This is a genomic window from Sinorhizobium garamanticum (assembly GCF_029892065.1).
Lineage (GTDB): Bacteria > Pseudomonadota > Alphaproteobacteria > Rhizobiales > Rhizobiaceae > Sinorhizobium > Sinorhizobium garamanticum.
This window is the reverse complement of record NZ_CP120373.1, coordinates 3,578,307-3,635,977: the sequence shown is the minus strand read 5'-3', so window position 1 is coordinate 3,635,977 and position 57,671 is coordinate 3,578,307. Positions and strand designations below refer to the sequence as shown.

The 57,671-nt window shown below is 61.0% G+C and carries 45 protein-coding genes, 1 tRNA gene, 1 pseudogene and 1 riboswitch (1 of these 48 only partly in view); of the genes and pseudogenes, 25 read left to right on the top strand and 22 right to left on the bottom strand.

Features of this window, described 5'->3' with window-relative positions; genetic code table 11:
* Positions 1-37, top strand: partial view of a DUF4864 domain-containing protein gene (locus tag PZN02_RS17085; RefSeq protein WP_280659137.1) — the 3' portion only. It extends 383 nt beyond the left edge of the window; 37 of the gene's 420 nt are visible here — the last part of the coding sequence; the start codon falls outside the window, past its left edge; it ends in the stop codon at positions 35-37.
* 15 nt (positions 38-52) lie between these two features.
* On the opposite strand, the gene tgt is transcribed toward PZN02_RS17085, so the two are convergent.
* The 8 genes and pseudogenes from tgt to PZN02_RS17045 all read right to left on the bottom strand — a co-directional run bounded on the left by tgt (position 53) and on the right by PZN02_RS17045 (position 8,399).
* On the bottom strand, positions 53-1,183 hold the full coding sequence (tgt, locus tag PZN02_RS17080) for a tRNA guanosine(34) transglycosylase Tgt (protein ID WP_280659136.1): 1,131 nt from the start codon (positions 1,181-1,183) through the stop codon (positions 53-55).
* Complete coding sequence (gene queA / locus PZN02_RS17075; RefSeq protein ID WP_280659135.1) at positions 1,184-2,266, bottom strand: tRNA preQ1(34) S-adenosylmethionine ribosyltransferase-isomerase QueA; 1,083 nt, start codon at positions 2,264-2,266, stop codon at positions 1,184-1,186. It abuts the gene before it with no gap.
* A 75-nt stretch (positions 2,267-2,341) separates the two neighbouring features.
* Positions 2,342-2,851 (bottom strand): peptidylprolyl isomerase, encoded by a 510-nt coding sequence (locus PZN02_RS17070; protein ID WP_280659134.1) that lies wholly within the window; start codon positions 2,849-2,851, stop codon positions 2,342-2,344.
* A gap of 23 nt (positions 2,852-2,874) precedes the next feature.
* Complete coding sequence (locus tag PZN02_RS17065) at positions 2,875-3,447, bottom strand: peptidylprolyl isomerase (RefSeq protein WP_280659133.1); 573 nt, start codon at positions 3,445-3,447, stop codon at positions 2,875-2,877.
* A gap of 33 nt (positions 3,448-3,480) precedes the next feature.
* Positions 3,481-3,975: a pantetheine-phosphate adenylyltransferase gene (gene coaD, locus PZN02_RS17060; RefSeq protein ID WP_280659132.1), complete on the bottom strand. Its 495-nt coding sequence runs from the start codon at positions 3,973-3,975 to the stop codon at positions 3,481-3,483.
* 466 nt (positions 3,976-4,441) lie between these two features.
* A complete protein-coding gene (locus PZN02_RS17055) occupies positions 4,442-5,881 on the bottom strand; it encodes an MATE family efflux transporter (protein ID WP_280659131.1) in 1,440 nt (479 codons plus the stop codon).
* A gap of 193 nt (positions 5,882-6,074) precedes the next feature.
* Positions 6,075-7,333: pseudogene (locus PZN02_RS17050) on the bottom strand (TCR/Tet family MFS transporter).
* Positions 7,334-7,490: 157 nt separating this feature from the next.
* Positions 7,491-8,399: a LysR family transcriptional regulator gene (locus tag PZN02_RS17045; RefSeq protein WP_280659130.1), complete on the bottom strand. Its 909-nt coding sequence runs from the start codon at positions 8,397-8,399 to the stop codon at positions 7,491-7,493.
* 118 nt (positions 8,400-8,517) lie between these two features.
* Between PZN02_RS17045 and PZN02_RS17040 the strand changes: the two genes are divergently transcribed.
* Positions 8,518-9,516 (top strand): aldo/keto reductase, encoded by a 999-nt coding sequence (locus PZN02_RS17040; protein WP_280659129.1) that lies wholly within the window; start codon positions 8,518-8,520, stop codon positions 9,514-9,516.
* A gap of 144 nt (positions 9,517-9,660) precedes the next feature.
* On the opposite strand, the gene ypfJ is transcribed toward PZN02_RS17040, so the two are convergent.
* Positions 9,661-10,602, bottom strand: coding sequence for a KPN_02809 family neutral zinc metallopeptidase (ypfJ, locus tag PZN02_RS17035; RefSeq protein ID WP_280659128.1), 942 nt, complete (start codon positions 10,600-10,602; stop codon positions 9,661-9,663).
* Positions 10,603-10,994: 392 nt separating this feature from the next.
* Between ypfJ and carB the strand changes: the two genes are divergently transcribed.
* Complete coding sequence (gene carB, locus PZN02_RS17030; protein ID WP_280659127.1) at positions 10,995-14,486, top strand: carbamoyl-phosphate synthase large subunit; 3,492 nt, start codon at positions 10,995-10,997, stop codon at positions 14,484-14,486.
* A 209-nt stretch (positions 14,487-14,695) separates the two neighbouring features.
* Positions 14,696-14,998 (top strand): DUF6894 family protein, encoded by a 303-nt coding sequence (locus PZN02_RS17025; RefSeq protein WP_280659126.1) that lies wholly within the window; start codon positions 14,696-14,698, stop codon positions 14,996-14,998.
* Positions 14,999-15,088: 90 nt separating this feature from the next.
* Here PZN02_RS17025 and PZN02_RS17020 read toward each other — a convergent pair whose 3' ends face one another.
* Complete coding sequence (locus PZN02_RS17020; RefSeq protein ID WP_280659125.1) at positions 15,089-16,570, bottom strand: MFS transporter; 1,482 nt, start codon at positions 16,568-16,570, stop codon at positions 15,089-15,091.
* 299 nt (positions 16,571-16,869) lie between these two features.
* Between PZN02_RS17020 and greA the strand changes: the two genes are divergently transcribed.
* Together greA and PZN02_RS17010 are read left to right on the top strand one after the other, a co-directional pair.
* Positions 16,870-17,346 carry a transcription elongation factor GreA gene (gene greA, locus PZN02_RS17015; protein ID WP_280659124.1) on the top strand — a complete coding sequence of 159 codons (477 nt, stop codon included), beginning with the start codon at positions 16,870-16,872 and terminating at the stop codon, positions 17,344-17,346.
* Between the two features lie 178 nt (positions 17,347-17,524).
* Positions 17,525-18,580 carry a glycosyltransferase family 4 protein gene (locus tag PZN02_RS17010; RefSeq protein ID WP_280659123.1) on the top strand — a complete coding sequence of 352 codons (1,056 nt, stop codon included), beginning with the start codon at positions 17,525-17,527 and terminating at the stop codon, positions 18,578-18,580.
* A 16-nt stretch (positions 18,581-18,596) separates the two neighbouring features.
* Here PZN02_RS17010 and PZN02_RS17005 read toward each other — a convergent pair whose 3' ends face one another.
* The 4 genes from PZN02_RS17005 to PZN02_RS16990 form a co-directional block, all read right to left on the bottom strand.
* Positions 18,597-19,619, bottom strand: a complete 1,023-nt coding sequence (locus PZN02_RS17005; RefSeq protein ID WP_280659122.1) for a glycosyltransferase — start codon at positions 19,617-19,619, stop codon at positions 18,597-18,599.
* Positions 19,616-20,647, bottom strand: a complete 1,032-nt coding sequence (locus PZN02_RS17000) for a glycosyltransferase (RefSeq protein ID WP_280659121.1) — start codon at positions 20,645-20,647, stop codon at positions 19,616-19,618. Before PZN02_RS17000 ends, PZN02_RS17005 begins: the two co-directional genes overlap by 4 nt.
* Before the next feature lie 42 nt (positions 20,648-20,689).
* Positions 20,690-21,502 (bottom strand): glycosyltransferase family 2 protein, encoded by an 813-nt coding sequence (locus PZN02_RS16995; RefSeq protein ID WP_280659120.1) that lies wholly within the window; start codon positions 21,500-21,502, stop codon positions 20,690-20,692.
* 143 nt (positions 21,503-21,645) lie between these two features.
* Positions 21,646-22,116 carry an Lrp/AsnC family transcriptional regulator gene (locus tag PZN02_RS16990; RefSeq protein ID WP_173512992.1) on the bottom strand — a complete coding sequence of 157 codons (471 nt, stop codon included), beginning with the start codon at positions 22,114-22,116 and terminating at the stop codon, positions 21,646-21,648.
* Between the two features lie 532 nt (positions 22,117-22,648).
* Here PZN02_RS16990 and trxB point away from each other — a divergent pair.
* The 7 genes from trxB to PZN02_RS16955 all read left to right on the top strand — a co-directional run bounded on the left by trxB (position 22,649) and on the right by PZN02_RS16955 (position 29,254).
* Complete coding sequence (gene trxB, locus PZN02_RS16985; RefSeq protein WP_280659119.1) at positions 22,649-23,623, top strand: thioredoxin-disulfide reductase; 975 nt, start codon at positions 22,649-22,651, stop codon at positions 23,621-23,623.
* 118 nt (positions 23,624-23,741) lie between these two features.
* Complete coding sequence (locus tag PZN02_RS16980; RefSeq protein ID WP_280659118.1) at positions 23,742-24,638, top strand: LysR family transcriptional regulator VtlR; 897 nt, start codon at positions 23,742-23,744, stop codon at positions 24,636-24,638.
* 652 nt (positions 24,639-25,290) lie between these two features.
* Positions 25,291-25,581: an ArsR/SmtB family transcription factor gene (locus PZN02_RS16975; RefSeq protein WP_280659117.1), complete on the top strand. Its 291-nt coding sequence runs from the start codon at positions 25,291-25,293 to the stop codon at positions 25,579-25,581.
* A gap of 46 nt (positions 25,582-25,627) precedes the next feature.
* Positions 25,628-26,749 carry an alkene reductase gene (locus PZN02_RS16970; RefSeq protein WP_280659116.1) on the top strand — a complete coding sequence of 374 codons (1,122 nt, stop codon included), beginning with the start codon at positions 25,628-25,630 and terminating at the stop codon, positions 26,747-26,749.
* 70 nt (positions 26,750-26,819) lie between these two features.
* On the top strand, positions 26,820-27,614 hold the full coding sequence (locus tag PZN02_RS16965; protein WP_280659115.1) for an aminoglycoside phosphotransferase family protein: 795 nt from the start codon (positions 26,820-26,822) through the stop codon (positions 27,612-27,614).
* A gap of 67 nt (positions 27,615-27,681) precedes the next feature.
* Positions 27,682-28,191 carry a GNAT family N-acetyltransferase gene (locus PZN02_RS16960; protein ID WP_280659114.1) on the top strand — a complete coding sequence of 170 codons (510 nt, stop codon included), beginning with the start codon at positions 27,682-27,684 and terminating at the stop codon, positions 28,189-28,191.
* Positions 28,192-28,312: 121 nt separating this feature from the next.
* A complete protein-coding gene (locus tag PZN02_RS16955) occupies positions 28,313-29,254 on the top strand; it encodes a lytic transglycosylase domain-containing protein (protein ID WP_425336255.1) in 942 nt (313 codons plus the stop codon).
* Here the strand turns inward: PZN02_RS16955 and PZN02_RS16950 are convergent.
* Positions 29,244-30,269 carry an NAD-dependent epimerase/dehydratase family protein gene (locus PZN02_RS16950; protein WP_280659112.1) on the bottom strand — a complete coding sequence of 342 codons (1,026 nt, stop codon included), beginning with the start codon at positions 30,267-30,269 and terminating at the stop codon, positions 29,244-29,246. The two genes, PZN02_RS16955 and PZN02_RS16950, sit on opposite strands and share 11 nt — an antisense overlap.
* A 66-nt stretch (positions 30,270-30,335) precedes the next feature.
* On the opposite strand from PZN02_RS16950, the gene PZN02_RS16945 reads away from it, so the two are divergent.
* Positions 30,336-31,256 carry a LysR family transcriptional regulator gene (locus PZN02_RS16945; protein WP_425336254.1) on the top strand — a complete coding sequence of 307 codons (921 nt, stop codon included), beginning with the start codon at positions 30,336-30,338 and terminating at the stop codon, positions 31,254-31,256.
* 70 nt (positions 31,257-31,326) lie between these two features.
* Here the strand turns inward: PZN02_RS16945 and gyrA are convergent, their stop codons facing one another.
* Entirely contained in the window at positions 31,327-34,104 is a 2,778-nt protein-coding gene (gyrA, locus tag PZN02_RS16940; protein ID WP_280659111.1) for a DNA gyrase subunit A, read from the bottom strand.
* 328 nt (positions 34,105-34,432) lie between these two features.
* On the opposite strand from gyrA, the gene PZN02_RS16935 reads away from it, so the two are divergent.
* Positions 34,433-35,062 carry a MarC family protein gene (locus PZN02_RS16935; protein ID WP_280659110.1) on the top strand — a complete coding sequence of 210 codons (630 nt, stop codon included), beginning with the start codon at positions 34,433-34,435 and terminating at the stop codon, positions 35,060-35,062.
* Positions 35,063-35,308: 246 nt separating this feature from the next.
* Here PZN02_RS16935 and PZN02_RS16930 read toward each other — a convergent pair whose 3' ends face one another.
* A complete protein-coding gene (locus tag PZN02_RS16930; protein WP_280659109.1) occupies positions 35,309-35,836 on the bottom strand; it encodes a single-stranded DNA-binding protein in 528 nt (175 codons plus the stop codon).
* Positions 35,837-36,119: 283 nt separating this feature from the next.
* Here PZN02_RS16930 and uvrA point away from each other — a divergent pair, with 283 nt between their 5' ends.
* The 5 genes from uvrA to PZN02_RS16905 all read left to right on the top strand — a co-directional run bounded on the left by uvrA (position 36,120) and on the right by PZN02_RS16905 (position 45,489).
* Positions 36,120-39,041, top strand: coding sequence for an excinuclease ABC subunit UvrA (gene uvrA / locus PZN02_RS16925; protein ID WP_280659108.1), 2,922 nt, complete (start codon positions 36,120-36,122; stop codon positions 39,039-39,041).
* 190 nt (positions 39,042-39,231) lie between these two features.
* Positions 39,232-40,035 (top strand): DUF72 domain-containing protein, encoded by an 804-nt coding sequence (locus PZN02_RS16920; protein ID WP_280659107.1) that lies wholly within the window; start codon positions 39,232-39,234, stop codon positions 40,033-40,035.
* Positions 40,036-40,761: 726 nt separating this feature from the next.
* A complete protein-coding gene (locus tag PZN02_RS16915; RefSeq protein WP_280659106.1) occupies positions 40,762-44,559 on the top strand; it encodes a vitamin B12-dependent ribonucleotide reductase in 3,798 nt (1,265 codons plus the stop codon).
* Positions 44,560-44,801: 242 nt separating this feature from the next.
* The gene (locus PZN02_RS16910; RefSeq protein ID WP_280659105.1) at positions 44,802-45,266 is read left to right on the top strand and encodes a cupin domain-containing protein; all 465 of its coding nucleotides are present in this window, start codon (positions 44,802-44,804) and stop codon (positions 45,264-45,266) included.
* Positions 45,267-45,413: 147 nt separating this feature from the next.
* Positions 45,414-45,489: transfer RNA gene (locus PZN02_RS16905), tRNA-Ala, on the top strand.
* 185 nt (positions 45,490-45,674) lie between these two features.
* Here the strand turns inward: PZN02_RS16905 and PZN02_RS16900 are convergent.
* On the bottom strand, positions 45,675-47,192 hold the full coding sequence (locus PZN02_RS16900) for an amidase (RefSeq protein ID WP_280659104.1): 1,518 nt from the start codon (positions 47,190-47,192) through the stop codon (positions 45,675-45,677).
* A 989-nt stretch (positions 47,193-48,181) separates the two neighbouring features.
* The gene (locus PZN02_RS16895) at positions 48,182-49,123 is read right to left on the bottom strand and encodes an alpha/beta fold hydrolase (RefSeq protein WP_280659103.1); all 942 of its coding nucleotides are present in this window, start codon (positions 49,121-49,123) and stop codon (positions 48,182-48,184) included.
* 339 nt (positions 49,124-49,462) lie between these two features.
* On the opposite strand from PZN02_RS16895, the gene PZN02_RS16890 reads away from it, so the two are divergent.
* Positions 49,463-49,840: a hypothetical protein gene (locus tag PZN02_RS16890; protein WP_280659102.1), complete on the top strand. Its 378-nt coding sequence runs from the start codon at positions 49,463-49,465 to the stop codon at positions 49,838-49,840.
* A gap of 90 nt (positions 49,841-49,930) precedes the next feature.
* Here PZN02_RS16890 and PZN02_RS16885 read toward each other — a convergent pair whose 3' ends face one another.
* Entirely contained in the window at positions 49,931-50,611 is a 681-nt protein-coding gene (locus tag PZN02_RS16885; RefSeq protein WP_280659101.1) for a copper chaperone PCu(A)C domain-containing protein, read from the bottom strand.
* 79 nt (positions 50,612-50,690) lie between these two features.
* A complete protein-coding gene (locus tag PZN02_RS16880; RefSeq protein WP_280661526.1) occupies positions 50,691-51,098 on the bottom strand; it encodes a hypothetical protein in 408 nt (135 codons plus the stop codon).
* A 161-nt stretch (positions 51,099-51,259) separates the two neighbouring features.
* A riboswitch (glycine riboswitch) is annotated at positions 51,260-51,347 on the top strand.
* A 141-nt stretch (positions 51,348-51,488) separates the two neighbouring features.
* Between PZN02_RS16880 and gcvT the strand changes: the two genes are divergently transcribed.
* From gcvT to PZN02_RS16860, 4 genes are all read left to right on the top strand, one after another.
* The gene (gene gcvT, locus PZN02_RS16875) at positions 51,489-52,628 is read left to right on the top strand and encodes a glycine cleavage system aminomethyltransferase GcvT (protein ID WP_280659100.1); all 1,140 of its coding nucleotides are present in this window, start codon (positions 51,489-51,491) and stop codon (positions 52,626-52,628) included.
* A 16-nt stretch (positions 52,629-52,644) separates the two neighbouring features.
* A complete protein-coding gene (gene gcvH, locus PZN02_RS16870; RefSeq protein ID WP_136505500.1) occupies positions 52,645-53,007 on the top strand; it encodes a glycine cleavage system protein GcvH in 363 nt (120 codons plus the stop codon).
* A complete protein-coding gene (gene gcvP, locus PZN02_RS16865; RefSeq protein WP_280659099.1) occupies positions 53,007-55,871 on the top strand; it encodes an aminomethyl-transferring glycine dehydrogenase in 2,865 nt (954 codons plus the stop codon). Before gcvH ends, gcvP begins: the two co-directional genes overlap by 1 nt.
* 283 nt (positions 55,872-56,154) lie before the next feature.
* Positions 56,155-57,045, top strand: a complete 891-nt coding sequence (locus tag PZN02_RS16860; protein ID WP_280659098.1) for an NAD-dependent epimerase/dehydratase family protein — start codon at positions 56,155-56,157, stop codon at positions 57,043-57,045.
* 192 nt (positions 57,046-57,237) lie between these two features.
* Here PZN02_RS16860 and sufA read toward each other — a convergent pair whose 3' ends face one another.
* Positions 57,238-57,630: a Fe-S cluster assembly scaffold SufA gene (sufA, locus tag PZN02_RS16855; RefSeq protein ID WP_280661525.1), complete on the bottom strand. Its 393-nt coding sequence runs from the start codon at positions 57,628-57,630 to the stop codon at positions 57,238-57,240.
* Positions 57,631-57,671: the final 41 nt, after the last annotated feature.

The window sequence follows — 57,671 nt, the reverse complement described above, 5'->3', positions numbered from 1 at the left end:
GATGATGCTGCAGACCGCGTCCGGCCCTCAACTCTGACAGGCTGAAGGGAGGTCAGACGGGCGGCAAGTCACCGCGCTTCCAGTTTTCCTGGGTCTCCGCCATGAAATCGGCGTAACGCCCCTCCTCGATCGCTTGGCGGATGCCCGCCATCAGCTCCTGATAATAGGCCAGGTTGTTCCAGCTGAGCAGCATGCCCCCGAGCGATTCATTCGAGCGGATCAGATGATGCAGGTAGGCGCGCGAGTAGTCGCGTGTTGCCGGACAGGACGATTGCTCGTCGAGCGGGCGCGTATCTTCGGCGTGGCGTGCGTTTCGAAGATTGATGCGGCCGTAGCGGGTGAAGGCCAGGCCATGGCGGCCGGAACGGGTCGGCATAACGCAGTCGAACATGTCGATGCCATGCGCGACGGATTTCAGGATATCGTCTGGCGTGCCGACGCCCATCAGGTAGCGCGGCTTGTCGGCAGGCAGCGCCGGGCATGTGACGTCGAGCATGTCGAGCATGACCTCCTGTGGTTCGCCCACGGCCAGGCCGCCGATCGCGTAGCCTTTGAGATCAAGATCTCTTAGCGCAAGAGCCGAGCGCTCGCGCAGTTTCGGAATGTCCCCGCCCTGCACGATGCCGAACATCGCCTTGCCCGGCTGGTCGCCGAACGCCACCTTGCAGCGTTCCGCCCAGCGCAGCGACATTTCCATCGCCCGCTCGATTTCGATGGGTTCGGCAGGCAGCGCCACGCACTCGTCGAGCTGCATCTGTATATCGCTGTCGAGCAGCCCCTGGATCTCGATCGAGCGTTCCGGCGACATGTGATAGAGCGCGCCGTCCACATGGCTCTTGAAGGTCACGCCCTGCTCGTTGAGCTTGCGCAGGCTGGAAAGCGACATCACCTGGAAGCCGCCGCTGTCCGTCAGGATCGGCCGTTCCCAGCGAATGAACTTGTGCAGTCCGCCGAGCCGGGCAACACGTTCGGCGCCGGGACGCAGCATCAAATGGTAGGTGTTGCCGAGGATGATGTCGGCACCGAGTTCGCGTACCTGGTCGAGATACATGGCCTTGACCGTGCCGACGGTCCCGACAGGCATGAATGCAGGCGTGCGGATCGTGCCGCGCGGCATCGAAACCTCGCCGCGGCGCGCCTTGCCGTCGGTTGCAAGCAGCTTGAATTGGAACGTCTCGGTCATCTAGTCTTTCCGAAAAAGCAGGCTTGAATCGCCATAGGAATAGAAGCGATAGCCGGCGGCGATCGCGTGCGCGTAGGCGGCACGCATCGTGTCGAGCCCGGCGAAGGCCGAAACGAGCATGAAAAGCGTCGATTTCGGCAGATGGAAATTGGTCATCAGCATATCCACCGCACGGAAACGATAACCCGGTGTGATGAAGATGCCGGTCGCGCCCGACCAGGGCCGGATTTCGCCTTCTTTCGTTGCCGCGCTTTCGATCAGTCGAAGCGACGTCGTGCCGACGCAGACGATGCGCCCGCCCCTCGCGCGTACCGCATTCAGGCTGTTGGCTGTCGCCGCGCTCACGTGGCCGATTTCCTCGTGCATCACGTGATCGTCGGTGTCATCCGTCTTGACCGGCAGAAAGGTCCCCGCACCCACGTGCAGGGTGACGAAATGCCGCTCGACACCGACCTCGTCGAGTCTTGCGAAAAGGCGTTCGGTGAAATGCAGTCCCGCGGTGGGTGCCGCGACTGCCCCCTCTTCCCGCGCATAGACGGTCTGATAGTCGGTTCGGTCCCGTGCGTCGTCCGGACGTTTGGATGCGATATAGGGGGGCAGCGGGATATGGCCCACGGCCATGATCGCTTCGTCGAGTGCCGGTCCGGAAAGGTCGAAGCGCAGCGTAACCTCGCCGGCGTCGGCCTTCTCCTCGACCGTGGCGTCGAGCGTGCCGAGCAGGCAGCTGTTTCCGCCGTGGCCGAACGAGATGCGGTCACCGGGTTTCAGCCGGCGCGCCGGTCGCGCGAAAGCCTTCCAGCGGTCGGGTGCGACCCGCATATGCAGCGTCAGCGAGACCTGGGTGACGATCTCTTCGCTGCGCCTGCGAAGGCCTTCTAGCTGCGCCGGTATCACCTTGGTGTCGTTGAAAACCAGTGCGTCCCCGGGCCGCAGGAAGGACGGCAGGTCGAGAACGCCATGATCGCTGAGGACAGGCTCGCTCTCTGGCCGCACGACAAGCATGCGGGCGCTGTCGCGCGGGTTTGCGGGCCGCAGCGCAATGGAAGTTTCCGGCAGGTCGAAGTCGAACAGGTCTACGCGCATCGATGGTTCATATAAAAGCAAACCCGCCCCGGCGTCTTTTGACGCGACCGGGGCGGGTCTGTGCATTAGCGCAAATCAGGCGTCTGCGGCAACCCGCATCGACACGATAGTGTCGGGATCACGCACCGGTTCGCCGCGCTTGATCTTGTCGACATTCTCCATGCCTTCGATCACCTGGCCCCAGATCGAGTACTGCTTGTTGAGCCACGGAGCATCGGTGAAGCAGATGAAGAACTGGGAGTTTGCCGAGTTCGGCATCTGGCTGCGGGCCATCGAGCACGTGCCACGCACGTGGCTCTTGTCGGAGAACTCGGCCTTCAGGTCGGGCTTGGAGGAGCCGCCCATGCCTGCGCGGCCCGGATTAAAGTGTTCGCTGCCGGTCTTTCCGTACTGGACGTCGCCGGTCTGCGCCATGAAGTCCTCGATCACGCGATGAAACACGACTCCATCATAGGCTCCCTCGCGCGTCAGCTCCTTGATACGATCGACATGACCCGGAGCGACGTCCGGCAGAAGCTCGATCACGACCCTGCCCTTCGTGGTCTCCATGATGATCGTGTTTTCCGGATCCTTGATCTCGGCCATGGTTCTTCTCCTTCTGTTTGACTTTACTTGCCGACCTTGACGCTGATCATACGGTCTGGATCGGTGACGGCGCCGTTGTTGGCGTCATCTCCGAGCTTGATCTTGTCGACATTCTCCATGCCTTCGACCACCTTGCCGACGACCGTATATTGGCCGTTGAGGAAGTCGCCCGGCGCGAACATGATAAAGAACTGCGAGTTGGCGCTGTTCGGGTCCTGCGAACGGGCCATGCCGACTGTACCACGCTCGAAGGGCACGTCGGAGAATTCCGCCGGCAGGTCGGGCTTGGAGGAACCACCCGTTCCAGCGAGTTCGGCCTGATAGCCCTGCTCCATATCGCCGTATTGTACGTCGCCCGTCTGGGCCATGAAGCCCTTGATCACGCGATGAAAGGCAACGTTGTCGTATTCGCCTGCGGCAGCGAGCGCCTTGATCTGATCAACGTGCTTCGGCGCGATGTCCGGGCGCAACTCGACGACGACCGGGCCGTCCTTGAGCTGTATGGTAATCACATTGTCGCCGGACTGCGCGAAGGCAGTCCCCGTCAAGGCGGCGAACGCCAGGGCGCCGGCAAAAGCGAATTGGAGGATTTTCATGGGTTCTCCCTGAGTGGTGTGAGCTCCGCGCGTTCAGGCCGTACGCTTCGCCTGCAGCGCTTGATGGACCGCACGGGGGACGAAAGCGCTTACGTCGCCGCCCATCGCCGCGATCTGGCGGACCAATGTGGCCGTAATGGGCCTCGATGCGGTACCCGCCGGTAAAAACAGTGTCTGGATGTCCGGAGCCATCTGCCGGTTCATGCCCGCCATCTGCATCTCGTAGTCGAGGTCCGTGCCGTCGCGCAGGCCCCGCACGAGCAGGGTCGCACCGTGATGGCGCGCCGCGTCGACCACCAGATTATCGAACGAAACAACGGCGATATCACCGGCCCTTTCAGGCAGAAACTCGCTCAGCGAGCGGCGGATGAGCTCGGCGCGCTCTTCGAAGGAAAAAAGCGGCGCCTTTCCCGGATGAATGCCGATCGCCACGATGACCTTTGCGGCGACATTCAGTGCTTGCACAAGCACATCAAGATGCCCGTTCGTCATCGGATCGAAGGAGCCGGGATAGAAAGCCGTGGTCATCGCACCTGTTTCCGTTTGGTGAAGCCTTTTGTCACGGACAGCGGCTGATCGCAAGGGCAGCGCGAACCGCGTCCCGGCTGTTCCCTCGGAAACAGCACGCGGGAAAGAATGAATGCTAGATGAATGGAGTGTTCAAGATGGTTTCACACCGGAAGTTGTACCGTGAGGCAAGAATGAACGGAACCTTTTTTGGAGACATGCCGTTTTAGGAACTGAAAGGATTACGGCCATGGGACTTGCTCTGTTTTCGATGACGATGTTTTTCGCGATGTCCGTTGCTGCAATCCATGCGCTTCGCAGCGAAGTGCGTGTCCGCAACCAGCAAGACCGCGGCTTTAATCTGTGAATGCCTCCAGGAACTTCTTGCCGGAAGTTTCAAAATAAGCGGCCTCATGTCTTCCCCTGATGAGGTCGCTCTGTAAGCCGGACGGCCTCCCCTGCCCGTCCGGCTTTTTCTTGTCATTCCTTAGCCGCGCAGGGTGGTTTGAGGCTCGCCACGGGGCTCTGGTTCAAAGGCCTTCGCTTGCATCGAACGAAGCAGATGGAAGAATCGCCAATTGAGCGACAAGGCTGCCGCCGCAAGCCCGAGCACAAAGCCGAACCAGACGCCGACGCCGCCGAAGTTCAGCGGAAAAGCGAATGCCCAGGCGCAGAAGAAGCCGATCGGCCAGTAGGAGATCATCGCCAGTATCATTGGTACCGTCGTGTCCTTAAGGCCGCGCAGCATGCCGGCGGCAATGGCCTGGAGACCATCGACAAGCTGGAAAGCCCCGGCGATGACGATCAACGGACCGGCAAAGGCAAGCACTTCCGCCGCATCGGGCCGGCTCGTATCCAGGTAGAGGGCTGCAAGCTGGCGGGGAAATAGCGCGAAGATCGTGCTGCCGATGGCGGCAAAGAGGCTACCGAGGACGAGTACGGCGACGGCGGCCCGTCTGACGCCCAACATGTCGCCGCTTCCGTAGGCCAGACCGACACGCACTGTTCCAGCCTGCGCGAGACCGAGCGGGATCATGAAGGCGATCGAGGCGAATTGAAGCGCGATCCCGTGCGCAGCCAGTTCCATCGTGCCGATGTTGCCCATGAGCAGCGACGCGGCTGTAAACAGGCTGACTTCTGCGAGGATGGTTATGGAGATCGGAACGCCGAGATAGATCACCTCGCGGAACGCCGGCCAGTCCGGCCGCCAAAAACGAACGAAGAGCTCGTACTGGTTCAGTTCCGGCCGGCTGCGGATATAGGCGATCGTCAGGCCTGCACCGAGCAAGGCAACGCCAAGGGCCGCGAGGGCTGCGCCGAATATGCCGAGCGCCGGAAAGCCGAAATGTCCGTAGATCAGCACGTAGCAAAGCAGCGCATTGAGAACGAGCGTTACAAGCGTCACGTAGAGGATGATCCCTGCCCGCTCCAATCCGCTCAGGAAAGCCCTCAGCACCATGAAGATCAGGCTCGGAAAAATCGCCCATTGTGCGATGTGCAGGTATCCCCCGGCAAGCTTCGCGACCTCGGGCCTTTGGCCGGCAAAGAGAAGAATAGGCTCTGCCATCCAAAGGAGCGGCGCCGTGAGTGCACCGTAGAGCAGCACCACCCACATGCCCATTCTCACCGCGCGGCGGACGGAAACCTTGTCGCCGCGGCCCTGTGCCTGCGCGGCCATGGGTACCACGGCATTGGCAAAGCCGCTGCCGAAGATGAAGACGGTGAAGAACGCCTGCGTCGCAAGGATGATGGCCGCGAGCTCGGTGGCCCCTAGCTTTCCGACCATCAGCACATCGGTCGTATTGATCGCCAGCTGCGCCAGTTGCGCACCGATGAAGGGCACGCCGAGATAGAAGCTTGCACGAAAGTGGTTGCTCCACGAATTATCGTTCTGCAGCTTCATTCGGCTCGTGTTCGTGGTCAGCATGGGAAACCTGGCTCCAGATCACGTTCATGATCTTGGACGCATCCAAGATCATCGGCTGCAAATCAACTCGGTGGAAGAATATCCGAGATAGAGCAGCGCCGATGAAAGTGCCAGCGAGAAAGGCCTGACTGCTCAATTTTTCATCGAAGGATCAAAGAAATTGATCAGTTTGAAGGCGTTGCCCCGTCGGGCGTCAGGCCTGTGTTGGTTTCGGGACGCCATCCTGGAATGCTTGGTCGGGTTGTGGACGCACGCGAAGCAGGAAGACGGCGAGCCCCGCGACAATGAGGCAGCCCGCCAGGGCGTACGGTGCGCCGGAAAACGAGAGGGCCGCCGCGGGGCTGGTGAAATATCCGAAGATCTGCGTGAAGATCAGCGGCCCGACGATCGTCGTGATGCTCGAAATGCTGGTCAGCGCTCCCTGCAGTTCGCCTTGCGCCGAGGGCGGGACGTGGGCAGATGCGATGCTGCGTAACGGAGGATCGCCAGGCTTTCGAGTGCCGTCGCGACGATCACGGCATACACCATCCACCCCTGCCAGGCGGCGGCATAGCCGGCCATTCCGAGCGCGGTGAAGACTAGACCGAGCGCCGCCGTTCGCCGTTCGCCGAACCGCGTCACGACGTGCGGCAGGACGACGGCCATGACAAACGCTCCGCCGACACCGAAGATTCCGAGCGACAGCCCGATCTGCCCCTCGCTCCAGCCGTAACGATAGGATGAGACGAACGACCAGACCGCCGGGTAGACCGCATGGGCGAGCCAGTAGAGGAAGAAGACAAGACCAATCCAGCCGATGCCGGGATAGTTGCGCATCTGTTTGAGCGCGCCGAGAGGATTGGCGCGCCACCACTCGAAGCGCCGCTTGTTTGCGCTGTCCAGCGTTTCGGGCAGGAGGAATAGACCGACCACGAAGTTGATGAAGGACAGCGCGGCGGCACCGTAAAACGGCACCCTGGGACCCAGCTCTCCGAGAAAGCCACCAATAACGGGGCCGAGCGCGAAGCCGGTGCCGAAAGCGATGCCGATCAATCCAAAATTCTTCGCTCGATTGCTGTCGTCGCTGATGTCGGCAATGTAGGCGGACGCCGTTCCGAAGCTCGCGCCGCTGACGCCAGCAAGGACACGCCCGACGAAAAGCATCCAGTAGCTCGTTGCAAGCGCACAGATCAGGTTGTCGATCGCGAAGGTGAGAACGGAAGCAAGCAGGATCGGTCGCCGCCCGAAGCGATCGCTCAGGTTGCCGATCAGAGGTGCAAAGAGAAACTGCATCGCCGAATAGACGAGCAGCAGCCAGCCGCCGTCGATTGCCGCTTCGCTAACGTCTGCGCCGGTCAGTTCCTGCAGATAGGTCGGCAGCACCGGCACGATGATGGCGATGCCCATGATGTCGAGAAAGAGGATGAGAAAGACGAGAAACAGTCCACGCCGCACGAATTTCTTGTCGAGCATAAAGCCCCTCCCCGCTGTATGTCGTCAGTGTGGAGACAGAACGTGAACGACGTCACCAAATAAGGTGTATCGCATTGTTAAAAACGAAACAATGCGTGAACATTTCAAAGTTTATGATCGAAGCTATCGCGTCCGCTGATACTTTCAGCTTGCGGCCTTACTGTTCCGAGCGCCGTTGTTCCGCCTTTAGGAAGTCGACGAAGGCCCTGAGCGGGGCCGGCATATGCCGGCGGCTGGCATAGTACAGGAACGGTCCCGGGAAACTGGTTACCCATTCGTCGAGAATTGGCACGAGCCGTCCCGCTTCAATCTCCGGTGCCAGAAATTCCTCGAATGTTCGAATCACGCCGAGACCGTCGACCGCTGCGCCGACTTCGAGATCGATCGCGTTGGCAAGGACGACCGCGGGCGGTGCGATGGTCAAGGCGGCATCGCCTTCTCCAAACTCCCACGTCAAGGCAACGCCGCTCTGGAAACGGTGGCGGATGGCAGCATGTTCGAGAAGGTCGCGCGGATGTTGAGGTACGCCATGTCTGGCAAGATAATCCGGCGCAGCGGCGGTGAGGTAACGCTGCACGCGCGGGCCGATCGGGATGGCGATCATGTCTCGCTCAAGTCGTTCCTCATAGCGCACGCCGGCGTCGAATCCGGCGGCGAGAACATCGATGAAGCCATCCTCCGCTGTCACCTCCAGCGTAATTGCCGGATTGGCCTTCAGGAACCGACCGACAAGTGGCGGCAAGATTTCGCGGGCGACGATTGTCGGCACATTCAGCCTGAGCGTGCCCGCAGGGCTGTCGCGGAGGCTGCCCACCTGATCAAGCGCGCCGGCGATCTCTCCAAGCGCCGGCGACAAACGTTCGAGCAGCCGCGTTCCCGCCTCCGTCAGCGTGACGCTGCGGGTCGTGCGATTGAGCAGTCTCACGCCCAGTCTTGCCTCCAGCCGCCGCAGCGCTTCGCTCAGTGCGGAGGCTGAAACGCCGCGTTTGCGGGCGGCAGTACGGAAGCTGCGTTCACGGGCAACGGCGGCAAATGCATCAAGATCTGCGAGTGGAAGGTCGTTCATTGTGCGGAATTATGGATAAGCTGTTTGGCTTGCGACGGATTATCGCACACTGCGACCTGAAGTAAATACGGCGGCGAACGAATTGGCCGGACAACGGCCTCATCGAAGGAGAAGTGAGATGGAAAAGGTTTCGCTTGGAAAATTCGGCCCGGACGTTTCCGTGATCGGGCTTGGTTGCATGGGTATGTCGGGGATGTACGGTCCATCAGACCGTGCGGAAAGCATCGCCACCATTCATGCCGCGCTCGATGCGGGGATCACCTTGCTCGACACCGGTGATTTCTACGGCATGGGTCACAATGAGATGCTGATCGGCGAGGCCCTCAAGGGACGCGATCGCGATCAGGTGCAGTTGAGCGTCAAGTTCGGTGCGTTGCGCGATGCCGCCGGCGCGTGGCTCGGTTATGACGGCCGGCCGAAGGCCGTGCGCAACTTCCTTGCCTATACGCTGCAGCGCCTGGGCGTCGATTACATCGATATCTATAGACCTGCCCGCCTCGATCCCGATGTCCCGATCGAGGATACCGTTGGGGCGATCGCCGATATGGTGAAGGCCGGCTATGTTCGCCACATCGGCCTTTCCGAGGTCGGTCCCGAGACGATCCGGCGCGCGGCCGCCGTCCATCCGATCGTCGATCTTCAGATCGAGTACTCGCTGATTTCCCGCGGGATCGAAGCGGAGATCCTGCCGACATGCCGCGAGCTCGGCATTGGCATCACCGCCTATGGCGTCCTTTCGCGCGGCCTGATCAGCGGCCATTGGCAAAAAGGTGCGACCAAGGGTGGCGATTTCCGCGCCATGAGCCCGCGCTTCCAGGAAGGCAATATCGAGCAGAACCTGGCTCTCGTCGAGGCGCTGCGACGCGTCGCAGACGCGAAGGGCGTTACCGTCGCGCAGATCGCGATCGCCTGGGTAGCCGCGCAGGGTGCCGATATCGTGCCGCTGGTGGGGGCGCGCCGCCGCGATCGACTGGCCGAGGCGCTTGCTTCGCAGGCCGTTCGCCTCGATGCGGATGAGCTGGCGGCGATAGAGCGTGCCGTGCCGAAGGACGCTGCCGCCGGTGCCCGTTATCCGGAAGCGCAACTCGCGCACATGGACAGCGAACGGCACGGCTGAACCTCATGCATGTCGCCCGAAAGTGTGCAGCGGTTTCGGGACAACGACATGCATGCAACAAAGACTTGAAGCGCCTCACCTGGCTCCATGCGACGCTCTTTAGTTGCTCGGATCGGGCTCAAACGCCCGGTCCGGACGTTCCGATCAGACGGAACCGGAGAACGTGTCGCAAGCCGACATTTGGCCGCTGTCGAAGCCGCGCTGGAACCATCTCATCCGTTGCTCGGATGTGCCGTGGTTGAAGCTCTCCGGGACGACATAGCCTTGCGTGCGCTTTTGCAGCGTATCGTCGCCGATCTGCGTGGCGGCGTTCAGCGCCTCCTCCAGATCGCCGCTTTCCAGTAGTCCCTTCTGCTCCGTATATTTGCCCCAGATTCCCGCGAAACAATCGGCCTGCAGCTCGACGCGGATCGACATCTGGTTTGCCTCGACCTCGCTCATGCGCTGGCGCATCTGGTTGAATTTCGGCAAGACGCCGATCAGGTTCTGCACGTGATGGCCGACCTCATGAGCAAGCACATAGGCCTGGGCGAAGTCGCCTGCGGCATCGAACTTGTGAGCGAGTTCGTCAAAGAAGCTCATGTCGAGATAGACCTTGCGGTCGCCCGGGCAATAGAACGGGCCCGAGGCGGCGGAGGCAAAGCCGCACGCCGAACGGACGGAATCGTTGAACAGCACCAGCTTCGGTTCCTGATACTGCTCGCCGCTCGCCTGGAAGATACCGTTCCAGGTGTCTTCCGTTTCAGCGAGTACCGTGGCCATAAAGGCTTTCATCTCTTCCTCTTCGGCCGAGCCCTGGGGCACCTGCGAGCCATCGCTCTGCTCGAAGCCAGGCATGCTCATTGGGCCCCCGCCCTCGAGGACCTGGAGCATGTCGATGCCCATGGCCCGAAGCACGAAATAGAGGATGACGAGAAAGATAATCGTGCCGAAGCTTAATCCCCCGCCGGCGCGGCGCATCCCGCCTCCCCCACCCGGCAAGCGGAACCCGCCGCCACGGCCGAATGGGCCTCCTGGACCGCCTCCGGGGCTCGCCCCGCGCTGATCTTCGACGTTTCCGGATTGGCGGCGGCCTTTCCATTCCATGATCAGGTCCTCCAGGCGTCGCATCGGCTTAATGCATTGAATGATTTATATGCCCGAGCGACGATCCTTGTAAAACGCTATCGCCACCGGGGTGCTTTCATCCGGCCGATCTTTTTATGGATTTGGCGAACCGATCGCGGCGGCATGAAGTCGAGTTTCGCCCCGTCGAAAAATTCCGGGCCTTCTCATCTTCACGCGACCGTTCCGAGGGTCTGGAAATGCGCGCCGCAAATATCTTCGCTTTATTGTCGATTCCGAGATTTTCGGGGTTTCGCTTGCAGAAACATTTGCCTATAAGCCGCTTCTAGCCTGAAAAGACCACAAATGCGCGCCCCGGCCGGTGACCTCCCACCCTGGCCGGTTTTTCGCGCAGCTAGAGATGGATAAGAACCATGCCCAAGCGCCAAGACATCAAATCGATCCTCATCATCGGCGCGGGGCCGATCGTCATCGGCCAGGCATGTGAATTCGACTATTCCGGCACGCAGGCCTGCAAGGCGCTGAAGGAGGAAGGCTACCGCGTCATCCTGGTCAACTCCAACCCGGCAACGATCATGACCGACCCAGGACTGGCAGACGCGACCTATGTCGAGCCGATCACGCCGGAAGTCGTCGCCAAGATCATCGCCAAAGAACGCCCGGATGCACTCTTGCCGACCATGGGCGGCCAGACTGCACTCAACACCGCACTCTCGCTGCGCCGCATGGGTGTGCTCGACCGCTACAATGTCGAGATGATCGGCGCCAAGCCGGAGGCGATCGACAAAGCCGAGGATCGTGCCCTCTTCCGCGAGGCTATGGCGAAGATCGGTCTCGAAACGCCCAAATCGCGGCTTGCGAACGCGACCGACATCAAGGATCTGGATCGCAAGGCGCATGAGGCGGAGCGGGCGGAGCTGAAAGCCCGGCTTACCGGCGCCGAACTCGACAAGGCGCTCGACGAGTTGGAAAATCAGTGGAACCTCGGTGAAGGCGACCGCAAGCAGCGCTACCTCAACCACGCTATGGCGATTGCCGCGCAGGCGCTCGACGACGTCGGCCTGCCCGCGATCATTCGTCCCTCCTTCACACTCGGCGGCACCGGCGGCGGCATCGCGTACAACCGCTCGGAATTCTTCGAGATCGTTGGCAGCGGTCTGGATGCGTCGCCGACGACGGAAGTCCTGATCGAGGAGTCGGTTCTCGGCTGGAAGGAATACGAGATGGAGGTCGTCCGCGACAAGGCGGACAACTGCATTATCATCTGCTCGATCGAGAACATCGACCCGATGGGCGTCCATACGGGTGACTCGATCACGGTTGCGCCGGCGCTGACCTTGACCGACAAGGAATACCAGATCATGCGCAACGCCTCGATCGCGGTGCTGCGCGAGATCGGCGTCGAGACCGGCGGCTCGAACGTCCAGTTTGCCGTCAATCCGGAAAACGGCCGCCTGGTCGTCATCGAGATGAACCCGCGCGTGTCGCGCTCCTCCGCGCTGGCGTCCAAGGCAACCGGCTTCCCAATCGCCAAGATCGCGGCAAAGCTCGCCGTCGGCTATACGCTCGACGAGTTGGAGAACGATATCACCGGTGGCGCGACGCCGGCGTCCTTCGAGCCGTCAATCGACTATGTCGTTACCAAGATCCCGCGTTTCGCCTTCGAAAAGTTCCCCGGCGCCGAACCGACCCTCACGACCGCGATGAAATCGGTGGGCGAGGTCATGGCGATCGGTCGTACCTTCGCTGAATCGCTGCAGAAGGCGCTGCGCGGTCTCGAAACGGGCCTCACCGGTCTCGACGAGATCGACATCCCGGATTTCGACGAGAATGGCGACGGCCGCAATGCCATCCGTGCGGCAATCGGCACGCCGACGCCGGACCGACTGCGTATGGTCGCCCAGGCCCTCCGTCTCGGCATGAGCGAAGCGGAGGTCCACGAGGCCTGCAAAATCGATCCGTGGTTCATCGCCCAGTTCAAGGCGATCGTCGACATGGAGGCGCGCATCCGCGAGCACGGTCTGCCGCAGGATGCGGAAAATCTGCGCATGCTGAAGGCCATGGGATTCTCGGATGCCCGGCTTGCGACGCTCACTGGGAAGCGCCCGAAGGAAGTGGCCGAGCTGCGCAACGCGCTGAACGTCCGCCCGGTCTACAAGCGCATCGATACCTGCGCGGCCGAGTTCGCCTCGCCGACGGCCTACATGTATTCGACCTATGAAACGCCCTTCGTCGGTGCCGCGCGCTCGGAAGCCCAGGTTTCCGACCGCAAGAAGGTCGTCATCCTCGGCGGTGGGCCGAACCGGATCGGCCAGGGCATCGAGTTCGACTATTGCTGCTGCCATGCCGCCTTCGCGCTGAAGGACGCAGGCTACGAAGCGATCATGGTCAACTGCAATCCGGAAACGGTTTCGACCGATTACGATACGTCCGACCGGCTCTATTTCGAACCGCTGACCGCCGAAGATGTCATCGAGATCATGCGCGCCGAACAGGAAAACGGCACGCTGCACGGCGTCATCGTTCAGTTCGGCGGCCAGACGCCTCTGAAGCTTGCCGAAGCGCTGGAAAAGAACGGCATTCCAATCCTCGGCACGGATCCCGACGCGATCGACCTCGCCGAGGACCGGGATCGCTTCCAGAAGCTCTTGATGAAGCTCGATCTTAACCAGCCGAACAACGGCATCGCCTATTCGGTCGAGCAGGCTCGCCTCGTTGCCGCGGAGATCGGCTTCCCGCTGGTCGTGCGCCCGTCCTATGTTCTGGGCGGCCGCGCCATGCAGATCATCCATTCGGAAAGCATGCTGCAGAGCTATCTGCTCGACACGGTTCCGGGGTTGGTGCCGGAGGACATCAAGCAGCGTTATCCCAATGACAAGACCGGTCAGATCAACACGCTGCTCGGCAAGAATCCGCTGCTTTTCGACAGCTACCTGACGAATGCGACCGAAGTGGACGTCGACTGCCTGTGCGACGGCAAGGACGTTTTCGTCTCGGGCATCATGGAGCACATCGAGGAAGCCGGCATCCATTCCGGCGACTCCGCCTGCTCCCTGCCGGTTCACACGCTCGACAAAGAGCTCGTCGATGAGCTTGAACGCCAGACGACGGCGCTTGCCAAGGCTCTCCACGTTGGCGGCCTTATGAACGTGCAGTTCGCCATCAAGGACGGCACGATCTATGTGCTCGAGGTCAACCCGCGGGCGTCGCGCACGGTCCCCTTCGTGGCGAAAACCATCGGCGCGCCGATCGCGAAGATCGCGGCACGGGTGATGGCGGGCGAAGCGCTGGAGACCGCGATTGCCGCTTATGGCAAGAAACCGGACCCGCGCAATCTGAAGCACATCGCCGTCAAGGAGGCGGTCTTCCCGTTTGCCCGATTCCCCGGCGTCGACACGTTGCTCGGGCCCGAAATGCGCTCGACCGGCGAAGTTATCGGCCTTGACACGGACTACGCGCTCGCCTTCGCCAAATCCCAGCTCGGCGCCGGTGTGGACCTGCCGCGCGACGGAACGGTTTTCGTTTCGGTTCGCGACGAGGACAAGGCACGCGTGCTGCCGGCTATCCGCATTCTCGCCGACATCGGCTTCAAGGTCATGGCGACCGGCGGTACGGCGCGCTTCCTCGGCGAGCAGGGCATTACTGCCACCAAAATCAACAAGGTCCTCGAAGGCCGGCCGCATGTCGAGGACGCTATTCGCAATCGGCAGGTGCAACTGGTCATCAACACGACGGACGGCAACAAGGCGATCTCCGATTCGAAATCGCTGCGTCGCGCGACACTGATGCAGAAGGTGCCCTATTACACGACGATGGCCGGCGCCGAAGCAGCGGCCCTTGCAATCAAGGCCTTGAAGGCCGGCAACCTCGAAGTGCGTCCGCTGCAGAGCTACTTCGACGCCTGACGAAGTGCAACTGCGTACCCGGTCTCGGGTGCGCAGCTTCATGGCTTGCGCCTACATTCAGCCCAACAGGGCATCTCCCCGTCGCTATTCACTATTTGAATGCAACCTGAACGTTTGGTTCAGGCTGCATTCCAGCGCGACGTGGTTCTATGCCGCCATGCGCATGAAAGCTGGGATCGGCCGGCAAGGCGCAGGACTGGGGCAACAACGTGCAGCTTTATTTCTTCGATCTCCATTGGGACGATGAACGATTCCTCGACGAGGAGGGCATCGCCCATTTCGATGAGGGTTCGGCGCTGTATTATGCTCAGCGCATTGCCGACAAGATCGGTCGCGATACGGATTACGAGTCGCTGAAGGTCGAAATGCGCTCGAGCGAGGGCATCCTGCTCGCGACAGTCGCGCCATCGGAGGGCCGTCGCCGGGAGCAGCTTGCCTTGATCGGCCGGCGCTATCCGGGCCTGTTCCGCCACCCGCCAGACAGCGCCGTGAGTTCCGCGGCTGCCTGGTGAGTCGGTGGGCTTACAGCGCCGCGCGTGCAATCGGACGCGCAAAGGTCGCTGTAGCATTTTGAATTGCTGCATCATGCGGTAGCGCCCCGTTCAGCGCGATATTTGTTCGGCCGCTTGACCGTGAGGCGCGGCATACCGCAGCAAACGCAAGGTCCTGGCACCGAAGAAGAGCGATGCGGCAGCGATCGCGCAGCCGATTGCGAACACTCCGAGCATTGCCGCGGACATCACCGGGTCGCTCGCGCCTTCATCGAAACCAAGGGCATTGGCCGTCACACCGAACACGGCTGCGCCGATCGCATAACCGGCCGATTGCAGCGTCGGCAGTAGCGCAGAGGTTTTGTCACGCTCCTCGATGGTCGAAACGTCCATCAGCAATTGACTGAGCGTTCCCCAGCAAACACCGAAGCCAGTTCCGATCGCGATCTGGCTGATGAAGATGAGGCGATGCTCGCCGGTGCCAACCGCCAGCGTCAAGCCGATGAGACCAAGGCAGAGGAGCAAGGGCCCGGTCCAGATCAATTGAACGCGTAAGTGATGCGAGCGCAGGCTTGCGACTAGGATTGCTGTTGCGCTCCAGGACATGGCCATCAGGGCGCTGGAAAACCCGGCTGCGGTCGGGCTGAAACCCCAAAGGTGCTGTAGTGCATAGACGAGATAGACGGAGCCCGACGCCTGGGCGAGCGGCATCAACAGAACGAGCCAGAGGCCGGTACCAAGCGGGCGGCCGACCGAGAAGGCGCCGGAGGGCAGAATGGCGTTCGGCGATCTCCGGTCGATGTGGATCGTGTTAATGAAGACAGCAAGCGCCATCAGCAGCAAAGCTGCCGTCGCGTAGCCGTTGCCTGCCATGTTTGAGACTGAGATCAGCAGAATGCCTATGCCGAAAGCGGTGAGCCGCAGCAAGGGCACCGATCCTGTCGTCTTCTTTCCGCCCTGCCCCGGCTGGCGAACGATGGCGCCAACGAGCACGAGAAACATCGCCGCGGCCGGCACGTTGACGAAGAAGGCGGCGCGCCAAGACCAATATTCAGTGAGCAGCCCGGAAATGAGCGGTCCGGCAAAGGCGGCGGTAGCCCAAACGATCGCCTCCGCTCCAAAGATCTTGGGCACGAGCCGCGGCGGGAAGAGTTCGGGTATCAGTGCATAGCAGACGGCCGCGATGATGCCTTCGCCCAGTCCCTGCAGCAGCCTGCCGGCGAGCACCTGCGGCATGCCGGTTGCCACCGTGGCAATGACAGTGCCTGTGACGAATACAAGCGCGGCTGCAATCAGCGTGTTGCGCGCGCCGAACCGGGCCTTCTGGTTCGCTGCCACGGCGCCGCCCACGATGGCGAAAACGAGGTAGAGCGTGAACGCCCATGACAACAAGGCTGCGCCGCCGAACTCCTCGACCGCTGTCGGCAACGCCGTCGAAATCAAGAATTCGTTGAAGGCGAAGAGCGCAACGCCCAGGCACAGTGTCACGGTCGCAGCCAAGTGGTCTGGCCGCAGGAGTTCGCTCCAGCGTCCCTCGACTTCCGTTTGCCGCGCCGCGTTCGACGCCCGTAGCTCATCTTTTGTCAAACTCATTGATCCGATTCCATTCGTCCAATCATTCGTGGAACCAGCACTGATACGACCTCAACTGCGGTTGAGGTAAAGAGCTTTCTTCGCGGCTCCCGCATGTTGTCCAATCGGCTTCAGGTTGTACTTCGATCTCTTTCCGACCTCTGTTCAGTCGCGAAAAATCTGGCTTTCGCACTTCCGTTTCTGCTATAAGTGCGGTTCGGATGTTTCGGACGGTTCCGGCGCTTACGCGCCGGAGACCGTTTTCTTTTGCGTTGGCGCTGCCGAAAGGTGGCGCTTCGTGTTTGATGAAGGATGATGAAATGGTCGACAAAGTGCCGATGACACAGGGTGGATTCGCCAATCTGCAGGAGGAACTGCGCTGGCGGCAGCAAGGAGAGCGCCCGCGAATCATCGAAGCGATCGCCGAGGCCCGTGCCCATGGCGACTTGTCGGAAAACGCTGAATATCATGCTGCCAAGGAAGCGCAGAGCCACAATGAGGGCCGGATCACCGAACTCGAGGATCTGATTGCGCGCGCGGAGGTCATCGATCTTTCCAAGATGTCCGGGTCGAGGATCAAGTTCGGTGCCAAGGTCAAACTCGTCGACGAGGACACCGAAGAGGAGAAGACCTACCAGATCGTCGGCGACCAGGAAGCCGATGTCAAAGCGGGTCGCATTTCGATTTCCTCTCCGATCGCCCGTGCGCTGATCGGCAAGGAAGTTGGCGACTCGATCGAGGTCAATGCGCCTGGCGGCTCCAAGGCCTACGAAATCCTCGCCATCCACTGGGGCTGAACGGCTCCGCGGTCACGAGGGTTGGTTGTGGCAACCCAGGACGTGACCGATGTTACCAAGGGCGGGGTGCGATCATCCCGCTTAAAGGGGCGTGAGGCTCGCTCCGTCCCCTTCCCCCTTTGCAAATGATGCCCCTTTTGCAAACGATGATTGTCGCATGCGCGAGGAGTGCGCTCACGTGGCCGATATCCAGGACATTGAGGTCATTGCGCCCAATTTCAAGCAGCGCCTCTCCGGCGTCACTTCGACGATCATTCAGCTCGTTCCGATCCAGCGTGCGCTCGGCCAGAAGATTGCGGTTCTTGGCCCTGGCCTTCCGACGACGTTGCCGTCGATCCGGTTTCGGGATCTGATCCATCTGTGGAAGGCTCCGGCGGGCCGGCCTTGCCGCGTCTGGCACGCGCGCCGCAATGTTGAAATGCTGCCGGCGATCATCCTGCGCGATCTTCTGCGCATGAAGATCAGGATCGTCTTCACTTCCGCGTCGCAGCGGCGGCACACGGGATGGAGCAAGTTTCTTATCGGCAGGATGGACGCGGTGATTGCGACAAGCAGCAAGACGGCCGCTTATCTGCAGGTGCCGAATACCGTGATACTGCACGGCATAGACACCAAGCGCTTTCGGCCGGCGACCGACAAAGCGGAAGCAAAACGAGCAGTCGGACTGGATCCCACCAAGAAGATTGCCGGCTGTTTCGGGCGCGTCCGCCGTCAAAAGGGCACCGATCTTTTCGTAGACAGCATGATTGCGCTCCTGCCCAGCCGCCCCGATTGGTGCGCGGTCGTTGCGGGGCGCGCGACCGGACAGCACCTCGCCTTCGAGGCGGAATTGAAGCAACGGGTTGCCAAGGCGGGCCTTGCAGATCGCATCCTCTTCGTCGGAGAGCACACCAATATTCCCGATTGGTACCGGGCGCTCGACCTTTTCATTGCGCCGCAACGCTGGGAGGGCTTCGGTCTGACGCCATTGGAGGCCATGGCAAGCGGCGTCTCGGTGGTGGCAACTGATGTCGGTGCTTTCTCGGAACTGATTGCCGGCGGCGTCGAAGAAACGGGTGTTGTCATTCCAGCCGACGATGTAAACGCCATGGTCGATGGTGCGGCCGCTTTCATGGATGACCTGCCGAGATTGACGACTGCTGGCGCCAATGGGCTGTCGCGGACCTCGGAGAGTTTCGCTATCGAAGGCGAAGCGCGGGCGATAGGCGCCATCTACGAAAGGCTCATGCGCTGAGCGACAGCGAAAAAGACTACCGCTTCGAGGCGAAGAGTTTCAGGTAGGCATCGGTGATGGCCTCTTTGGAAAATTGACTCATCAGCGTCTCGTGCCCGCGCTGGGCAAGCCTTGCCCGCAGCGCATTGTCGTTGGCGATCCTCTCGACCGCGTGCGCGAAACCGTCCGCATCGCCGATATCGACCATCAGACCGTTTTCCCCGTCCCGCATGAACCATTGAGGCCCCTCGGAGCGGCTTGAGACGACCGGTGTTCCCTGCGCCCAGGCCTCCAGAATGACGTTGCCAAGTGGCTCGTGGCTCGAAGCCATGACGAATATGTCGGCTGCCGCGAGAAAGGGCCTTGTGTCCTTCTGCCATCCGGCGAAGCGCACCCGGGCGGCGACACCGAGATCGGTTGCAAGCTTGTGAAGGTTGTCCCGCTCCTCACCATCACCGAGCAGCCAAAGGTAAGTGCCGGGCACCTTGGCGATCGCCTGGATCAGCGTATGGAAACCCTTGCGTTCGACAAACCGCCCCATCGACATGACGACCGGAGCTTCCTCCGGCGTGTCGAGCGTCGCCCGACTGACTGGTTCAACACGCTCGGCGTTGGTGAAGTTCGAGATGATCTCGATCTCCCGCTTCCAGCCGAGCCTGCGAACGTGCTCGGCAATGCCGGGCGTGTTGCAGACGAGGCAGTCGGTGTTGCGAAAATAGTCGAGGCGTGGCGGGTAGTCGCCGAGCCGGGAAATCTTGATGCAGCCTTTGTAGTCCGGCATCAGTTCGCTGGCGCGCGGTGCCCAGGCCATCAGGGCGTCCGGCCTGTCGCGCCGCGCCATGTGCATAACCTTGCGCGGCAGGAGGAGGCGATCCAGCGACAGGTTCCGGAAGTGGCTTTCCACAATCCTGGTCGCGCCTTCGATTTCCGGACGCCAAAGACGGTGCGGTCGGATAACGGACGTCTGCTCCACGCCGCGTTCGGCAAGTGAGTTGACGAGATGGACGAAGAAACGCTCGGCGCCACCATCCTTGCCGAAATGGAAGTGCATGACCTTCATCGCTTACGCCGTACTCTGGAGAAGAGTTCGAGATAGGCGTCGGTAATCGCCTGCTCGGAAAAGCGCGTGCGTAAGGTTTCGCGGCCGCCGGCACTCAATCTTTCCCGGAGCTCCGGATCGTCGCGTAGTCGACGGATTGCGTTCGCCAACCCCTCGTCGTCGCCGCGGTCCACCATCAGCGCGTCGACTTCGTCCGTCATCACCCAGGATGGCCCCTCCGCGCGCGAGGAGATCGTCGCCTTTCCGGCGCCCCAGCCTTCGAAGCAGACGTTGCCGAGCGGTTCATGCGAAGAATTGATGACGAAGACGTCACCGGCAGCGAGATAGCCGTAGGCATTGGTCTGCCAGCCTGCAAACCGGACGCGATCGCGAAGCCCCAACTCGTCCGTCAGACGTTCGAGCCGCTCGCGTTCCGGCCCGTCGCCGACGAGCCAAAGATAGGCCCCGTCGACTTTCTTGATCGCACGGATTAGCCCGTCGAAACCCTTGCGTGTGACGAACCGGCCCATGCCGACGACCACGAATGCGTCGGCCGGTGTCTGCATTTCCTTACGCGCGATGGGAGCGACCGGTATCGCCCGGGTGAAATTCGCGATGACTTCGATGTCGCGGTTCCATCCGAGCTCGCGAACCTTCGCAGCCATGTCCGGAGTGATGCAAACCAGCGTCTCCACGTTGGTGTAATAGCCGAGATGCTCGGGATAATCGCCGAGACGAGCGATGCGGAAGGCGTCCCTGTATGCCGGCATGAAACGACTTGCCCGCAATTGCCACGCCATGATGACGTCTGGCCGGAACTCGCGGAGGATGCGCCGCATCCGCCACTGCAGAAGGAATCGCGAAAGCGATATCCTGCGGAAGATACCTTCGTAGACTGTGGCGCTGCCTTCGATATCCTTGCGCCAACTGCGGTCGGGCCGGATGAGCACGCGTTGTTCGACGCCCCTGTCATGCAGGGCATTGACGAGGTTGACGAAGAATCGTTCCGCTCCGCCTTCCTTGCCGAAGTGAATATGCATGACCTTCATCGGTTACCTTTCGAGGCTTGGATCACGTTTCCCGGAATTCACCTAGTGGGAAAGCGCGTCGTCGGTATTCGGCCGTGCCTTGAGAGCGTGCCTTTGATAGATCTTGGCCGCCGTCAGAAATGCATAGACGGCTCCCGTCATAGCCTCGATGAAACCCGGCAGGCCGCAGCGCCAAAGGCCGTTACGAAAATAGAGGCGAAAGAAATAAAGCGGTGGACCGAAGACGAGCTTGTAGGACCTGCGAGCCTTGCCCGCTTCAAACTGTTGGTCGGCTTTCAGGCTTGAGTACTTGTTTTCCTTAAGAATCTGCTCGTCCATCACCAGCGGCCGGAAATGAAGGAGGCTGCCGGAGCGGGCGTTCTCGACCTTGCCGTCCGGTACGATGCCTTCGTGCACCTTCTGGCTGAGATCGTATCGCCCCCTGCCCCGGCGGATCAGGCGCAGGTTCCTCCGCTCGTGCACCTTTACCGGCGTATAGCCATAGCCGATCAGGTAGGGTCGTCGCGCGACGCGCCAGCCCACCGTGTCCTCGGGGGCCTGGAGAAGGTCAGGCAAAAGCTTGCGCAGCGGCGCATCCAGCCGTTCATCCGCATCGATGTTCAAGCACCAAGGCTGGCTGCATTGCTCCAGCGCGAACTGCTTCTGTCCTGCATAGCCGCGCCACGGTTCATACATGAATCGGATCGGCCAGCCTTTGTCGATGTAGGATTGCACCAGGCCCGCCGTGCCGTCGATTGAGCCCGAATCGACGATGACGATCTCGGCGCATTGATCGAGGCTTTCGATGCAATTGCCTAGATAGCCCTCTTCATTGAGGCAGATGATGAAAGCGGAAAGCGGAAGCCTGGACGTCACGCCGATGCCTTTTCAAGCTGTTTGCGAAATGCGCCGGCCCGGCCTACGAAACATTCCGGTACTTTCCCCGAGCGGGAGCGTGTTTTCACGAGTATTTTCCTACAGCGGCCGCAGGCCGAAAGCGGCGAGCGCCGGCCGCGCGGCTAGATTTCCACCTGGCACGCGTCCTTCACCTGGCGGATCGTCAGCATCGTGCGCACCGTATCGACATTGTCGGTTGCCGTTAGCTCCTCAATAACGAAATCCTGGAAGCTCGCAAGGTTCTCGGCCACGCACTGCAGCAGAAAGTCGGATTCGCCCGAGACCATCCATGCCTCGCGGACGAGCGGCCATGAAGCGGTGCGGGCGGCGAATGCTTTCAGATTCGCGTCCGATTGATGCTTAAGGCCGACCATGCAGAAGGCAACGAGGTCGTAGCCGAGCGCCGACGCGTTGAGGAGCGCGCGGTAGCCGCGAATGACACCGGCTTCCTCCAGCTTGCGGACGCGACGCAGACAAGGGGGCGCCGAAATGCCCACGCGCTCGGCGAGCTCGACATTCGTCATCCGGCCGTTGCTCTGCAGTTCGCGCAGTATTTTCATATCGATGGCATCGAGCTCGACGCGTATGACCATTGCCTAGCATCCCCATTTTTTCATCGGCCTTGGCGAAGAGGCCTTATATGCCCGCCAGCTAGATCGTCGAGCGGGCCGGGCGGCCCCTGCCGCACCTGCCCCGACGAAATGTTGCGCCAATCGCCGCCTCAAACCTGCAAGTGGACGATAGCGCCGTTGCCACGAATGCGACAGGTCTGCCATTGCTGCAAGCGGCCAATTTCGTTCCGGTGAGTAGCATGCAACCGGGCGCCAAAACGAGAGCGCTCACTGCCGCATGCACAAAAACCTTCGGATAGGCCCCTGTAAGAAACCGAGCGAGTACACTCGTTGCGGCGGAATCGCGCATGGTTGTCGGCCGAAACCTTGAAAACGATGCAAAAATGCCCGATCTGGTGCCAAAACGCTGCCCATACCCCAAGCACTTGTGTGTATCGGCGGCCGCACCCTTGAAAGTACGAGCGGTGAATACCTAAAGTAAGGCGATATTTTGCCAGTAACCACGGAACCGGATGATGCTGCCTCGGCTCTCCGGCCTATCAAGGACACGTTCATGACCGCCCGCCATACCAAAGTGCTGATCATCGGCTCCGGCCCTGCTGGCTATACTGCGGCGATCTACACGGCACGCGCCATGCTTTCGCCGGTGCTGATCGCGGGCTTGGAACAGGGCGGCCAATTGATGATCACCACGGACGTGGAGAACTATCCCGGCTACGCCGATCCGGTCCAGGGACCCTGGATGATGGAACAGATGCTGAAGCAGGCGACGCATGTCGGCGCGGAGATCGTCAATGATCTTGTCACCGATGTCGATATTTCCGTCCGTCCCTTTCGCATCAAGACCGATAGCGGCAACGACTGGACGACGGATGCATTGATCATTGCCACCGGCGCCAAGGCGAAGTGGCTCGGCATCGAAACCGAACCGACCTTCATGGGCTTCGGCGTTTCGGCGTGCGCCACCTGTGATGGCTTCTTCTATCGGAACAAGGATGTTATCGTTGTCGGCGGCGGCAATTCCGCCGTGGAAGAAGCGCTCTACCTTTCGAATCTGGCAAAGACCGTCACCGTCGTTCATCGCCGCGACTCCTTCCGGGCGGAAAAGATCCTTCAGGAGCGTCTCTTCGCTAAACCGAACGTGAAGGTCATCTGGGATCACGAGGTCATCGAATATCTCGGTACGCCCGCAAAGCCGCCGATGCCCGCTTCGGTCAACGGCGTGAAGCTTCGCAACACCAAGACCGGCGAAACCACGGACATGGTGACAGATGGCGTATTCGTCGCGATTGGTCACGCGCCAGCGGTGGAGTTGTTCAAGGGCAAGCTTCGCCAGAAGCCGAACGGCTATCTCTGGACCGCGCCGGATTCGACGGCGACCGATGTCCCTGGCGTGTTTGCTGCCGGTGATGTCACCGACGACGTCTATCGCCAGGCAGTCACTGCGGCTGGCTTGGGCTGCATGGCGGCGCTGGAGGCGGAGAAATATCTGGCGGGTCATATGCCCGTCGCAATTGCAGCCGAATAGAAGCTGCGAATCGGGGCGCGCGCCGTAAGGCGCCGCGTCTCGCGTGGGAACAGGTGCATCAGCCACAACCGGTGGACGATTGTTCAGTCCCCCGGGGTGGTGGTTTATGGGGGCTTTTATGTCGCTAGACTGGGATAAACTGCGCATATTTCATGCGGCGGCCGAGGCAGGCTCGTTCACGCATGCGGCAGACAAACTCCACCTTTCGCAATCGGCCATCAGCCGTCAGGTCAGTTCGCTCGAACAGGACGTCGGCATCAAGCTGTTTCATCGTCACGCGCGCGGGCTCATTCTCACCGAACAGGGCGAGATCCTCTACCGCACCGCGCACGAGGTGCTGATGAAGCTCGAGAGCGTCAAGGTGCAATTGACCGAGACGACCGACAAACCTACCGGCAAGCTGCGCATCACCACCACGGTCGGTCTCGGCCAGGGCTGGCTGACCGACAAGATACAGGAGTTCATGTCGCTGCACCCGGACGTGCAGGTCCAGCTCATCCTCGACAATGAAGAGCTCGACGTGAACATGCGGCACGCCGATTGCGCGATCCGGCTGCGCCAGCCGCAGCAGTCGGATCTGATCCAGCGCAAGCTTTTCACCGTGCACATGCATTTGTATGCCGCGCCGTCCTACATCAACAAACACGGCGAGCCCCAGTCCGTCGAGGATCTGGACAATCACCGGATCATCACCTTCGGTGAGCCCGCGCCCAACTACCTGCTCGATGTGAACTGGCTGGAGATCGCCGGACGCGATGATGACGATCCGCGCATCTCGCACCTGCAGATCAACAGCCAAACGTCGATCAAGCGGGCCTGCCTGCTCGGAATCGGCATCGCCATGCTTCCCGATTATATCGTCGGCCGCGACCCGGGGCTGATTCAGCTCCCGATCAGCGCGGACATCCCCTCGTTCGACACCTATTTCTGCTATCCGGACGAAATGAAGAACGCAGCGAAGCTGAAAGTCTTCCGTGACTATATCGTTGCCAAGGCGCGCAACTGGAATTTTTGACGCCTATCTCGGTTGCTCGAATTCTGGGCAATTGCTCACTGCAGTCGTAAACCGTTGTTTCAAAAAGATATATTCTAACGCGGAAGAAGGCCTTAGCAGCTTAGAGACATTGTGCGCCGCAAAAATGTGCAGGAATGCGCGCACGACATGGCTGTCATGCATATTAAATGATTGCTGCGCGCCCAAAAAAACAGCATACCAAACTCAGCTGATGCATCTTGGTGGCTTCTCCTCCCAGTGCCACCGCAGCAGCTGTTCCCCTCTGGAGGTTCTTATTACCTTCACAACTACAAGGGCCCAAGTTTTCTTGCGGCCCTCTTTTTTTGTCCGCCGTTTGCTCACAGCCGTCAGTTGAGAAAAACGCAGAGCGAGCTATTGAAAGCCGCCATTTCCCTCCCCATATGCCTTTTGGCTGATGCATTGGCGGCATTCTCCTCCCAGCCGCCGCAGCAGCTGTTCCCCTCTGGAGGTTTGAAACCTTCACAACTGTAAGGGCCCAAGTTTTCTTGTGGCCCTCTTTTTTTGCCCGTGAAACAGCGCGACTTCGGATCGATTCCAGAAGGTTGCCGGGCTCTCGAAATCACGGGCATGTGATTTGTATATCGAATTTTCTCGATACATATATCGATGCAACTAGGTACGGCGATTTACAATGGACAAAGACGAAATCCTGAAGGCGTTGGCGCATCCGGCCCGTATGGACATCCTCACATGGCTGAAGGAGCCAGAGGTGCATTTTTCCGCTCAGGAGCATCCTCTTGAGATGGGCGTCTGCGCCGGGCAGTTCGAACGTTGCGGACTGTCGCAATCGACCGTCTCGTCTCACCTCGCAGTACTGCAGCGCGCCGGCTTGGTGACGAACCGCCGTGTTGGCCAATGGGTCTTTTACAAGCGCAACGAGGAAACGATCGCCGAGTTCCTGAAGGCTATCGGCAACCTTTGACGCCATTCTTCCTCCCAAGTCTCAACCGAAACGGAAAGGACATTTCATGGCTTCTCTTTTCGACCCGATTACGATCGGCGACGTCACGCTCAAGAACCGTGTCGTGATGGCTCCGCTCACCCGCAATCGCTCGCCGAAAGCGGTCCCCAATACGCTGAACGCCACCTACTACGAGCAGCGCGCTTCCGCCGGCTTGCTGATTACCGAAGCGACGGCGATCACCCAGCAGGGGCAAGGCTATGCGGACGTTCCGGGCCTCTATACGCCCGAGGCGCTCGAAGGTTGGCGCAAGGTGACGGATGCCGTTCACAAGGCTGGCGGCAAGATCGTCGTCCAGATGTGGCATGTCGGCCGTATTTCGTACACCTCTCTCCAGCCAAATGGCGGTCAGCCCGTGGCTCCGTCGGCGATCCGGGCAAAGTCGAAGACCTATCTTGTAAACGGGGACGGAACCGGCAGCTTCGCCGAAACGTCTGAGCCTCGCGCGCTGGAACTGGCGGAAATTGCCGGCATCGTCGAAGACTACCGCAAGGCCGCGCGCGCCGCGATCGATGTCGGGTTCGACGGTGTCGAAATTCACGCCGCGAACGGTTATCTGATCGACCAGTTCCTTCGCTCCAGCTCCAACAAGCGCACCGACGCCTATGGCGGCTCGATCGAGAATCGCGCGCGCTTTCTCTTCGAGGTCGTTGACGTGATCACGAAGGAGATCGGAGCGGGCCGTGTGGGTATCCGCATTTCGCCGGTCACTCCGTCCAATGATGCCTTTGACCCGGAGCCGCAGGCACTCTTCACCTACGTGGTGGAAAAGCTCGCTCGCTATCAGCTCGCCTATATTCACGTCGTTGAAGGTGCGACGGGCGGCGCGCGCGATCACCAGCAGGGCGATCGCCCCTTCGACTACGCCGGGCTGCGCGCTGCTTACGCCGCCGTCGGCGGCAAGGCTGCCTGGATGGCGAACAATGGATACGATCGCGACCTCGCGGCCAGAACCGTCGAAAGTGGTGAGGCCGATCTGGTCGCTTTCGGCAAGCCGTTCATTGCCAACCCGGATCTCGTCCGCCGGCTGAAGGATGGCGCCCCGCTCAATGCGCCCGATCAGACAACCTTCTACGGCGGCGGCGCAAAGGGATATACCGACTATCCGCTACTTGAGCAGGTGGCTTGAGACCTAAACCCGAACGGAGGGCCCCGCAACGCGGGGCCCTTTCGAGTAAAGAAATGCTCATCGTGTCCTAATGTTTGCTTCCTGGATTAAGAAATGGTCGCTCGTGCCTGAAGGCGAGGCGATCACCACCCGTTCGAGCCAGCTGCTGCCGGTACGCTGGCGTGGCCTGCCGGCAATGCTCAAGATTGCGCAGGAAGCGGAGGAAAAATTCGGCGGGCGGCTCATGCAATGGTGGGATGGTCACGGAGCCGCACGCGTCTATGCCGAGGAGGGTGAAGCCATTCTCCTGGAACGCGCGGAGAGCCGGCGGTCTCTTTTCCACATGGCCATGACCGGCGGCGATGATGCTGCAACCCGTGTCATTTGCCGCACGGTCGCCGCGCTGCATGCTCCCCGCTCGACGCCGCTTCCGGAACTCGTCCCGCTCGAGCGATGGTTTGAGGCACTGGAGCCGGTGGCGCGTGCCGAGGGCGGCCTGTTCGAGATCTGCGCTGGCGCAGCAAGAGCGCTATTCTCTGATCCTCATCCGCCGAGCGTGCTGCACGGCGACATTCACCATGGGAACATTCTCGATTTCGGTGAACGCGGCTGGCTCGCCATCGATCCAAAACGCCTCCACGGAGAGCGTGGCTTCGACTACGCGAACCTTTTTTGTAATCCCGAGTTGCCGATCGCCACGGCTCCCGGCCGATTGGAGAAACAACTCGCTGTCGTGACGGATGAGGCATCGCTCGAACCGCGGCGTGTTCTTCAGTGGGTCCTCGCCTATGCCGGCCTATCGGCCGCCTGGTTTCTTGAGGACGGCGAAAGTGCCGAACATCCGCTTGCAATGGCGGAGATTGCCGCGGCTGCCTTGAACCGCTAAAGCTCACGGCGTTCTCGATGGCGCCGCGTAGCAGCGCTCTGGATCGACAGCAGTCAGGGAGAGCAACATGCAGATCAGGGATGCGGCTGATAGCGATCTCGAAGCCATTCGTGACATCTACAACGATGCAGTGGCGAACACGACAGCGATCTGGAACGAGACACTCGTGGATGTCGCCAATCGTGCAGCCTGGCTCAAGGCGCGAAAGTCGGCCGGTTTCCCCGTGCTCGTTGCCGTCTCCGACGCGGGCGAAATTATCGGCTACGCCTCCTTCGGCGAATGGCGTGCCTTCGACGGCTATCGCCACACGGTCGAGCATTCGGTCTATGTGCGCAGCGATCGGCGCGGTGGCGGTGTCGGGCGAGCGTTGATGGTCGCGCTCATCGAGCGCGCCGAGGCACTTGGTAAGCATGTGATGGTCGCCGGGATCGAAGCGAGCAACCTCCCCTCGATCCGGCTGCATGAGCAGTTGGGCTTCGAGCAAACTGGCCATATGAAGGAAGTCGGCACGAAGTTCGGCCGCTGGCTTGATCTGACCTTCATGCAACTGATCCTGCGCACCGGTTCGCCACGCTGAGGTTGTCTTCGCCTGTTTTTCGTTATCGGCGAAGATGCTATGTATGCTCACTCGTTCGTCACTGAGGAGCCGCATGGTCGAACAGAGCAGAGCGCGCAGATGCCGCATCTGGGGCAACCGAATGGGACGTCTGGCGCGCGCTGCCGGGGCCGCGTTGTCGCTCGCAGTTGGCCTTTGCGCGACGGTCTCAGGTGCTGCCCAGGCCCGCACCGATGCGCCACCGGTCCCTGCGCGAAAGTGCCTCTATTCGGGCGTCTCCGCGGCAAACCCGTCTCTTCGTCTCTGCATCAGCCCCGACAATTTTGCACGAGATGTTTGCGGCATCATTGAACACTATGCCCTAGCGAACGACCTGCCCGCGCCTTTCTTCGCCCGGTTGATCTGGCGCGAAAGCCTTTTTCAACCGGACGCCATCAGTCCGAAGGGTGCCGAGGGAATTGCCCAGTTCATGCCGGCAACGGCAAAGCTGCGCGGCTTGGCGGACAGTTTCGATGCTGTGGCGGCGCTCGGCAAATCGGCGGAGTATTTGAGTGAGCTGAAATCGCGCTATGGCAATCTTGGCTTTGCCGCGGCGGCCTACAATGCTGGTGAGGCAGGCCTTGAGCGCTTCCTCGATAACGACCGGCTCCCCTACGAGACGCGCGATTACGTTTTGGCGATCACAGCCTATCCCGTCGAAGACTGGCGCGACAATCCACCGAAGTTGCTCAATCTTGAGCTCGACAAGGACAAGAGCTTCCTTGATGGCTGCGTCGCGCTAGCCAATACCCGTCGGTTGCGCGAGCTCGTCATAGCCGACGAGGCCGTCTGGGCGCCTTGGGGTGTCCAGCTGTCGGCGCATTACCAGAAGTCCGTTGCGCAGCGCTTGTTCTTGCACGCGGTGAAGAGACTGCCGGCGCCAATCAACACCGAAAAGGCGGTCCTCGTGCGGGAGCGCAACGGCGCCTTCGGAGCGAGAAGACGGTACGCGGCCCGCATCGGTAGGCAGACGCGCGCCGAGGCAAACGAGCTTTGCGCCGCCGTTCGCAAGAGCGGCGGCGCCTGTATCGTTTTCAAGAACTGACGCTCAGGCGTCCCGGCGCGGTCGACAACTGCATTCCGCAATCCCGCGGGAGGCAACCGAGCGAGGCGAGAGTTGCCGTAACCGCGTCGTCTATCGCCGTCTGCGGCTCCTCACCGAGCGTGGCGATCAGCCTATCATTCCGCATCTCGAGCGGCTCGCGCCAAAGATAGCGCATTTCCCTGAGCTCCTTAAAAAGCGGCACGAAGGGTGACGCAAAGGCGACGAGCCACCAGGGAAACCTTTTGACCTTGAGGTCAGGCTTCCCGACAGCGCGCCTGATGGCCGCAATCATCTCGGTGCCGTCGTCATCGAAGAAACCGCGCATATGGTAGACCGCAAATGGCGGAAGGCTCTCCGCCCGCTCGATCAGCCTGATCATCGTCTCCGCGACGTCAGGCAAATAGGCCCATTGGTGGGCAGTTCCCTTCTTCCCGGGATAGCTGATCGCCGTAAGCGGTCTTCCGGGCTTCACCAAGCCTTGAGAGAACCAATTGTTGGCGGCGCCCGGGCCAAAGAAGTCCCCTGCCCGCAGAATGACGACACGAACACCGGCCTCGGACGCAGCCTTCAGTCTTGCTTCCATTTCCTTGCGGATGGCGCCCTTTTCCGTTCGTGGGTTCTGTGATGCATTTTCTTCAAGCACCGGGAAGGCGTCTGGCCCGAAATTGTAGATCGTACCGGGCAAGACGACGCGCGCACCGACAGCATTGGCGGCGGCGATCGTGTTATCGAGCATCGGCAATACGAGTTCGCCCCAGTTGCGATAGCCGGGCGGGTTGACCGCGTGGATGATGACCGCCGCGCCCTTGGCTGCAGCTCTCACGTCGGCGGCGTTCATCGCGTCGCCCTGGATCCATTCAAAGGCCGGTGCTCTTTTGGACGCCTTTGCTGCGTCCCGATTCAATGCCCGGACCGTCCACCCGCGAAGGTGAAAGCCGCGGGCGACCTCGCCGCCTATCCCGCCGGTTGCGCCCAGCACGAGCACTGTTCCCGTCTTGTCCTGCGTTTCCGTCATGTTTTCTCTCCATCGTTCTGGATGGGTTGAGGATCGTCGGTATTCAGGTCAAACGGAATTGTCGAAATGGCTATCGCAGCTATACTTAAATTTATGAACAAGGCTGAGCCTAGCTGGGATTTTTACCGCACCTTTCTCATGGTGCTGAGCGAAGGGTCGCTGTCAGCGGCAGCGCGCGAACTTGGGCTGACGCAGCCGACCGTCGGCCGTCACATCGACGCGTTGGAAGAAGCCCTCGGTTTCCCGCTGTTCACGCGCTCGCCGCAGGGATTGCTGCCGACCGATGCAGCCTTGGAACTGAAGCCCTATGCCGAGGCCCTGGCGTCCACCTCCTCCGCCCTGCTCCGTGCCGCCTCCGGACAGCATGGCGCGATTGGCGGAACCGTGCGCGTCAGCGCCAGCGAGGTGATCGGCGTCGAGGTCTTGCCGGCGATCCTCGCCGAACTCAACCGGGCATATCCGGACCTCTCCATCGAGCTTTCCGCATCGGACGCCGTCGAGGATCTCTTGCGTCAGGAGGCCGATATCGCCGTGCGTATGGTCAGACCGGAACAGGATGCGCTGGTCGCTCTGCATATCGGCGCTGTGCCGCTCGGCTTCCACGCGCATCGGTCCTATCTCGACCGTCGCGGCGTGCCTGAAACGATCGATGATCTCTCCCGCCACAGCCTGATCGGTTTCGATCGGCAAACCGCCGCAATCCGCGCCATAATGGCAAGGACGCCGAACTTGCCGTCAGCGCGATTTGCGTTGAAAACCGACAGCAATGTCGCGCAGCTCGCGGCGATCCGTGCCGGCTTCGGCATCGGCATCTGCCAGAACGCCCTTGCAACCCGCGATCCTCAGCTTGTCCATGTGCTTGCCGACACCTTCGAGATGAAGCTCGAAACCTGGCTCGTGATGCACGAAAACTTGCGCGCGAGCCCGCGCTGCCGTGTCACCTTTGACGCTTTGGCCAAGGGACTCAAAGCCTATATCCGGCAATAACGCCAACCGATGGAGGCCAACAAAAAGCCCGCCGGTAAGGGCGGGCTTTTCAGTCTCTCAGGTAGTGTGATCAGTCTTCAGAAGCTTCAGGTGGCTCCGGCGCGATACCTTCGCCAAGCGCGGCGTCGACAACTTCGTCCTCGCCGTCCGGTTCGCTGATCCGCTCGACCGATACGACCTTCTCATCCTTGGCCGTCGAGAAGATCGTAACGCCCTTTGTTGCGCGGCTGGCCAAACGGATACCGTTGACGGGCACTCGTATGAGCTGACCGCCGTCTGAGACGAGCATGATCTGATCGTTGAGCTCGATCGGGAATGCGGCGACCAGTTCGCCGATCTCCGCCGTCTTCGACGTGTCGGTGGCGCGAATGCCCTTGCCGCCGCGGCCGGAGGTGCGGAAATCGTAAGAGGACGAACGCTTGCCGAAGCCTTTCACCGAGACCGTCAGCACGAACTGTTCGCGTGCCTTCAGTTCCTCGTAGCGCTCGTTGGAAAGCTCGCCGCCGTCGGTGACTTCTTCGCCGACCAGAGCGATCTCCTCTTCTTCGCCGTTCGTGCGCCGCTCGGCCGCTGCGCGCTTCAGATAGGCCGCACGCTCCCAAGGTTCGGCATCGACATGGCCGACGATCGCCATCGAGATGATCCGGTCGTTGTCGCCGAGCGAGATGCCGCGCACGCCGATCGAATTGCGGCCGGCAAAGACGCGTACGTCAGAGACCGGGAAGCGGATGCATTGGCCGAGCGCCGTCGTCAGCAGCACATCGTCGAGCTCGGTGCAGGTGTCGACCGACAGGATTTCGTCGCCCTCCTCGTCGAGCTTCATCGCGATCTTGCCGTTGCGGTTGACCTGCACGAAGTCCGAGAGCTTGTTTCGGCGGACCGTGCCGCGCGTGGTCGAGAACATGACGTCCAGGTTTTCCCAGGTCGTTTCGTCCTCGGGCAGCGGCATGATCGTGGTGATGCGTTCGCCGGGTTCGAGCGGAAGCATGTTGATCAGCGCCTTGCCGCGCGATTGCGGTGTGCCGATCGGCAGCCGCCAGACCTTCTCCTTGTAGACGATACCGCGCGAGGAGAAGAACAGCACCGGCGTATGGGTGTTGGCAACGAATAGCCGGGTAACGAAATCCTCGTCCCGCGTCGCCATGCCGGATCGGCCCTTGCCGCCACGGCGCTGCGCCCTGTAGGTCGTCAGCGGCACGCGCTTGATATAGCCAAGGTGGGAAACCGTCACCACCATGTCTTCCTGCGCGATCAGGTCTTCGTCATCCATATCGGGTCCGCCTTCGGCGATTTCGGTGCGCCGGGGCGTTCCGAATTCGTCGCGGACAGCTTCCATTTCCTGCTTGACGATCGACATGATGCGCAGACGAGACGAGAGGATATCGAGGTAGTCCTTGATCTCCTCGCCGATCTTGTTGAGTTCGTCGCCGATTTCGTCGCGGCCGAGCGCGGTCAGGCGCTGCAGGCGCAGGTCGAGGATGGCGCGGGCCTGCTCTTCCGACAGGTTGTAGGTGCCGTCGTCATTGATGCGGTGACGCGGATCGTCGATCAGACGAATGAGCGCATCGACGTCATGTGCCGGCCAGCGGCGCTCCATCAACTGCTCGCGCGCGGTCTGCGGATCGGGCGCGTGGCGGATCAGCTTGATGACTTCATCGATGTTCGCGACCGCGATGGCAAGGCCGACCAACACGTGCGCGCGTTCGCGCGCCTTGCGCAGCAGAAATTTCGTTCTCCGGCTAACGACTTCTTCACGGAAGGACACGAAGGCGCGCAGCATGTCGAGCAGCGTCATCTGCTCCGGCTTGCCGCCGTTGAGCGCCACCATGTTACAGCCGAACGAGGTCTGCAGCGGGGTGTAGCGGTAGAGCTGGTTGAGGATGACCTCGGCATTGGCGTCGCGCTTCAGTTCGATGACGACGCGGTAGCCTTGGCGGTCGGATTCGTCGCGCAGGTCCGAGATGCCTTCGATGCGCTTGTCGCGCACCAGCTCGGCCATCTTCTCGATCATCGTCGCCTTGTTCACCTGATAGGGGATCTCGGTGATGATGATCTGCTCGCGATCGCCGCGCATTGGCTCGACATGGGCACGTCCGCGCATGATGACGGAGCCGCGGCCGGTCTCGTAGGCCTGGCGGATGCCGGAGCGACCGAGGATCAGGGCGCCGGTCGGAAAATCCGGCCCCGGAATGATCTCCATCAGTTCCGGCAGTTCGATCGCCGGATTATCGATCAGCGCGACGCAGCCGTTGATGACTTCGCCGAGGTTGTGCGGCGGGATGTTCGTCGCCATGCCGACGGCAATGCCGCCTGCGCCGTTCACCAGGAGGTTCGGAAATTTCGCCGGTACGACCACCGGCTCATGCAGAGTGCCGTCGTAGTTGTCGCGGAAATCGACCGTATCCTTGTCGAGGTCGTCGAGCAGCGAATGCGCCGCTTTCTGCAGCCGGCACTCGGTGTAACGTTCGGCTGCCGGTGGATCGCCGTCGATGGAACCGAAATTGCCCTGGCCGTCGATCAGCGGCAATCGCAGCGACCAGTCCTGCGCCATGCGCGCCAGTGCGTCGTAGATCGCCATGTTGCCGTGCGGGTGATATTTACCCATCACGTCACCGGTGACGCGGGCGCACTTGACGTATTTTTTGTTCCAGTCGATGCCGAGCTCGCTCATCCCGTAGAGGATGCGCCGGTGAACGGGTTTCAGACCGTCGCGCACGTCGGGAAGCGCGCGGGAAACGATCACGCTCATGGCGTAATCGAGATAGGACCGCTGCATTTCCTCGATGATGGAAATCGGCTCGATGCCTGGCGGAGTTTTTCCGCCGCCGGGATTGCTTTGTTCAGTCAATGTTGATCACGATCTTTGTTCAGAATCAGTCGGTTTTTTATAGCCGAATGCGGCTCTAAGCGCCAATTTTTGCAGTTGGTTGTGAACAGTCTTTTGCCGCCAGAACAGGCTTTTCTAGGGCATTCGCCCGGAAATCTGATGAGATCCGCATACGCCGCCTACGCGCGCCTATGTCCCTGACGATCAAGACCACAATCCGCGCGTCCAAGCTCGTTTAAGTCATTGATCGGCCTTTGGCTAGCCGCCCCTTTCCAAGCTCGCCGCGCTTGCCTAACAATGCGTCCACGCCACCGGGAAACCTGGGGTAGCAATCCGGAAGGGGATACGGATGTTCAATGCCGATCTTTTGATCAATGCACTGACGACGCTGCTTGTCACGCTCGATCCGCCGGGCCTTGCGCCGATCTTCTTAAGTCTCACCGTGGGTCTGAGCCGCCAGGAGCGTTTTCAAGTCGCCACCCGCGGCTCGATGATCGCGTTCTTCATCCTTGCCGCTTTCGCCCTCTTCGGTGACGGAATTCTCGGGTTGCTTGGCATCTCGATCGGCGCCTTCCGCATTGCCGGCGGTCTGCTGCTCTTTTGGATCTCGTTCGAAATGATCTTCGAAAGGCGTCAGGAACGGAAGGAAAAGACCGGCGAAGTCGCGGTGACCAAGGACCATATTCACAACATCGCGGTCTTTCCCCTCGCCCTGCCCCTGATCGCGGGTCCAGGTGCGATTTCGGCCACCATCCTGCTTGGCAGTTCGTTTCCCTCGGTTACCGACCGTGTCCAACTCCTCGTTGTCATCGCCGCGTCGATGGTGCTCTTGTTTCTGGCACTCGTGATCTCCGAACGCATCGACCGTTTTCTCGGGGTCACGGGACGGGCGATCCTCACGCGCCTCCTTGGTGTCATTCTGGCGGCACTGGCAGTGCAGTTCGTCCTCGACGGCGTGCGCTCGGCCTTCCTGGCCTAACGCATCTCGCCGGAAGAACCGGAGATCAGCAGCGCCATGCATCGTGTCACCGACAACGGCGCTCGTCCGTCGTATCGATAAGAACATGCAGCAATTCAAAGGATTACAGCGTTCTTTGCGCGTCTGACGCGCGGCGCTATAGGTGCAATCGTGGGACAGTCAAAGCGTCAAAAAGCCGGTCCTATTGCGACCGGCTTTTCCAACTCTCAACGCTTTTCGGGAGCCGTTCTTGCGAGCGGCAACACATCAGAACGGAATGTCGTCGTCGAGATCGCGCGAGAAATTGCCGCCGGTCTGACCGCCACTCTGGCCACCTTGGCCGCCAGAGCGTCCACCCGAAGACTGGCGCGACTGATCGTAGTCCTCGTAGCCGCCACCGAAGTCGCCGCCGCCACGGCTGACACCGGAGCCGCCGCCCTCGCCGCGACCGTCGAGCATCGTCAACGTCGAGTTGAAGCCTTGCAGCACGACCTCGGTCGTGTAGCGGTCGTTGCCGTTCTGGTCCTGCCACTTGCGGGTCTGCAACTGGCCCTCGATGTAGAGCTTGGCGCCCTTCTTCACATATTGCTCGACAACCTTGCAGAGGCCCTCGTTGAAGACGACGACATTATGCCATTCCGTCTTCTCGCGGCGCTCTCCGCTGTTGCGGTCGCGCCAGGTTTCGGAGGTGGCGATGCGCAGGTTGGCGATCGGGCGGCCATCCTGCGTGCGCCGGATTTCCGGGTCGGCCCCGACATTTCCGATCAAGATCACCTTGTTGACGCTACCAGCCATATCGCTTTTCCCGTGCTTTCCGCCGAACCGCCGGCCCGGCTCTCCAATATATCAAGAACGCGCATCTTAGCGTCCTGCCGCCATCGATACGCCCCGCATCGCGCATAATCCACAGCTGATTTGTGAGATTACATCTGACATTTGTTCTTTTTTTGTTCTAGTATTTCCCTATTATCCTGTCAACCGAATCGCAATTGAGCCGCCTCTTTGCCGATTGCGCCTCGACATGGGCGTTGTCGTCATTAAATAGGAGGCTTTCAACGACATGCAAAGCTGACTTCCGATGAGCGAACTCAAGACCATCTCCATTCGCGGTGCGCGTGAGCACAATCTCAAGGGCATCGACCTTGATCTGCCGCGCAACAAGCTCATCGTGATGACCGGGCTTTCCGGATCCGGAAAATCCTCACTCGCCTTCGATACGATCTACGCCGAAGGCCAGCGTCGTTATGTCGAGAGTCTTTCGGCCTATGCCCGCCAGTTCCTCGAAATGATGCAGAAGCCGGATGTCGACCAGATCGACGGCCTGTCGCCGGCGATCTCGATTGAGCAGAAGACGACTTCGCGCAACCCGCGCTCGACGGTCGGCACTGTCACAGAGATCTACGATTATATGCGCCTGCTTTTCGCGCGCGTCGGCGTGCCCTATTCGCCGGCCACCGGCCTGCCGATCGAGAGCCAGACTGTCAGTCAGATGGTCGATCGCGTGCTGGAATTCGGCGAGGGTACGCGTCTCTATATCCTCGCGCCGCTCGTGCGCGGCCGTAAGGGCGAGTACAAGAAAGAACTCGCCGAGCTGATGAAGAAGGGCTTCCAGCGCGTCAAGGTGGATGGCCAGTTTTATGAAATCGCCGACGTGCCGGCGCTCGACAAGAAGTACAAGCACGATATCGATGTGGTCGTCGACCGCGTCGTGGTGAGGCCCGATCTTTCCACGCGTCTTGCCGACAGCCTCGAAACCTGCCTGACGCTTGCCGATGGCCTCGCGATCGCCGAATTCGCTGACAAGCCGCTGCCGCCGGGGGAAACCGCGGCTGGCGGCTCCGCCAACAAATCGTTGAACGAGACGCACGAGCGGGTGCTGTTTTCGGAAAAATTCGCCTGCCCGGTCTCCGGTTTCACCATTCCGGAGATCGAGCCGCGCCTCTTTTCCTTCAACAATCCCTTCGGCGCCTGCCCGACCTGCGATGGGCTCGGCAGTCAACAGAAGATCGACGAAGCGTTGATCGTCCCCGAGCCGAACCGCACCTTGCGCGACGGCGCGATTGCGCCCTGGGCAAAATCGTCCTCGCCTTACTACAATCAAACGCTGGAGGCGCTGGGCAAGGCCTTCGATTTCAAGCTCAGCAGCCGCTGGAGCGAGCTCTCAGAGGAGGCGCAGCGGGCCATCCTGCATGGCACGGAGGAAAAGATCGTCTTCCACTATGTGGACGGTGCGCGTTCCTACAACACCACGAAGACCTTCGAAGGCATCGTGCCCAATCTCGAGCGCCGTTGGAAGGAGACCGACAGCGCCTGGGCGCGCGAGGAGATCGAGCGCTTCATGTCGGCAGCGCCCTGCCCGGCCTGTGCCGGTTATCGACTGAAACCGGAGGCGCTTGCCGTCAAGATCAACAAGTTGCACATCGGCGAAGTTACGGAGATGTCGATCCGCATCGCCCGCGACTGGTTCGATGCCTTGCCCGAACACCTCAACGCCAAGCAGAACGAGATTGCCGTGCGCATCCTCAAGGAGATTCGCGAGCGGCTGCGCTTCCTCAACGACGTCGGGCTTGAATATCTCAGCCTCTCGCGCAGTTCCGGGACGCTCTCCGGTGGCGAAAGCCAGCGCATCCGGCTTGCCTCCCAGATCGGTTCCGGGCTGACCGGCGTGCTCTATGTGCTCGACGAGCCCTCGATCGGTCTGCATCAGCGCGACAATGCCCGCCTGCTCGACACGCTCCGGCATCTGCGCGACATCGGCAACACGGTCATTGTCGTGGAGCATGACGAGGACGCGATCCTGACGGCCGACTACGTCGTCGATATCGGTCCGGCGGCCGGCATCCACGGCGGCGAGATCGTCGCAGAGGGCGCTCCGTCCGACATCATGGCCAATCCGAAATCGCTCACCGGAAAATACCTCTCCGGCGAACTCGCCGTTGCCGTTCCGAGCGAGCGGCGGAAGCCGAAAAAGAAGAAGGAAATCACCGTCGTAGGCGCGCGAGCTAACAACCTGAAGGATGTTACGGCCTCGATCCCGCTCGGTGTCTTCACCGCGGTCACAGGCGTTTCCGGCGGCGGCAAGTCGACCTTCCTCGTCGAAACGCTCTACAAGGCGGCCGCACGCCGCATCATGGGCGCACGCGAAAACCCGGCAGAACACGACCGGATCGACGGCTTCGAGCATATCGACAAGGTGATTGATATCGACCAGTCGCCGATCGGCCGCACGCCGCGCTCGAACCCGGCGACCTATACCGGTGCCTTCACGCCGATTCGCGACTGGTTCGCGGGACTTCCCGAGGCGAAGGCGCGCGGCTATCAGCCGGGGCGCTTCTCCTTCAACGTCAAGGGCGGTCGCTGCGAGGCCTGCCAGGGCGACGGCGTCATCAAGATCGAGATGCACTTCCTTCCGGACGTCTATGTCACCTGCGACGTCTGCCACGGCAAGCGCTACAATCGCGAAACGCTCGACGTGCATTTCAAGGGCAAGTCGATCGCCGACGTGCTCGACATGACTGTCGAGGAAGGCGTCGAGTTCTTTTCGGCCGTGCCTTCCGTGCGCGACAAGCTCGTGACGCTGAACCAGGTGGGTCTCGGTTATATCAAGGTCGGCCAGCAGGCGAATACGCTTTCGGGTGGCGAGGCGCAGCGCGTGAAGCTCGCCAAGGAACTGTCCAAACGCTCCACCGGCCGCACGCTCTATATTCTCGACGAGCCGACAACAGGATTGCATTTCCACGACGTAGCGAAACTTCTTGAAGTTCTGCATGAGCTCGTCAACCAGGGAAATTCCGTCGTGGTCATCGAGCACAATCTGGAAGTCATCAAAACCGCTGACTGGATCATCGACTTCGGCCCCGAAGGCGGCGACGGCGGCGGCGAAGTGATCGCCAAAGGTACGCCGGAAGACGTCGTGAAGGAGCCCCGCTCCTATACCGGCCATTTCCTGAAAGAGCTGTTGGAGCGCCGGCCGGTCAAGAAGGTCGAGGCGGCGGAGTGACCGACTCGCGGCCGATCCGGATCTCCGACAATTGCCGGGAGTGCGGAATGCGGCGCTCCTTTCGGACCAATGTTCGCCCGGAAACGGGTGGCCGTGCTGACTAGGACCGGCGACGCTGATTGCGCGGAGTGGTCGAACGGATTCGCGGTAAGCGAGATGAATCGCCCGGAAGGGCCTTGAGGAGGAGACGATGACACAATCCGGTAAAATCCGCGTCGGCATCGGCGGCTGGACCTTCGAGCCCTGGGAAGGCACGTTCTATCCTTCCAACCTTCCGAAGAAGCGGCAGCTCGAATTCGCCGGCAAGGAGCTGCGCACGATCGAGATCAACGGCACCTATTACAGCTCGCAGAAACCGGAAACCTTTGCCCGGTGGGCGGCAGAGGTCCCGGACGATTTTATCTTCTCGCTGAAGGCCAGCCGCTTCGTGACGAATCGTAAGGTCCTCGCGGAAGCCGGTGAATCGATGGAGAGATTCCTGACCCAGGGCCTGACGGAACTGGGCGACCACCTCGGCCCTATTCTCTGGCAGTTCGCGCCGACAAAGAAATTCGAGCCGGACGATTTCGAAGGATTTCTCAAGCTCCTTCCTGAAAAGCAGGACGGGCTGAAGCTTCGCCATGTGGTCGAGGTCCGCAATCCGTCCTTCCAGGCACCCGACTTCATCGAGCTTTTGAACAAATACAACGTGGCGGTCGTGCTCGCCGAACATGCCGACTATCCGATGATCGCCGACGTCACGGCGGACTTCGTTTATGCAAGGCTGCAGACAGGCAGCGATGACATAAAGACGTGTTATCCGCCCGCGGGCCTGGATCTCTGGGCCGAGCGGCTGAAAACCTTTGCGGCAGGCGGCGAGCCGGAAGGGCTTGAAAAGAGTGCGCCGGATCGCAAGGCGGATAAGACGCCGCGCGACGTTTTTGCCTTCTTCATTACCTCAGGCAAGGTCAACGCACCGAATGGCGCAAGGGAGTTGCAGAAGCGGGTGGGCTAGCCCACTCCGCCGGGATCTCGAGCGGCGTAGCGCCGAGCATAGGTAGATTCGTGGTCGCCGCGGTGACGCCAGATGTAGTGGCGCTTTCTCAAATCGCCACGGTGCGGCCTCATCGATGTCGCTGCGCAGCCGAATCACCACGTACGCGTCACATCCAGATCGTCTTTGCAATCGCGGGTAGCGCTACGGTATGGCCTTCATCTGCTTTTTTACCCTTGAAAATTTTGATCCAGCGCCTGCCGTTGCGGCATCGTCGCAGGCAATCTGCTGAAGTCCCTGATTTTCAACGGCTTGACCGATGTCCCCGTTTTCCACAGTCGATCCACACAACATATAGCGCTCAAACTTCCGTCACAAACCACCCCTTGACGCCCCGAGCCGATTCACGGTTAATGGATTTCACGTTGCGACGGCGGCGGACCGGAAATTAAGAGGCCGGTTCATCTCCCCAAATCGTCGGTCCTGGCATGCGATCGGCACGGATGATCCGTGCGGCCGCGGCGGGAGGGTTTTGCGCGATTTTTGGGCCGCTGGGGCAACATTCAGGCTGGCATAAATGACTTGTTAATACTATATTTAGTGTTTGCAGCCAGCATCATCACAAGATACAGGGTCACCCAGGGCATGGGTTTCCTTCAAATGACGGAAGCTGGAGCTGGCTGCGGAACCTCGCGGCCGGGCGGGGATATTTGCGCCTAGGCGCATGGCAACAAAGGACACGGGACAATGAAGATCGAACGCCGTTTCACAAAGGCCGGGCAATCCGCCTACGCCGAGATCGATTTCCGCAAGGCGACGAGTGAGATCAAGAACCCGGATGGGTCGATCGTGTTCCGCCTCGAGAACATCGATGTTCCCGCGCAATTCTCCCAGGTCGCCGCCGACATTCTCGCGCAGAAGTATTTCCGCAAGGCGGGCGTACCGGCCAAGCTGAAGCGCGTCGAGGAAAACGACGTGCCCTCCTTCCTGTGGCGCTCGGTGCCCGATACGGATGCGCTGAAGGCACTGCCGAAGGATGAGCAGTACGGCTCCGAAACGGATGCGCGCCAGGTTTTCGATCGCCTGGCTGGCACCTGGACCTATTGGGGCTGGAAGGGCGGCTATTTTGACACGGAGGAAGATGCAGCCGCTTTCCGTGACGAACTCGCCTATATGCTCGCCACCCAGCGCGTCGCGCCGAACTCGCCGCAATGGTTCAACACCGGCCTGCACTGGGCCTACGGCATCGACGGCCCCGGCCAGGGCCACTTCTATGTCGATCCCTTCACCGGCAAGCTGACGAAGTCGAAATCCGCTTACGAGCACCCGCAGCCGCATGCCTGCTTCATCCAGTCCGTTGCCGACGACCTCGTCAACGAGGGCGGCATCATGGACCTCTGGGTGCGTGAGGCGCGCCTGTTCAAATACGGCTCCGGCACCGGCTCCAACTTCTCGCACCTGCGCGGCGAAGGCGAAAAGCTCTCGGGCGGCGGCAAGTCCTCCGGCCTCATGAGCTTCCTGAAGATCGGCGACCGCGCCGCCGGCGCCATCAAGTCGGGCGGCACGACTCGCCGCGCGGCCAAGATGGTGGTCGTCGACATCGACCATCCGGATATCGAGGAATACATCAACTGGAAGGTCAAGGAAGAGCAGAAGGTTGCCGCCCTCGTCACCGGCTCCAAGATCGTCGCGAAGCACCTGAAGGCGATCATGAAGGCCTGCGTCAATTGTGACGGCAGCGACGACGCCTGCTTCGACCCGAAGCAGAACCCGGCGCTGAAGCGCGAGATCCGTGCTGCCAAGCAGTCGCTGGTTCCGGAAAACTACGTCAAGCGCGTCATCCAGTTCGCACGGCAGGGCTACAAGGATATCCAGTTCAAGACCTATGACACGGATTGGGATTCGGAGGCCTATCTCACCGTCTCCGGCCAGAACTCCAACAACTCCGTTTCGATCAAGGACGACTTCCTGCGCGCCGTCGAAGCCGATGGCGACTGGAATCTCACCGCCCGCAAGGACGGTCGCGTGATGAAGACCTTGAAGGCTCGCGATCTTTGGGAATCGATTTCCCACGCCGCCTGGGCGTCGGCCGATCCGGGCCTGCACTTCAACACGACGATGAACGACTGGCACACCTGCCCGGCCGCCGGCCCGATCCGCGCGTCGAACCCGTGCTCGGAATACATGTTCCTCGACGACACGGCCTGCAACCTCGCCTCGCTCAACCTGATGCAGTTCAAGGACGCCGCGAACAAGCGGATCAATATCGGCGACTATGAGCATGCCGTCCGCCTCTGGACGATTGTTCTCGAAGTCTCGGTGATGATGGCGCAGTTCCCGTCCCGCGAGATCGCCGAGCTCTCCTATGAATATCGGACGCTCGGCCTCGGCTACGCCAACATCGGCGGCCTGCTGATGTCGTCCGGCATTCCCTATGACTCGGCCGAAGGCCGCGCCATCGCCGGTGCGCTGACCGCCATCATGACCGGCATTGCCTATGCCACCTCGGCCGAAATATCGGCCAAGCTTGGCCCCTTCCCGGGCTTTGCCCCCAACCGCGACAACATGCTGCGCGTCATGCGCAACCATCGCCGCGCCGCCTATGGCGAAGCCAAGGGCTATGAGAGCCTGTCCGTCAACCCGGTCGCGCTCGTTCATGCCGATTGCCCGGACCAGGAGCTGATCGCTCACGCCAAGAGCGCCTGGGACAAGGCCGTTGAGCTCGGCGAGAAGCATGGCTACCGCAATGCCCAGGCAACCGTTATCGCGCCGACCGGCACGATCGGCCTCGTCATGGATTGCGACACTACCGGCATCGAGCCCGACTTCGCGCTGGTCAAGTTCAAGAAGCTCGCCGGCGGCGGCTACTTCAAGATCATCAACCGCGCAGTGCCGGAAGCGCTGCGCACCCTCGGTTACTCGGAAAGCCAGATCGCCGAGATCGAGGCTTATGCCGTCGGCCATGGCAACCTTAACCAGGCGCCGGCAATCAACCCGACGACGCTCAAGGCCAAGGGCTTCACCGATGAGAAAATCGAGGCCGTCAACGCTGCGCTGAAGGCCGCCTTCGACATCAAGTTCGTCTTCAACCAGTGGACGCTTGGCGCCGATTTCCTCAAGGGCACGCTGAAGGTCACCGACGAGCAACTCGCCTCGATCGACTTCAACCTGCTCGAGCACCTGGGCTTCTCCAGGAAGGACATCGAAGCCGCCAATATCCATGTATGCGGCGCGATGACGCTCGAAGGCGCGCCGTTCCTCAAGGCCGAGCACCTGCCGGTGTTCGATTGCGCCAACCCATGCGGCAAGATCGGTAAGCGTTACCTTTCGGTCGAAAGCCACATCCGCATGATGGCGGCCGCACAGCCGTTCATCTCGGGCGCGATCTCCAAGACGATCAATATGCCGAACGAGGCGACCGTCGAGGATTGCAAGAACGCCTACATGCTGTCCTGGAAGCTCGCGCTGAAGGCGAACGCGCTTTATCGCGACGGTTCCAAGCTGTCGCAGCCGCTGAACGCGTCCCTGATTGAGGACGATGAGGAAGAGGAAGCAATCGAAGAACTGATGCAGGCGCCGGCGGCCGCCCAGGCAGTCGCCGTCACCGAGAAAATCGTCGAGCGCGTCATCGAGAAGGTCATCCGCGCCCGTGAAAAACTGCCGAATCGCCGCCAGGGCTACACCCAGAAGGCGATCGTCGGCGGCCACAAGGTCTATCTCCGCACCGGCGAATTCGGCGATGGCCGCTTGGGCGAGATCTTCATCGACATGCACAAGGAAGGCGCCGCCTTCCGCGCGATGATGAACAACTTCGCCATCGCCATCTCGCTCGGCCTGCAATATGGCGTGCCGCTCGAAGAATATGTGGAGGCCTTCACCTTCACCAAGTTCGAGCCGGCCGGCATGGTCCAGGGCAATGACGCGATCAAGAACGCGACGTCGATCCTCGACTATGTTTTCCGCGAACTTGCCGTCTCCTATCTCGGCCGCCACGACCTCGCCCACGTCGACACGTCCGACTTCAGCAACACCGCACTCGGCCGTGGCATCCAGGAAGGCAAGACCAACCTTGTGTCGACCGGCTGGACCCGGGGCTACAAGCCGACCATCGTCGGCGGCACGGCCGATCGCCAGCTCTCCGAGCCGAAGGGCGCCTCGACCGCCGCACCGGCGCGCGCATCCGGTGGTGCCACGGTCACCTCGATCGCCGGCAACACCGCCCGCAAGCTGGAACCGGCTATAGCGGCCGCTGCATCGGAAGTCTTAGCGTTCAAGCGAGATTATGAGGAGCGGGCCGCCGAGCTTGCCGAGGAGATCGCCGAAGAAGTCGAGCAGGAGGTAACCGCCCTCTTCTCCGACAAGGCCGCCGCCGAAGCCGCTTCAGCAAAGGCCGACGCCAAGAAGGTCGAGGCAGAGCGCCGCGCCCGCTCGATCATGCAGGGCTACACTGGCAACATGTGCTCCGAGTGCCAGAACTTCACGATGGTGAGGAATGGCACCTGTGAGAAGTGCGATACGTGCGGTGCGACGAGCGGGTGCAGCTGAGTCCCACTGCTTGTTGGTGAGCCTCGCCGCAGAAAAAAAGTAAAGTCAAAGAGCGGCCAGTTGGCCGCTCTTGTGCGTTGTATCGCATGTCTGGTGCAGATTAATCGCTACGCCGAATATCGGGCGGCTCCGGGAAGGGACTTGCACCGCCTGCGCGGCAACGAATGGTTCCTTATCCCAATCTCTCTGAATGGAGGTCCCCCGCCCGCTTCATCCGCACGAGCCGTGGAAAGGAAATGACCATGAGCGATATCGACGGCAAAGAGTTTGTCCTTGCAGGAGTCGTGATGAAACGCCTGCTGTCCGGAGAACAGACAGCGGGGCAGTTTTGCCTCTTCGAGAACAAGAGCGACGGGGACACAAGGACGCCGATCCACGTCCACGCCAACGACGACGAGACGGTTTACATCATCGAAGGCGAAATGACTGCGGTGATCGACGGCCAGCCTCAACGCGTGACAGCGGGCGAGAGTATCTTCCTGCCGCGCGGCATTCCGCACCAGCTTATGAACACGAGCGGTAATCCTTGCAGATACATCTTGATCGGGACCCCCGCTCTGTTCGATCGGTTTCTCAAGGAAGCCGGCCACGAACTTCAACCGGGCGAAGTCGCAGGACCGCCGACACCCAAGGAGATCGAGCGTCTGCGCGAGGCTTCGCCAAGGTTCGGCATCACCTTGCTCTCGGATTGGCCCTCGCCCAAGTGACGCTCGCATCGCGAAACGCCGTGTTTTCGAGATCTCAACCTGAGGGCGGCCGCACCACTTCCGAAGCACGACACCAAGATTCACAGCCTTGATGCGTGCACGGGCACTGGCGTGGCCGCCGGATTTCTCTTATACACGTCAGCTAATGGGGTCGTAGCTCAGTTGGGAGAGCGCCGCAATCGCACTGCGGAGGTCGAGGGTTCGAATCCCTTCGACTCCACCAAACCTCTCTTGTCCGACCCGGAGACATAGGTAACATTTTGTCCCTAAGACATGGGTGACAATCTCGTGTCGAGGCGGCACGCGGCCTGTCAGCGTGCGGATCGGCATATCGACTTCCACCAGACACGGTCCCTCCATGAAAGGCTCAACTGCAAACTCTGCGGGGCTGACCAAATGTGGGCGACATCACGCGGGAGACGCTTGCCCCGGCACGCGCATCGGTGGCTTCCTGCTCTGCCAAGGTCGCGCCATTTCGAGTTGGCCAGCCAGCTGAAACAAAGTCGCCTCATCGGCGAAGCGTCCGACGAAGTGCATGCCGATGGGCAGACTGCGATCCGACCAGAAGAGGGGCACCGACATCGCAGGCTGTCCGGTTACATTGAATACAGGCGTCCATGGTATGAAACTGAACGTTTCGCTCGCGAGGCGTTTCGCGATGCCCAGCCTTTTGAAAAGCCATGCTGCTTTCATGCGGCCGATCGCCCGAATTAGTTTCTTCTCGATCGTCGATGGCTGGAGCGCGCCTATTGACGGAGGGATTTGGGACAGGACGGGTGTCATAAGCACATCGTGCGATTCGAAGAATGCCGATACGCCTCTGGCTGCCAGCTTGAGATAGCGTAGCGCAGATGCGAGTTCGCCTGCCGAGCATGCTTGTCCGAGCAGACCCATTCCGAACGTCGATTCATCGAAATCCTCGACGCGAATCTTGACGCCCGCCGCCTTGGCCGCTTCTTCGATATCAACCCTCAGCTCCGCAGCGAGAACGGTCAGAAACGACAGGGAGAATGCCTCCGCTTCGACTGACGGTGCTGTCTCGACCACCTCATGTCCCAGTTCTTCGAGCAGCTTGGTCGCGTCGGCGAAAGCGCGCAGCACCTCCGGTTCCACGACGCCGCCGAGCATCGGTGTCGCAGATACGGCAATTCGCAACTTCTTTGGCGTCCGCGCAACTGCCTCGAGAAAAGAGTCGGAATACGGGGGTAGATAGTGGGGTGCGCCGACATCCGCTCCTTGGACGATGTCGAGCAGGGCGGCTGAATCGCGCACAGACCTCGTAAGAACATGTTCGACGGCAAAGCCCGCCCAAGGCTCCCCGGCAAACGGGCCGGCGGGCGTGCGGCCGCGGGTTGGCTTGAGGCCGAAAAGCCCGCATGCCGATGCCGGGATGCGGATGGAACCGCCGCCGTCACCGGCCGAGGCAAGCGGGACCATACGCGAAGCTACGGCGGCTCCCGAGCCCCCGCTCGAGCCGCCGGGCGTACGCGTCAGATCCCACGGGTTTCGCGTCGGGCCGAAGGCACCCGGCTCAGTGTAGGGGGTCAGCCCGAATTCCGGGGTGTTGGTTTTCCCAAGGACGATGAGACCAGCTTTTTTCCAACGTGTAACGAGTTCGGAGTCGCCCGGCGCCGGCAGCTTCGCCAGAAGCCGGTTACCGTTCGAGGTTGGGACGCCCGCGACAGTGGAGAGCAAGTCCTTCAACAGGAAAGGAACGCCCGCAAACGAGGCGCTGAAGTCGACTGCAAGCGCCGCCTTTCTCGCTTCATCGAACATGGTCAGGATGACCGCGTTCAAACTCGTGTTCCTCGTCACGATCCTGTCTATTGCGGTCTCCACGAGTTCCTGTGGTGAAACTGCGCGCGTCCTGACCAACTCGGCCAGTCCGAGACCATCCAGATCGTCGTACTCAGCGATCAACGACAAGGCCCCCCCTACAGTGTCGAAAACACCGATTTCCCGGGAACGTAGCACGCCCGCTCCGGACCTACTAATCCGCCGAACATTCGTTCCCTCGGAGCGAGCGGCTTGAGAGTACGGTCGTCAAGGTGGCAAGGAGGACGCTGAACGAGCGATATGGGCACAAGATGCTGGCGCGTAGGTCCTGGCGTTGGTGTTTGCTCGCGCGCACATCGCTATTGATCTAGATACCGGGAATATGCTCCGCAGGCACTTGGGAATGTCGTGAGGAGCCGCCGACGACAGCGGTCGGGCCTTATGCGGCGTCCCAACAATCACCGCGGCGGAACGATACCCTGGTAATACTCCCCTTCCCCTCCGACGTGGACGGTTTGCGAGCACGCAGCGAGAGTGGCGACTGCGAGCAACAATAGGATCTTGCGCATAGGCCTCGTACTTTTTGCTAACGGATTGACGATCATTGATATTCCGGCATTGGCGCGGGATCAATTCCCTACCGGTGATCGCAACCATTCTTTCATATGTGCTCGGCTATAGGCGAAGCGAAGATTGGCCTGCGAGGCATTACCCCTGCGGCAAACGGAGCGCGTCCATTCAACAGACGCGACAAACGGGGCAGGAAGTCTGGCCGATGAGGGCTCCTGCATCGTTACTTCCCTAACGTGAATACTGGCAGCGTCCTAGAATGGGGTCGGCGGTACGATGCCCGGATAGTAGTCCCCTTCCCCACGTTCGTACCGGTCGACCATGGTCGACCTCGAGGTTTGTGAGCACGCGCATAGTGCAGAAAGCGCTACCAACAACACGATCACGCGCATAGACCTTCGTCCTTTCCTGGCTGAGTGACGTCCCCCGATGCTCTTGCATTTGCGCAGGATCTGGCGGCCTTTTCTTGGTTGCGACTGTGATTGTACTATGTTGCTCAACCAAGGGTATAGAAATATTTGTGGCCCAATGAGGCGGACCGCTGCTGCGGCCCGCGCGACTGTGGCGGCCTATTTTTCCTCCACCTCCTCCGCCCAACTCTTCGCGCCGCTCTCGCCGTTAAGGAAGGGCAAGGCCGTTTCCAGGAGCTTTGGCGAGAGGAAGATGTCGTAGTGCGTGAGATCGGGCAGGATCGCCAGCCGGTTCTTCGACATGTTCTCGCGCGTCCAGCCGGCATCCTTCAGGCCACCGCCGAGCTTGTGATAGAAATCGACGACGTGCTCCAGCCGGAACATATCGCTGTCGCCGTAAATAAGCATCACCGGCATGGTGAGCTTGGCCACGGCTGCGGATCCGTCATAGTCGCGTCGCATCAGTTCGCCCATCGCGTCGAGCAGTTTCGGGAATTCCGATACGTCCGGCGCGACGGCGGCGTAGGACTTGTACATCGGCGTTTCCTTCATCATCTCGGCCGCGCCGGCGCCCACCTGGGCCTGCGCCGCGATTATTTCCGGATAAAAGCCATCCTTGGCATAAGGCGTCGAGACCAGCACCAGTCGCCGCACGCTCTTGGGCGCCTGCGCTGCCATCTGCAGAGCGACGCCGCCGCCCATCGAATAGCCGAGCACATCGACCTGTTCGTAGCCGAGCTCCTTTACGAGCGCGCCCATGTCCGCGCCCATCGCCGCGAGATCGATCGGGCGGTCGCCGAGCGGCGTACGGCCGTGTCCCTGGAGATCGACGCCGATCACTTGGCGACCCTCGGCAAGTTTTGCGAGATTCGGGCCGAACATTTCGATGATCCCCAGACCGCCATGGAGGAGGAGCACAGGCTCGCCCTCGCCATAGACCTGGTAATAGTAGTTGATGCCGTTGACGGTGAGGTGCCCGCTCTTCGCCGGCGCCGGGGTTGCCGCCTGTTTCGTTATCGCCTGCTCGGCGGCGCTTGTCGCGGGCGTGCAAAATGCGCCTATCGCCGCGACGATCAGGGTGATCAGGGTTGTTTTCAGCATGTCTCATCCTCCACTACAGCGCCGCGCGTCCAATCGGACGCGCTAAGGTCGCTGTAACACTTTGAATTGCTGCATGATTTTGTCCTTAAATCGATTCCGATTTAAGGAATCATGCAGTAGGGCCGCCATCGCGACGGGTCATGCCTCAAGGACGGCCCGGCGGATAACCTGCCGACACCGCGGCGGAAATTTTTGCCGCACGCCGTTCCCGTCGCAGCAAACGTTAAGATTTGCATAAAATCCGGCCGCCTGATTTCACCAGCTCGCAAGCGAAATCTGGCACAGAAAAGGGATTGTAGAGGTTCGAAAAGGGCGCTTGGCGCCGACGAGGCGGGATATTTGACCCAGGTCGTCTCCATCTCCGCGACAACGGCGGCATGCGCGGCGGAAGCCGTCAAGCCATCGGCGCGCGTGCGTGGCGACGGCCCGACCGACGAGGCGATCACGCTGCTTTCGGTGCGCAGGCAGGAACAGGCCGCACCAGCGCCAAGTGCGAAGGTCAAGGGTGCCCTGCCCCTCGGACTGATGCTGATCAGTGCCGATGGCCGCCCGCCGCAAGAGACACAGGCCGAGGCGCTGCGCCGTTATCTCGAATACATGCAGGACGATGAACGCGGCGAGAACCAGCGAGGCCGGCAGGAGGAACCTGCCGGCGATGAGAAGGAAGGCGATGACGAAATCGCCGCGATCCTCGACCAGTTCATCCAGGGATCATAACGCTACAGCGTCGCGCGTCTAATCAGACGCGCAAGCATGATTTTGTCCTTAAATCGATGCCGATTTAAGGAACCATACGGTAGACCGATCCTAATTGTGCTTGTGTCCACCGACGGCGGCGCCGACTGGCAGCACATAATCGACCTTGCCGGACTTCTCGAAGGTGAGGGTCACGGGCACGGTCTCGCCCTCGGCAAAGGGCTTCTTCACTTCCATGAACATCAGGTGCAGGCCGCCGCTCTTGAGTTCGACGGTCGCGCCTGCAGGAATGACGACGCCGTCCTCGAGCTTGCGCATCTTCATGACTTCGTTTTCCATCTTCATTTCATGCAGCTCCACTCGCCCTGCGGCCGGGCTTTCGACGGCCAGAAGTCGATCGTCGACGCTGCCGGTGTTTTTGACGACAAAGCCGCCACCGCCGACCTTCGCACCGGGCAGCATTGCCTTGACGGCACCGCCGGAGATTTCGAGGTCGCCGGCTTCGACCGGACTGCCAGCCGTCTGGTGACTGCCATGCTCGCCGTGTCCCTGCGTGCTGCTTGCGGGCGTTACGGTCGGCGCCGGGCCCTTGAGATCATGGGCGCTCTGGCCCGCGGCCGCCACCTGGTCCCAGGCCACTTTATCGTCGGTGTCGTGGGGTACCTGGAGAACGGCCTTGAATGTCGTTTCGGCGGGCGCACTGTTGGTTTCGAAAGTGGCGTGCGCATGCGCCATGGTGGCGACGGTAAGGCTTAAGCCGGCGGCAAGCAGGGTGAATTTGGTCTTGGTCATGTCGTAATCTCCGAACCACGCAGGTCTCGGACCTTTGTGGTCAACACCGCATTGGCGGCTGAATGAAAAATGGAATGCGTCAGGAGAAGGTTACGAGAGATGTTGGTGGACCGCGTGACGGCGGCAGCAGCCGCAGCGGGGCAAGCGCCACTTCGATCTTGATGACCGTTGCCTTAGCAAGCCAACTGCCGTTTTCGGCGGGGGTGCTTTCTTGGGGCGGCTCCGGCAGCAGCACCGATCCGGACAGGCGGCAGGCTTCACAAATGGGGGCGATCTTGGGCGCTTCGTCCTGTCCGGCATCATGATCGACACCGTCCGTGCCGAAGCAGATGTCCGCGAATGTGCCGTCGGGCAGCAGATAGTCGGCAGCAGCGGCTGGACCCAGCGTTTTCGAGAAAGCCGGCTTGTGGGCGAAAGACAGGAAAACGAGCGCAAAGGCGGCGAGCACCCGCACCGCAATCCGCCATTTATCCACGCGCCTTGCCATGGTTCCCTCTTGGTCAGCCAATTCGTTATCCCCAGCCGACCAGAATTGCAAAGGCTGAATTGCCGCACGCTTCTGGCGGCGTGATGAAGCCACCGCGACAAAAATATGTTCGGTCGCGACATAGGCTCTTGCCAAGTTCCGGCCTTCGCCGTTATCTGGAGACGATCTTGTTGGGAGAAACCGGTTCAATCCGGTGCCGAAGGAGCAACCGCCCCGGAAACTCTCAGGCCAAAGGACCAGCAAGGTGCCGGTAGGACTCTGGAGAGAAGCGGTTACGCTCGCCGAAGGGATAACAATCTCAGGCAAAGGGACAGAGGGGGCTCAAATTTCTCGGCGCTTGACGCCGGTAGTGTGAGCCGGCGCGGGATGCGCCAGACCTGGAGGCCGGATTTGGAAGATATTTCCCATTTGAAGCACACGCCGCTGCACGCGTTGCACCTTTCGCTCGGTGCGCGCATGGTGCCCTTTGCCGGCTACGACATGCCGGTGCAATACCCGGAAGGCGTGCTCAAGGAACACCTGCACACCCGCGCCGCAGCGGGCGTCTTCGACGTCTCGCACATGGGCCAGATCATCGTCCGGCCGAAATCCGGTCGCATCGAGGATGCGGCGCTGGCGCTCGAAAAACTGGTGCCCGTCGATATCCTTGGCCTGGCGGAGGGCCGCCAGCGCTATGGCCTGTTCACCAACGACGAAGGCGGCATCCTGGACGATCTGATGATCACCAATCGCGGCGATCATCTCTTCCTCGTGGTCAATGCCGCCTGCAAGGATGCGGATTTCGAGCACTTGAAGAGGGGTCTCGGCGACACCTGCGACGTCAAGATGCTGGATGACCGCGCCCTGGTTGCGCTGCAGGGGCCGCGCGCAGAAGCGGTGCTTTGCGAACTCTGGGCGGATGTCGCCTCCATGCGCTTCATGGATGTGGCAGAAGCCGACCTCCACGACGTGACCTGCATCATCTCCCGTTCCGGCTATACCGGCGAGGACGGTTTCGAGATCTCCATTCCAGTCACATCGGCTGTCGACGTCACCCAGCGCCTGCTCGAGCATCCGGACGTCATGCCGATCGGGCTCGGCGCGCGCGATTCGCTTCGCCTCGAGGCGGGTCTTTGTCTTTACGGCAACGACATCGACGCCGACACGACGCCGGTCGAGGCTGCGCTCGAATGGGCAATCCAGAAGAGCCGCCGTTCGGGCGGCGATCGCGCCGGCGGTTTCCCGGGTGCCGAGCGCATCCTCGCCGAATTCGCCAATGGAGCCAAGCGCCGCCGTGTCGGGTTGAAGCCTGAAGGCCGTGCGCCGGTTCGTGGCGGCGCCAAGGTTTACGCGGATGCCGAAGGTAATGTGGCCGTAGGCACCGTCACCTCCGGCGGCTTCGGCCCGAGCGTCGATGGCCCCGTTGCCATGGGCTATGTCGACGCCGCCCAGGCCGGAAACGGCACGAAACTTTACGCGGAGGTGCGGGGCAAATATCTGCCGCTTACCGTGACCGCCCTGCCCTTTGTGAAACAAACCTACAAACGCTGATCAGGAGAGAGCGCCAATGCTGAAATTCACCGAGGAACACGAGTGGCTGAAGATCGAAGGTGACGTCGCGACCGTCGGCATCACCGAGCACGCAGCCGGGCAGCTCGGCGATCTCGTCTTCGTGGAACTGCCGGAAGCCGGCGCCTCCTTCGCCAAGGGCGATTCGGCCGCGACCGTCGAATCCGTCAAGGCGGCCTCCGACGTCTATTGTCCGCTCGACGGCGAGATCATCGAGGTCAACCAGGCGATCGTCGACGACCCGTCGCTCGTCAACAGCGATCCGCAGGGTGCCGCCTGGTTCTTCAAGCTGAAGCTCGCCGATCCGAGCGCCGCCAACGCCCTTCTTGACGAAGCGGCCTACAAGGAGCTCGTCGCCTGATGAGCATGCCCAAGGACTTCACGTTTACCGACTACAAGCCTTACGACTTCGCCAATCGGCGTCACATTGGCCCCTCGCCCGCGGAAATGGTGGAAATGCTGAAAGTCGTCGGCTATCCGAGCCTCGACGCCCTCATCGACGATACGGTTCCGCCGGCGATCCGTCAAAAGACGCCGCTCGTCTGGGGTACGCCGATGACCGAGCGCGAGGCGCTCGACAAGCTGCGCGAAACGGCGAACCGCAACCAGAAACTCGTCTCGTTGATCGGCCAAGGCTATTACGGCACGATCACGCCGCCGGTCATCCAGCGCAACATCCTGGAAAATCCGGCCTGGTACACGGCCTACACGCCCTATCAGCCCGAAATCAGCCAAGGCCGGCTCGAGGCCCTGCTCAATTACCAGACCATGGTCTGCGACCTGACCGGCCTCGATGTCGCGAATGCTTCGCTGCTCGATGAGGCGACGGCGGCCGCGGAAGCCATGGCCATGGCGGAGCGCGTTGCGAAGTCGAAGATGAAGACGTTCTTCGTCGACGAGAATTGTCATCCCCAGACGATCGCGCTGCTGAAGACGCGCGCTGCGCCGCTCGGGTGGCAGGTGGTCGTCGGCGATCCCTTCACCGAGCTCGATGCCGCCAATGTCTTTGGTGCGATTTTCCAGTATCCGGGCACCTATGGCCATGTTCGCGACTTCACTGCGGTGATCGCCAAGCTGCACGAACAGGGTGCGATCGCCGCTGTCGCGGCCGACCCGCTGGCGCTGGCGCTGCTCAAGTCGCCTGGTGAAATGGGCGCCGATATAGCGATCGGCTCGACACAGCGCTTCGGCGTGCCGGTTGGCTATGGCGGTCCGCACGCGGCCTATATGGCGGTCAAGGATGCCTACAAGCGCTCGATGCCGGGTCGGCTTGTCGGCGTTTCGGTCGATTCGCGCGGCAACCGCGCCTACCGTCTGTCGCTGCAGACGCGCGAACAGCACATTCGCCGCGAAAAGGCGACGTCCAACATTTGCACGGCGCAGGTGCTGCTTGCGGTGATGGCGTCGATGTATGCCGTTTTCCACGGCCCGAAGGGCATCAAGGCGATTGCGCAGAGCGTCCACCAGAAGACGGTCCGTCTCGCCATGGGGCTGGAAAAGCTTGGCTACACCGTTGAGCCGGATGTCTTCTTCGATACGATCACGGTCGAGGTTGGCAAGCTGCAGGGCATCATCCTGAAGACGGCGGTGGCCGAGGAAGTGAACCTTCGCAAGATCGGCGACACGAAGATCGGCATCAGCCTCGACGAGCGCTCGCGGCCGGTGACGCTCGAAGCCGTCTGGCGCGCCTTCGGCGGCGATTTCAAGGTGGAAGAGTTCGAGCCGGGCTATCGCCTACCGCAGCCGCTGCTGCGCACCAGCGAATACCTGACCCACCCGATCTTCCACATGAACCGCGCCGAAAGCGAGATGACGCGCTACATCCGCCGCCTCGCGGACCGCGACCTCGCGCTCGACCGGGCGATGATTCCGCTCGGCTCCTGCACGATGAAGCTCAACGCCACGGCGGAAATGCTGCCGATCAGCTGGCCGGAATTTTCCGAAATTCATCCCTTCGCTCCGGCGGACCAGGCGCTCGGTTATCGCCACATGATCGAGGATCTGTCGCAAAAACTTTGCGCCATCACCGGCTATGACGCGATTTCGATGCAGCCGAACTCGGGTGCGCAAGGTGAATACGCCGGTCTTCTGACGATTCGCGCCTATCACATCGCCAATGGCAACGGCCATCGCGACGTCTGCCTCATTCCGACGTCGGCGCACGGCACCAACCCGGCCTCCGCGCAGATGGCCGGCATGAAGGTAGTGGTCGTCAAGGTCAGCGATATCGGCGAAATCGACATGGACGATTTCCGCGCCAAAGCCGAGCAATATGCCGACAATCTCTCCTGCTGCATGATCACGTACCCGTCAACGCATGGCGTGTTCGAGGAAAATGTGCGGGAAGTCTGCGAGATCGTCCACCAGCACGGCGGGCAAGTCTATTTGGATGGCGCCAACATGAACGCCATGGTCGGGCTCGCCCGGCCCGGCGACATCGGCTCCGACGTCAGTCACCTGAACCTGCACAAGACCTTCTGCATTCCGCACGGCGGTGGTGGCCCGGGCATGGGACCAATCGGCGTGAAGGCGCATCTTGCGCCCTTCCTTCCGGGCCATCCGGAAACGGACGGTCATGAAGGCGCGGTGTCCGCAGCTCCTTTCGGTTCGGCCTCGATCCTGCCGATCTCCTGGAGCTACTGCCTGATGATGGGTGGTGAAGGTCTGACCCAGGCGACCAAGGTGGCAATTCTCAACGCCAACTATATCGCAGCGCGGCTGAAGGGCGCTTACGATGTGCTCTACAAGTCGGCCAAGGGCCGTGTCGCGCATGAATGCATCATCGACACGCGTCCGCTCGTCGACAGCGCCGGCGTGACCGTCGACGATGTCGCCAAGCGTCTGATCGACTGCGGCTTCCATGCGCCGACCATGAGCTGGCCGGTTGCCGGCACGCTGATGATCGAGCCAACCGAGTCGGAAACCAAAGCCGAACTCGACCGCTTCTGCGATGCGATGCTGGCTATCCGCGAGGAGGCTCGCGCCATCGAGGAAGGCCGGATGGACAAGGTCAACAATCCGCTGAAGAACGCGCCGCATACGGTCGAAGATCTCGTCGGCGACTGGGACCGGCCCTATTCGCGTGAGCAGGCTTGCTTCCCGCCCGGCGCCTTCCGTGTCGACAAATACTGGTCGCCGGTCAACCGCGTCGACAACGTGTACGGCGACCGCAACCTCGTCTGCACCTGCCCGCCGATCGAAAGCTACGCGGAAGCGGCAGAATGATGTGAGGCGGCGGAGCGTGCCTCGTGCACGCCCGCCGGCAGAACGAAAAAGCCCGGTTGAAACCCCAGCCCCTAACCGAAATGCGGAATCCTAGTTGATATTGATGGCGAATCCCCTTTTGGCATGGGTGTTTGGGGCGGTTTATCTTGCTGGAAATATCTTCGTGAAGCATTCTGCGCACTCACCTGTCGCAGAACATTGGTTTTTGCGACGTGGTAGAATTTAGTCGCAAAACTGCCACTTTCATTGGCGTTTCGCGGCAACGGATTTTTGAAAGCTCCACATGCGTATAGTGCTTACGGGCAGTTCCGGGCGTGTCGGGCGTGCCATTTTCAGCGCCTTGGCAGAACGATATGAGGTGGTCGGGATCGATCGCTCTCCCTTTTCAACCACCCATGTCGTCGGAGACTTCGTCAGTGAAGCGCTGTTAAGCTCTGTTTTGAAGGAAGCGGATGCGGTCATCCACACGGCTTCACTCCATGCTCCCCATGTCAGCACGATTCCAGATGAAGAATTTCAACGCATCAACGTGGAGGGAGTCCGCCTTCTCGCAAAGACAGCGATTGCCGCTGGCGTGAAACGGCTGATCTTCACCAGCACCACAGCCTTGTATGGATACGCCGTTTCTCCCGGCTCCTGTGTGTGGATAGACGAAAATACGGCTCCTTTGCCGAAGAGCATCTATCATCGGACGAAACTCGAAGCCGAGCATCTTCTGGAAGGCATGGCCTGCTCTGAATTGGCCGTGCGGGTTTTGCGCATGTCGCGAAGCTTCCCGGAACCGGGCGATGTGATGGCCACCTACAGGCTGCATCGCGGTGTTGACGTTCGCGATGTGGCCGATGCCCATCTGGCAGCGTTGGCGAATAGTGGGCCATATTTTCAGCGCTATATCATCTCGGCCGCGACCCCTTTCACGAAGCGGGACTGTCATAATCTGGCAATGGACGCGGCTTCCCTTATCAGGCTGCGGGCACCAGCCCTTGCGACCGAGTTTGAACGGAGAGGATGGTACCTCCCAAACTCCATCGACCGCATATATGACTCTGGACGAGCCGAGCGCACGCTTGGGTGGCATCCCCGCTTTGGCTTTAGTGAGGTGCTGGCGCAAATGGATCGGCGCAGCCTGGAGGTCTTGCCCCCCGGCTCGCATGTCAGCAGGAAAGCGGAGTAAGGATTTCACAGAAATCCTAACTTCCGCGATAAAACCGCCAGCATCGAACTTTCCTGTCAGTTCCCGTCGCAAAATCCACTCGCAAAAGTCGGAGTTTCGCGAGAGATATCTGCGACTGGAAGTATTCCACATTTCGGTTAGGGGCTGGGGTTGAAACCGGGCTTTTTTGAATCCACTCGGTGTGCGAAGCGGTCAGTTCGCGCGAACGACGGCATCGCCGCGGTCGGCCAGCGCAGCAAGATCGGCCGGCTTCAGTTCGACAGACTCGCCGCAACCGCAGGCGGACGTCTGATTGGGGTTATGGAAGGTGAAGCCGGAGCGCAGCGGCGTCACTTCGAAATCCATCTGAGTGCCGAGCAGGTAGAGCACCGCCTCGGGCGCGACCCAGACCTTGGCATCGAGATGCTCGATCAGATCGTCCTTACTATTGGGCTCGCTCACCAAATCGACGGCATATTCCATGCCGGCGCAGCCGCCCTTCTTGATGCTCAAGCGGATGCCCTTGGCATCGCCTCCCGCATTCTCGACGATCGTCCGCACGCGGCCTGCGGCCGCATCGGTCAAGCTCATCACGGCAAAGCCCATCGGCTTCTTCTCCTTCATATCACCGGGGTAAAGGCCCGGCG

What these genes read in the sequence shown, in the direction of transcription:
- PZN02_RS16965 (WP_280659115.1), top strand. Translation starts at nt 26,820, where the DNA reads ATGTTTGCTTCCTGGATTAAGAAATGGTCGCTCGTGCCTGAAGGCGAG.
- greA (WP_280659124.1), top strand. Translation starts at nt 16,870, where the DNA reads ATGGTCGACAAAGTGCCGATGACACAGGGTGGATTCGCCAATCTGCAG.
- PZN02_RS17000 (WP_280659121.1), bottom strand. Translation starts at nt 20,647, where the DNA reads ATGAAGGTCATGCATATTCACTTCGGCAAGGAAGGCGGAGCGGAACGA.
- PZN02_RS16915 (WP_280659106.1), top strand. Translation starts at nt 40,762, where the DNA reads ATGAAGATCGAACGCCGTTTCACAAAGGCCGGGCAATCCGCCTACGCC.
- coaD (WP_280659132.1), bottom strand. Translation starts at nt 3,975, where the DNA reads ATGACCACGGCTTTCTATCCCGGCTCCTTCGATCCGATGACGAACGGG.
- PZN02_RS16970 (WP_280659116.1), top strand. Translation starts at nt 25,628, where the DNA reads ATGGCTTCTCTTTTCGACCCGATTACGATCGGCGACGTCACGCTCAAG.
- PZN02_RS17045 (WP_280659130.1), bottom strand. Translation starts at nt 8,399, where the DNA reads ATGAACGACCTTCCACTCGCAGATCTTGATGCATTTGCCGCCGTTGCC.
- PZN02_RS17065 (WP_280659133.1), bottom strand. Translation starts at nt 3,447, where the DNA reads ATGAAAATCCTCCAATTCGCTTTTGCCGGCGCCCTGGCGTTCGCCGCC.
- queA (WP_280659135.1), bottom strand. Translation starts at nt 2,266, where the DNA reads ATGCGCGTAGACCTGTTCGACTTCGACCTGCCGGAAACTTCCATTGCG.
- carB (WP_280659127.1), top strand. Translation starts at nt 10,995, where the DNA reads ATGCCCAAGCGCCAAGACATCAAATCGATCCTCATCATCGGCGCGGGG.
- PZN02_RS16930 (WP_280659109.1), bottom strand. Translation starts at nt 35,836, where the DNA reads ATGGCTGGTAGCGTCAACAAGGTGATCTTGATCGGAAATGTCGGGGCC.
- PZN02_RS16975 (WP_280659117.1), top strand. Translation starts at nt 25,291, where the DNA reads ATGGACAAAGACGAAATCCTGAAGGCGTTGGCGCATCCGGCCCGTATG.
- tgt (WP_280659136.1), bottom strand. Translation starts at nt 1,183, where the DNA reads ATGACCGAGACGTTCCAATTCAAGCTGCTTGCAACCGACGGCAAGGCG.
- PZN02_RS17040 (WP_280659129.1), top strand. Translation starts at nt 8,518, where the DNA reads ATGGAAAAGGTTTCGCTTGGAAAATTCGGCCCGGACGTTTCCGTGATC.
- PZN02_RS16950 (WP_280659112.1), bottom strand. Translation starts at nt 30,269, where the DNA reads ATGACGGAAACGCAGGACAAGACGGGAACAGTGCTCGTGCTGGGCGCA.
- PZN02_RS17020 (WP_280659125.1), bottom strand. Translation starts at nt 16,570, where the DNA reads ATGAGTTTGACAAAAGATGAGCTACGGGCGTCGAACGCGGCGCGGCAA.
- PZN02_RS16945 (WP_425336254.1), top strand. Translation starts at nt 30,336, where the DNA reads ATGGCTATCGCAGCTATACTTAAATTTATGAACAAGGCTGAGCCTAGC.
- PZN02_RS16920 (WP_280659107.1), top strand. Translation starts at nt 39,232, where the DNA reads ATGACACAATCCGGTAAAATCCGCGTCGGCATCGGCGGCTGGACCTTC.
- PZN02_RS17055 (WP_280659131.1), bottom strand. Translation starts at nt 5,881, where the DNA reads ATGCTGACCACGAACACGAGCCGAATGAAGCTGCAGAACGATAATTCG.
- trxB (WP_280659119.1), top strand. Translation starts at nt 22,649, where the DNA reads ATGACCGCCCGCCATACCAAAGTGCTGATCATCGGCTCCGGCCCTGCT.
- PZN02_RS17070 (WP_280659134.1), bottom strand. Translation starts at nt 2,851, where the DNA reads ATGGCCGAGATCAAGGATCCGGAAAACACGATCATCATGGAGACCACG.
- gcvH (WP_136505500.1), top strand. Translation starts at nt 52,645, where the DNA reads ATGCTGAAATTCACCGAGGAACACGAGTGGCTGAAGATCGAAGGTGAC.
- PZN02_RS16990 (WP_173512992.1), bottom strand. Translation starts at nt 22,116, where the DNA reads ATGGTCATACGCGTCGAGCTCGATGCCATCGATATGAAAATACTGCGC.
- sufA (WP_280661525.1), bottom strand. Translation starts at nt 57,630, where the DNA reads ATGGGCTTTGCCGTGATGAGCTTGACCGATGCGGCCGCAGGCCGCGTG.
- PZN02_RS16885 (WP_280659101.1), bottom strand. Translation starts at nt 50,611, where the DNA reads ATGACCAAGACCAAATTCACCCTGCTTGCCGCCGGCTTAAGCCTTACC.
- PZN02_RS17005 (WP_280659122.1), bottom strand. Translation starts at nt 19,619, where the DNA reads ATGAAGGTCATGCACTTCCATTTCGGCAAGGATGGTGGCGCCGAGCGT.
- uvrA (WP_280659108.1), top strand. Translation starts at nt 36,120, where the DNA reads ATGAGCGAACTCAAGACCATCTCCATTCGCGGTGCGCGTGAGCACAAT.
- PZN02_RS16980 (WP_280659118.1), top strand. Translation starts at nt 23,742, where the DNA reads ATGTCGCTAGACTGGGATAAACTGCGCATATTTCATGCGGCGGCCGAG.
- PZN02_RS16895 (WP_280659103.1), bottom strand. Translation starts at nt 49,123, where the DNA reads ATGCTGAAAACAACCCTGATCACCCTGATCGTCGCGGCGATAGGCGCA.
- ypfJ (WP_280659128.1), bottom strand. Translation starts at nt 10,602, where the DNA reads ATGGAATGGAAAGGCCGCCGCCAATCCGGAAACGTCGAAGATCAGCGC.
- PZN02_RS16935 (WP_280659110.1), top strand. Translation starts at nt 34,433, where the DNA reads ATGTTCAATGCCGATCTTTTGATCAATGCACTGACGACGCTGCTTGTC.
- PZN02_RS16910 (WP_280659105.1), top strand. Translation starts at nt 44,802, where the DNA reads ATGAGCGATATCGACGGCAAAGAGTTTGTCCTTGCAGGAGTCGTGATG.
- gcvP (WP_280659099.1), top strand. Translation starts at nt 53,007, where the DNA reads ATGAGCATGCCCAAGGACTTCACGTTTACCGACTACAAGCCTTACGAC.
- PZN02_RS16955 (WP_425336255.1), top strand. Translation starts at nt 28,313, where the DNA reads ATGGGACGTCTGGCGCGCGCTGCCGGGGCCGCGTTGTCGCTCGCAGTT.
- PZN02_RS16960 (WP_280659114.1), top strand. Translation starts at nt 27,682, where the DNA reads ATGCAGATCAGGGATGCGGCTGATAGCGATCTCGAAGCCATTCGTGAC.
- PZN02_RS16880 (WP_280661526.1), bottom strand. Translation starts at nt 51,098, where the DNA reads ATGGCAAGGCGCGTGGATAAATGGCGGATTGCGGTGCGGGTGCTCGCC.
- PZN02_RS16860 (WP_280659098.1), top strand. Translation starts at nt 56,155, where the DNA reads ATGCGTATAGTGCTTACGGGCAGTTCCGGGCGTGTCGGGCGTGCCATT.